The sequence below is a fragment of the Microcoleus sp. Aus8_D2 genome (assembly GCF_036702665.1).
Taxonomy (GTDB): Bacteria; Cyanobacteriota; Cyanobacteriia; order Cyanobacteriales; family Microcoleaceae; genus Microcoleus.
The window spans coordinates 6,597-64,267 of the sequence record NZ_JAUBUN010000013.1 but is presented as its reverse complement, the minus strand read 5'-3'; the positions used below and the strand labels follow the sequence as shown (position 1 = coordinate 64,267).

General features: G+C 44.4%; 54 protein-coding genes and 2 pseudogenes (1 of these 56 only partly in view). 22 read left to right on the top strand and 34 right to left on the bottom strand.

Annotation, left to right across the window (positions count from 1 at the left end; genetic code table 11):
- A protein-coding gene (locus QUB64_RS12910; protein WP_333268840.1) for a hypothetical protein crosses the window boundary here: on the bottom strand, positions 1-213 show its 5' end (the start). It extends 231 nt beyond the left edge of the window; only the first 213 of its 444 coding nucleotides appear in the window; it begins with the start codon at positions 211-213; its stop codon lies beyond the left edge, outside the window.
- Between the two features lie 199 nt (positions 214-412).
- On the opposite strand from QUB64_RS12910, the gene QUB64_RS12905 reads away from it, so the two are divergent.
- From QUB64_RS12905 to QUB64_RS12895, 3 genes and pseudogenes are all read left to right on the top strand, one after another.
- Positions 413-625, top strand: coding sequence for a helix-turn-helix domain-containing protein (locus QUB64_RS12905; protein ID WP_333268841.1), 213 nt, complete (start codon positions 413-415; stop codon positions 623-625).
- Between the two features lie 52 nt (positions 626-677).
- Positions 678-890: pseudogene (locus QUB64_RS12900) on the top strand (helix-turn-helix domain-containing protein).
- A gap of 170 nt (positions 891-1,060) precedes the next feature.
- Positions 1,061-1,273 carry a helix-turn-helix domain-containing protein gene (locus QUB64_RS12895; RefSeq protein ID WP_333268945.1) on the top strand — a complete coding sequence of 71 codons (213 nt, stop codon included), beginning with the start codon at positions 1,061-1,063 and terminating at the stop codon, positions 1,271-1,273.
- Positions 1,274-1,337: 64 nt separating this feature from the next.
- Here QUB64_RS12895 and QUB64_RS12890 read toward each other — a convergent pair whose 3' ends face one another.
- The 19 genes and pseudogenes from QUB64_RS12890 to QUB64_RS12805 all read right to left on the bottom strand — a co-directional run bounded on the left by QUB64_RS12890 (position 1,338) and on the right by QUB64_RS12805 (position 16,940).
- A complete protein-coding gene (locus QUB64_RS12890; protein ID WP_333268842.1) occupies positions 1,338-1,712 on the bottom strand; it encodes a hypothetical protein in 375 nt (124 codons plus the stop codon).
- 27 nt (positions 1,713-1,739) lie between these two features.
- A complete protein-coding gene (locus QUB64_RS12885) occupies positions 1,740-2,144 on the bottom strand; it encodes a hypothetical protein (protein ID WP_333268843.1) in 405 nt (134 codons plus the stop codon).
- A 28-nt stretch (positions 2,145-2,172) separates the two neighbouring features.
- Positions 2,173-3,099: a hypothetical protein gene (locus QUB64_RS12880; protein ID WP_333268844.1), complete on the bottom strand. Its 927-nt coding sequence runs from the start codon at positions 3,097-3,099 to the stop codon at positions 2,173-2,175.
- Positions 3,099-3,281 carry a hypothetical protein gene (locus QUB64_RS12875; RefSeq protein ID WP_333268845.1) on the bottom strand — a complete coding sequence of 61 codons (183 nt, stop codon included), beginning with the start codon at positions 3,279-3,281 and terminating at the stop codon, positions 3,099-3,101. Before QUB64_RS12875 ends, QUB64_RS12880 begins: the two co-directional genes overlap by 1 nt.
- Before the next feature lie 80 nt (positions 3,282-3,361).
- A complete protein-coding gene (locus QUB64_RS12870) occupies positions 3,362-5,380 on the bottom strand; it encodes an FtsK/SpoIIIE domain-containing protein (RefSeq protein ID WP_333268846.1) in 2,019 nt (672 codons plus the stop codon).
- 108 nt (positions 5,381-5,488) lie between these two features.
- Positions 5,489-7,822 carry a hypothetical protein gene (locus tag QUB64_RS12865; protein WP_333268847.1) on the bottom strand — a complete coding sequence of 778 codons (2,334 nt, stop codon included), beginning with the start codon at positions 7,820-7,822 and terminating at the stop codon, positions 5,489-5,491.
- A gap of 93 nt (positions 7,823-7,915) precedes the next feature.
- Positions 7,916-8,122 (bottom strand): hypothetical protein, encoded by a 207-nt coding sequence (locus tag QUB64_RS12860; protein ID WP_333268848.1) that lies wholly within the window; start codon positions 8,120-8,122, stop codon positions 7,916-7,918.
- A 3-nt stretch (positions 8,123-8,125) separates the two neighbouring features.
- Positions 8,126-8,248: a hypothetical protein gene (locus QUB64_RS12855; protein WP_333268849.1), complete on the bottom strand. Its 123-nt coding sequence runs from the start codon at positions 8,246-8,248 to the stop codon at positions 8,126-8,128.
- Between the two features lie 301 nt (positions 8,249-8,549).
- Complete coding sequence (locus QUB64_RS12850; RefSeq protein ID WP_333268850.1) at positions 8,550-9,500, bottom strand: F0F1 ATP synthase subunit gamma; 951 nt, start codon at positions 9,498-9,500, stop codon at positions 8,550-8,552.
- A gap of 129 nt (positions 9,501-9,629) precedes the next feature.
- Positions 9,630-11,147 (bottom strand): F0F1 ATP synthase subunit alpha, encoded by a 1,518-nt coding sequence (atpA, locus tag QUB64_RS12845; protein WP_293154898.1) that lies wholly within the window; start codon positions 11,145-11,147, stop codon positions 9,630-9,632.
- A 132-nt stretch (positions 11,148-11,279) separates the two neighbouring features.
- A complete protein-coding gene (gene atpH, locus QUB64_RS12840) occupies positions 11,280-11,825 on the bottom strand; it encodes an ATP synthase F1 subunit delta (protein WP_333268851.1) in 546 nt (181 codons plus the stop codon).
- Between the two features lie 3 nt (positions 11,826-11,828).
- Positions 11,829-12,356 (bottom strand): F0F1 ATP synthase subunit B, encoded by a 528-nt coding sequence (locus QUB64_RS12835; protein WP_333268852.1) that lies wholly within the window; start codon positions 12,354-12,356, stop codon positions 11,829-11,831.
- Between the two features lie 94 nt (positions 12,357-12,450).
- Complete coding sequence (locus QUB64_RS12830; RefSeq protein WP_333268853.1) at positions 12,451-12,918, bottom strand: F0F1 ATP synthase subunit B'; 468 nt, start codon at positions 12,916-12,918, stop codon at positions 12,451-12,453.
- Positions 12,919-12,944: 26 nt separating this feature from the next.
- Entirely contained in the window at positions 12,945-13,190 is a 246-nt protein-coding gene (gene atpE / locus QUB64_RS12825) for an ATP synthase F0 subunit C (RefSeq protein WP_193972048.1), read from the bottom strand.
- Between the two features lie 133 nt (positions 13,191-13,323).
- Positions 13,324-14,082 (bottom strand): F0F1 ATP synthase subunit A, encoded by a 759-nt coding sequence (gene atpB / locus QUB64_RS12820; protein ID WP_333268854.1) that lies wholly within the window; start codon positions 14,080-14,082, stop codon positions 13,324-13,326.
- Between the two features lie 27 nt (positions 14,083-14,109).
- Positions 14,110-14,541 carry an ATP synthase subunit I gene (locus tag QUB64_RS12815; protein WP_442921657.1) on the bottom strand — a complete coding sequence of 144 codons (432 nt, stop codon included), beginning with the start codon at positions 14,539-14,541 and terminating at the stop codon, positions 14,110-14,112.
- 514 nt (positions 14,542-15,055) lie between these two features.
- Positions 15,056-15,787 (bottom strand): calcium-binding protein, encoded by a 732-nt coding sequence (locus QUB64_RS32970; RefSeq protein WP_442921656.1) that lies wholly within the window; start codon positions 15,785-15,787, stop codon positions 15,056-15,058.
- 550 nt (positions 15,788-16,337) lie between these two features.
- Positions 16,338-16,412: pseudogene (locus tag QUB64_RS32965) on the bottom strand (hypothetical protein); the annotation flags it as partial.
- A gap of 78 nt (positions 16,413-16,490) precedes the next feature.
- Positions 16,491-16,940 (bottom strand): nitrate reductase associated protein, encoded by a 450-nt coding sequence (locus QUB64_RS12805; RefSeq protein WP_333268856.1) that lies wholly within the window; start codon positions 16,938-16,940, stop codon positions 16,491-16,493.
- Between the two features lie 427 nt (positions 16,941-17,367).
- On the opposite strand from QUB64_RS12805, the gene moaA reads away from it, so the two are divergent.
- From moaA to QUB64_RS12780, 5 genes are all read left to right on the top strand, one after another.
- Positions 17,368-18,357, top strand: coding sequence for a GTP 3',8-cyclase MoaA (moaA, locus tag QUB64_RS12800; protein ID WP_333268857.1), 990 nt, complete (start codon positions 17,368-17,370; stop codon positions 18,355-18,357).
- 316 nt (positions 18,358-18,673) lie between these two features.
- Positions 18,674-21,244: a sacsin N-terminal ATP-binding-like domain-containing protein gene (locus QUB64_RS12795; protein ID WP_333268858.1), complete on the top strand. Its 2,571-nt coding sequence runs from the start codon at positions 18,674-18,676 to the stop codon at positions 21,242-21,244.
- A complete protein-coding gene (locus tag QUB64_RS12790; protein WP_333268859.1) occupies positions 21,237-24,662 on the top strand; it encodes a hypothetical protein in 3,426 nt (1,141 codons plus the stop codon). Before QUB64_RS12795 ends, QUB64_RS12790 begins: the two co-directional genes overlap by 8 nt.
- Positions 24,663-24,791: 129 nt before the next feature.
- Positions 24,792-26,561 (top strand): DUF3883 domain-containing protein, encoded by a 1,770-nt coding sequence (locus tag QUB64_RS12785; protein WP_333268860.1) that lies wholly within the window; start codon positions 24,792-24,794, stop codon positions 26,559-26,561.
- A 52-nt stretch (positions 26,562-26,613) separates the two neighbouring features.
- Complete coding sequence (locus QUB64_RS12780; RefSeq protein WP_333268861.1) at positions 26,614-26,751, top strand: hypothetical protein; 138 nt, start codon at positions 26,614-26,616, stop codon at positions 26,749-26,751.
- 72 nt (positions 26,752-26,823) lie between these two features.
- On the opposite strand, the gene QUB64_RS12775 is transcribed toward QUB64_RS12780, so the two are convergent.
- Positions 26,824-28,044 (bottom strand): class I SAM-dependent methyltransferase, encoded by a 1,221-nt coding sequence (locus QUB64_RS12775; RefSeq protein WP_333268862.1) that lies wholly within the window; start codon positions 28,042-28,044, stop codon positions 26,824-26,826.
- A 645-nt stretch (positions 28,045-28,689) separates the two neighbouring features.
- On the opposite strand from QUB64_RS12775, the gene QUB64_RS12770 reads away from it, so the two are divergent.
- From QUB64_RS12770 to QUB64_RS12740, 7 genes are all read left to right on the top strand, one after another.
- Positions 28,690-31,470 carry a phycobilisome rod-core linker polypeptide gene (locus QUB64_RS12770; protein ID WP_333268863.1) on the top strand — a complete coding sequence of 927 codons (2,781 nt, stop codon included), beginning with the start codon at positions 28,690-28,692 and terminating at the stop codon, positions 31,468-31,470.
- A gap of 276 nt (positions 31,471-31,746) precedes the next feature.
- A complete protein-coding gene (locus QUB64_RS12765) occupies positions 31,747-32,052 on the top strand; it encodes a hypothetical protein (protein WP_333268864.1) in 306 nt (101 codons plus the stop codon).
- A 278-nt stretch (positions 32,053-32,330) separates the two neighbouring features.
- Positions 32,331-32,468, top strand: a complete 138-nt coding sequence (locus QUB64_RS12760; RefSeq protein ID WP_333268865.1) for a hypothetical protein — start codon at positions 32,331-32,333, stop codon at positions 32,466-32,468.
- A 541-nt stretch (positions 32,469-33,009) separates the two neighbouring features.
- Positions 33,010-33,699, top strand: coding sequence for a type 1 glutamine amidotransferase domain-containing protein (locus QUB64_RS12755; protein ID WP_333268866.1), 690 nt, complete (start codon positions 33,010-33,012; stop codon positions 33,697-33,699).
- A 1,101-nt stretch (positions 33,700-34,800) separates the two neighbouring features.
- Positions 34,801-36,171, top strand: coding sequence for a P-loop NTPase fold protein (locus QUB64_RS12750; RefSeq protein WP_333268867.1), 1,371 nt, complete (start codon positions 34,801-34,803; stop codon positions 36,169-36,171).
- Positions 36,172-36,425: 254 nt separating this feature from the next.
- Positions 36,426-37,478 carry a shikimate dehydrogenase gene (locus QUB64_RS12745; RefSeq protein ID WP_333268947.1) on the top strand — a complete coding sequence of 351 codons (1,053 nt, stop codon included), beginning with the start codon at positions 36,426-36,428 and terminating at the stop codon, positions 37,476-37,478.
- A gap of 124 nt (positions 37,479-37,602) precedes the next feature.
- On the top strand, positions 37,603-38,034 hold the full coding sequence (locus QUB64_RS12740) for a hypothetical protein (protein WP_333268868.1): 432 nt from the start codon (positions 37,603-37,605) through the stop codon (positions 38,032-38,034).
- Between the two features lie 372 nt (positions 38,035-38,406).
- Here QUB64_RS12740 and QUB64_RS12735 read toward each other — a convergent pair whose 3' ends face one another.
- From QUB64_RS12735 to QUB64_RS12720, 4 genes are all read right to left on the bottom strand, one after another.
- Complete coding sequence (locus tag QUB64_RS12735) at positions 38,407-38,694, bottom strand: YggT family protein (RefSeq protein WP_333268869.1); 288 nt, start codon at positions 38,692-38,694, stop codon at positions 38,407-38,409.
- 267 nt (positions 38,695-38,961) lie between these two features.
- Complete coding sequence (locus QUB64_RS12730; RefSeq protein WP_333268870.1) at positions 38,962-39,285, bottom strand: hypothetical protein; 324 nt, start codon at positions 39,283-39,285, stop codon at positions 38,962-38,964.
- A gap of 158 nt (positions 39,286-39,443) precedes the next feature.
- On the bottom strand, positions 39,444-39,812 hold the full coding sequence (locus QUB64_RS12725) for a YkgJ family cysteine cluster protein (protein WP_333268871.1): 369 nt from the start codon (positions 39,810-39,812) through the stop codon (positions 39,444-39,446).
- Between the two features lie 234 nt (positions 39,813-40,046).
- Positions 40,047-40,238: a hypothetical protein gene (locus QUB64_RS12720; RefSeq protein ID WP_333268872.1), complete on the bottom strand. Its 192-nt coding sequence runs from the start codon at positions 40,236-40,238 to the stop codon at positions 40,047-40,049.
- Positions 40,239-40,277: 39 nt separating this feature from the next.
- Between QUB64_RS12720 and psb30 the strand changes: the two genes are divergently transcribed.
- Positions 40,278-40,421 carry a photosystem II reaction center protein Ycf12/Psb30 gene (psb30, locus tag QUB64_RS12715; RefSeq protein ID WP_333268873.1) on the top strand — a complete coding sequence of 48 codons (144 nt, stop codon included), beginning with the start codon at positions 40,278-40,280 and terminating at the stop codon, positions 40,419-40,421.
- Positions 40,422-40,656: 235 nt separating this feature from the next.
- On the opposite strand, the gene recJ is transcribed toward psb30, so the two are convergent.
- Positions 40,657-42,732 (bottom strand): single-stranded-DNA-specific exonuclease RecJ, encoded by a 2,076-nt coding sequence (recJ, locus tag QUB64_RS12710; RefSeq protein WP_333268874.1) that lies wholly within the window; start codon positions 42,730-42,732, stop codon positions 40,657-40,659.
- 368 nt (positions 42,733-43,100) lie between these two features.
- Here recJ and QUB64_RS12705 point away from each other — a divergent pair, with 368 nt between their 5' ends.
- The gene (locus tag QUB64_RS12705; protein ID WP_333268875.1) at positions 43,101-44,009 is read left to right on the top strand and encodes a bestrophin family protein; all 909 of its coding nucleotides are present in this window, start codon (positions 43,101-43,103) and stop codon (positions 44,007-44,009) included.
- A gap of 156 nt (positions 44,010-44,165) precedes the next feature.
- Here the strand turns inward: QUB64_RS12705 and lnt are convergent, their stop codons facing one another.
- The 3 genes from lnt to QUB64_RS12690 form a co-directional block, all read right to left on the bottom strand.
- The gene (gene lnt, locus QUB64_RS12700; protein WP_333268876.1) at positions 44,166-46,046 is read right to left on the bottom strand and encodes an apolipoprotein N-acyltransferase; all 1,881 of its coding nucleotides are present in this window, start codon (positions 46,044-46,046) and stop codon (positions 44,166-44,168) included.
- A 236-nt stretch (positions 46,047-46,282) separates the two neighbouring features.
- Positions 46,283-47,365 carry a photosystem II q(b) protein gene (gene psbA / locus QUB64_RS12695; RefSeq protein ID WP_333268877.1) on the bottom strand — a complete coding sequence of 361 codons (1,083 nt, stop codon included), beginning with the start codon at positions 47,363-47,365 and terminating at the stop codon, positions 46,283-46,285.
- Positions 47,366-47,908: 543 nt separating this feature from the next.
- Positions 47,909-48,256 carry a histidine triad nucleotide-binding protein gene (locus tag QUB64_RS12690; protein WP_333268878.1) on the bottom strand — a complete coding sequence of 116 codons (348 nt, stop codon included), beginning with the start codon at positions 48,254-48,256 and terminating at the stop codon, positions 47,909-47,911.
- Positions 48,257-48,701: 445 nt separating this feature from the next.
- On the opposite strand from QUB64_RS12690, the gene QUB64_RS12685 reads away from it, so the two are divergent.
- Positions 48,702-50,231 (top strand): YifB family Mg chelatase-like AAA ATPase, encoded by a 1,530-nt coding sequence (locus QUB64_RS12685; RefSeq protein WP_333268879.1) that lies wholly within the window; start codon positions 48,702-48,704, stop codon positions 50,229-50,231.
- A gap of 68 nt (positions 50,232-50,299) precedes the next feature.
- Here the strand turns inward: QUB64_RS12685 and QUB64_RS12680 are convergent, their stop codons facing one another.
- The 3 genes from QUB64_RS12680 to QUB64_RS12670 form a co-directional block, all read right to left on the bottom strand.
- Positions 50,300-50,866: a PIN domain-containing protein gene (locus tag QUB64_RS12680; protein WP_333268880.1), complete on the bottom strand. Its 567-nt coding sequence runs from the start codon at positions 50,864-50,866 to the stop codon at positions 50,300-50,302.
- Between the two features lies 1 nt (position 50,867).
- The gene (locus QUB64_RS12675; protein ID WP_333268881.1) at positions 50,868-51,335 is read right to left on the bottom strand and encodes a helix-turn-helix domain-containing protein; all 468 of its coding nucleotides are present in this window, start codon (positions 51,333-51,335) and stop codon (positions 50,868-50,870) included.
- 273 nt (positions 51,336-51,608) lie between these two features.
- Positions 51,609-51,830, bottom strand: a complete 222-nt coding sequence (locus QUB64_RS12670) for a type II toxin-antitoxin system HicB family antitoxin (protein WP_333268882.1) — start codon at positions 51,828-51,830, stop codon at positions 51,609-51,611.
- Positions 51,831-51,879: 49 nt separating this feature from the next.
- Here QUB64_RS12670 and QUB64_RS12665 point away from each other — a divergent pair, with 49 nt between their 5' ends.
- Positions 51,880-53,055, top strand: coding sequence for a DNA cytosine methyltransferase (locus QUB64_RS12665; RefSeq protein ID WP_333268883.1), 1,176 nt, complete (start codon positions 51,880-51,882; stop codon positions 53,053-53,055).
- On the opposite strand, the gene QUB64_RS12660 is transcribed toward QUB64_RS12665, so the two are convergent.
- Entirely contained in the window at positions 53,021-53,245 is a 225-nt protein-coding gene (locus tag QUB64_RS12660) for a type II toxin-antitoxin system HicB family antitoxin (RefSeq protein ID WP_333268884.1), read from the bottom strand. The genes QUB64_RS12665 and QUB64_RS12660 overlap by 35 nt on opposite strands.
- A gap of 11 nt (positions 53,246-53,256) precedes the next feature.
- Positions 53,257-53,799 (bottom strand): hypothetical protein, encoded by a 543-nt coding sequence (locus QUB64_RS12655; RefSeq protein ID WP_333268885.1) that lies wholly within the window; start codon positions 53,797-53,799, stop codon positions 53,257-53,259.
- A gap of 189 nt (positions 53,800-53,988) precedes the next feature.
- Here QUB64_RS12655 and QUB64_RS12650 point away from each other — a divergent pair, with 189 nt between their 5' ends.
- From QUB64_RS12650 to QUB64_RS12640, 3 genes are all read left to right on the top strand, one after another.
- Positions 53,989-54,477: a hypothetical protein gene (locus tag QUB64_RS12650; protein WP_333268886.1), complete on the top strand. Its 489-nt coding sequence runs from the start codon at positions 53,989-53,991 to the stop codon at positions 54,475-54,477.
- A 274-nt stretch (positions 54,478-54,751) separates the two neighbouring features.
- Complete coding sequence (purB, locus tag QUB64_RS12645; RefSeq protein ID WP_333268887.1) at positions 54,752-56,047, top strand: adenylosuccinate lyase; 1,296 nt, start codon at positions 54,752-54,754, stop codon at positions 56,045-56,047.
- A 623-nt stretch (positions 56,048-56,670) separates the two neighbouring features.
- On the top strand, positions 56,671-57,396 hold the full coding sequence (locus tag QUB64_RS12640; RefSeq protein ID WP_333268888.1) for a M15 family metallopeptidase: 726 nt from the start codon (positions 56,671-56,673) through the stop codon (positions 57,394-57,396).
- The last annotated feature ends 275 nt before the right edge of the window (positions 57,397-57,671 follow it).

Below are 57,671 nucleotides of genomic sequence, written 5' to 3'. Positions count from 1 at the left end.
TTGGGGCGATTCTACTCCCAAAATTGGCGGTAAGTCGGCGTAGCTGACAAAGCGACTCATTCCTTGGGCGTGCACGTAAAGGATATGCCGCCAGCGCTCGATGCGATATATTTGTTCTACCTTGATTTTGAGGAGACGCGCGATCGCCTCTTTCGTCGCAAACCGGCTCAAGGGATGAACGGGGGTTGATTTCCGCGAAAAGTTTGCTAACATAGTTGGTACATCCTACTTAGTTGGTATATCTGAGTTGGTACATCCGACTTAATTGGTAGATCGGACTTAGTTGGTACATCCCACTAGATGGGAATTTGATTTGAACAGGCGATCGCCCTTGAGTTTTCCAGGCGTAAGGACGATCGCTTTTTACGATAAAAATATTATCCGACCTATATAGATCATCTGTCAAGAGCTTATGGGCTTAATTAAATTGCGGATTCGAGAATTTGCGGACGAGAAGGGTTGGACGCTCAAAGAAGTGTCCGATCGCTCTGGCGTAGTGTACAGTTCCCTGAGAACCTACGCGCGATCGCCCGGATTAGCAACGATTGACGTGACGGCTTTGCACAAGTTAGCCAGAACATTCGATGTGATGATTGAAGATTTGTACGACATTGTGCAGGAATAGCCGATCGACTTTGACAATAAAATCCTGAAAAACTCAATCTTGTTTTTTGTCAATGGGCTTAATTAGATTGCGGGTGAGAGAATTTACGGCCGAGAAGGGTTGGACGTTGAAAGAGGTTTCGGATTGATCGGGAGTCATCTATAGCACTCTCACAACCTATTCGCGTTCTCCGGGGATGGCAATGGTTGATTTTACGTGCTTGCTCAAGTTGGCGCGGACATTTGACGTGATGGTGGAAGATTTGGTTGAGGTGGTGAAAGAGTAGTGGTTGATTTTGGCTGAAAGCTTGGTAACATCATAGATACATCCCTTGTTTGGGAATTAGATGCGATCGCCTTCACCTTTGAGTTTGAAAGTTTGAGTTTTGCAGACCTTGGGGCGATGGGCTTTTGGGATACAATTATCCTATTGATGGTACACCATCACTTGTCAAGTATGGGTTTAGTTAGGTTAAAAGTCGGAGAATTCGCTGCTGAGAAAGGCTGGACGCTAAAAGAGGTTTCAGAGCGATCGGGAGTCATCTACAGCACCGTCAGACACTATGCCCGCTGTCCGGGGGTGTCAACTATTGACTTCATTTCGATACACAAATTAGCCCGCACATTTGATGTGATGATTGAAGATTTGGTGGAAATTGTGCAGGAATAAAAGGCATATTTACATTCAAACAAAGCGTCTGAATTACTCCAGACGCGATCGAACTTTTATCAACTCAATATTGCTCAACAGTTGCCAACATCTGACTCACAGACTCACCACTTTGCAGCATTTCCCAATCAGAAGTAATCGGTTGGTAAGAACAGTAGCACAGCACAATTCGCAAGTCAGTATCAAAGGAAGAAAACTGGTGAACGCTAGTAACTATCCAATCTCCATCTTTCCCGTGAGTTACTCCATTACCGGAGTCAGAGAGATTGTCGTAGTCGCGGGTTCTATCCCCCGGCTGGGGAAGAATTGGGTTTTCTTCCCAACTCCAGTTTTCCCACAGAATATCAGTTAAACCGCCCTTCGGCATAAGCTGGCGTTCTTCCCAACCGGGAGCACTCATGGTTTCGGCTTTGTAGACAATCCAGATTTTTTTTGCCATCTTTACCTTTGTCTTTTACCAATGAGACTATTTTGATAAAGTGATTAGTTCAGCCAATTGTTCGCGACTGGCCCACCAATCATCTAACGATATAGACACGAGTTGTACGTCATCGGAATTGCTCAGCGATACTGGGGGTAAATCTGACCAAATTGTTCTGTAGATAAAATCAATTATTTCTATGATATCATCGCTATCGTAAGGGTAACGACCGCCAGAAAAATCTTCATAATTCACATCAGGATGTGTCAGTAAATATTCAAATGCCAGTTTCAAATACTCCAAATCATTGTGATTGCTGGCGTTTTGTTTCATCCACTGAACTAATGGCAAATAGTCTTGCATTTCATCCGGCGGTAGTTCGTGATGATTGAACCACGCAACTGTTATGTCAGATAAATAGTGATTGACCATTGCTGTACTAATTTTCATAATTATTTCTCCTTGTTTTTGGATATGATTAGGGTGGTGCTGTATAGCTTGCCGTAAGCTGATCCCAATTTCTAGCGTCAGGATAGTGCTGTTTTACTTCCCAACGGTTAGTTGATGAATTCCATTCTAACTGAGTTTGAGTTCGGGTAAGTCCCTTAACAGACTGAGCGTTGGTGTAAACTTTCCCTTGTTTTCTGCTAACAGGGTCAGTTATTTTAACCTTAGTTCCTGAACCGACAAAGCCATCATCAATCGGCTTTCCGTGCTCTAGGATAATATTGAATGACCCTTGTTTTCCTACCAGTGGCGGTTGGCTCAAATCAATACCTTCTCGTTTGGCGATCGCATCTAACGCTGCTTGACGGGTTTCCAGCCAATCTTGATAACTGTTGAAACGAGTTGAAGCCTGTGTCGGACTGAAAACCCCGTTGGGAGCAATACCAGTTGTCAGTCGATTTTCTAAGTCAATATTCGACCGATCCGGGCCATGTCTGGCTAGACTATGACCTCCATCTTGGAGTTCGAGATTTTCAGCAGTTGCTTTGGCTATTTGCTCGTTTTGATTGGATTGGGTAGATGGTGAGGATGCAGGATTGTTAGAGGAACTACTCGGATTTGGCTGATTGGGGTTATGAGTCACTTTGGTAGCTAAATTACTAACATCGTCTCTGAGATTAGTTGCTAATGTCGTTGTTGGCAATAAGGGCGATCGCGCAGCAGCATACCCACCACTCTGATTCCCAATCATCGCCTGAATCAATTCTATCTGATTCTGACTTTTTTTCAAGCCGCTCATTCCCTCAAAACAGATTTCCAGAATCTCTGCAATCTCTCGCCTTAGCTCGTAAACACCACGATCGGGTAAAGATTGAGCGCGACTTTGCACCTCAGCCAAGCTATCAATAACTTGACTGAGCATTGACTGAAGCACATCGCACTCTTCGTTAATTCCCATTAGCCCCCTACAGTCTTCTGGATGTCCTCTGCTTGTCCAATAGCATTATTCAGAGTTTTAATTCCTTCGGCACAATATTCATAAATTATCTTCATTTTAGCTGGCAACTCGCGGGGTGGTGTATCTTCTATCTGTCCAGCTAAGGCTTTGGTTTCTTCTACCAATTCAAGGACTTTATTCATTGTTGCCTGAAAGTCATCTATCTCATCTAATAATGCCATGATCTCACTCCAAAAAACATCAATACTATTATAAACTAAACTCAAGGAATTTCCCAAATTTCATCTGGCACTTTTGGGGTTCCCACAAGTTTTGGTTTTCCATCTAACCCTTTATATATAGCTCTCCCTTTAGGATCTACAGGTAAATCCGCTGCTGTTCTTTCACCCAGTAATCTCATACTATCTGTGCTGGAGTCAATCCTAAAAATCACTTTTTCTCCCATGTTGTTTGAAGTTTGTGTGTCAATTATATCTGAAGTTGGGGTTTGGCTACAGTAAATAATGTGGATTGCAGTTACACGACTTTGAGCAGCCAAGTTATTGAGATGGGTTTCGATAGTCTTTTTAATGTCTCGATCAGCAGTTTTTATATAAAACGCTTCATCAATAATCAGCAGAATACGAGGTATTGAGATATCATGTTTTTCTTTAAGATCCTTCAAACTTCTCACTCGCTTTTCAAGCATCTGCTGTCGCCTTTTTTCATGTTCATCCCACAATTGACCGAAAACTTTAGCACATTCTTGTAGTTGCGTTACCATTTTTATAGTCGGCTGTTGATCTACCATGAATTGGTAATGTAAACCCGCTTGAAAATCAATAATATAAATTTCGCGGGATGGATCAGCATACAAAAACTGGTAGATAACTGAGCTGATAAAGTTAGTTTTACCTGAGCCGGTTCCTCCCGCAACAATCCGATGAGGAATCTTGGAAAAATCGGAAATGCAGGGTTTTCCATTTTCGTCAATTCCCACTATGTAGGAGTCTTCAGTGATGAGTTTTCGATGTTCTCTGACAACATCCTCTATGTTTAATTTTTCAGGTAATTTATTTGAGAATGCCTCAATAGGAACATCCGCCGCACTTCTGGAAACTGCAATGCGGAAAAATCCAGTGATTTCTTGAGCACTCGCTAACCGATGCAATGGTTTTAAATCAACTATCCGAGAAGGGGGCGGAGTTGATGACAACTTCGTTAAGGCTGAACCGTCTGAAACAGTATTATATAGTTGCGGTAGATTTTGATTGGGTTCCGAATTGATGCCACCTGTCAACAATGGTGCGTTGGGAACACTGAATGATGGTTTTTCTGGGAGATTTGCCGAAGAGTTACTTAATTTTCCTACGCCTTTTTTGGGTGGTTCTATGGCATTTTTAATTAACATTTGACCAATGTCTTTTTGCCAGCCTTCCCATTCAATAGCGGTGGAAATTTCTACTTTTTTTGTGGCTTCCAAGCTTTCGGAAAATGCGGGGTTGCTTTTGTTGACTTTGACAATTCGGCATTGTTTTCCGTGAGGGGTTTCTTTGGTGGCGTGCTCGATGAGGGTACTGAGGACGACAGAAGCATCGCCCCAATTTTCGGCTAAGGCTTTGATACTATATTGGAATAAGTCACTGCTGGGATATAATTGTTGGTATTTTTGATAGAGTGCTAATGTGACAGATAGAAGGTTGTCTTTTGTGCCGCTGGCGTTGACTTTTTCTAATTGAGCGAGCATTTGGTCGATCGCATTTACCCAGGATTTTTGATTGGGGTTGTCATAGGTTTGGAGGGTGATTTCTAAAATTAGTTTGCTGTCGGCGCGCTGGATGACATCGCAGACTGCTGACATATCATTGGTGGGATTTGCCTCGAAGAAGTGAGGTAAGTAGTAATTTTGGGGCTCGATTAATTCCTCATGTTTGAGTATTTCACCAATAATTTGCACCCAGTCTAAGTTTTGGCAGATGCTAAGGTTGGGTTGAGGGGTGAGGGTGAAGAATTCGCTTAATTTGCCTTTGGTGAGGAGGCTAAGAATTTCTTGGGAATGTTCTTCGGTTTGGGTATTGTGGGGTTGATTGATTAGGAGGTATGTTTTGAGTTTTGGGGATTGATTGGGGTCATAGATGTAGCGGAGGGAAATTGTTAGGTTAGTACCGAGGCGGCTAATTGAGCGTAGTGTCTGATCCTGAGTTTGTAGTAACTCTCGACGGAAAGTATGTTGAGAAGTGCTATCCCACAAAGATTTATGATAGTGAATTTCTAATAGTAGGGGGAATTTATGAGTCGTCATGTATCATTACCATCGTTTGGATAATTTGCTATAGCCTTTTCCCAAAAGATGAGGCACGAATTTCAACCTGGATATCTTGAATAATACAGGATTTCAGCATACCTCGATTTACAACCGAACTCTACAATAAAGATCGGTTTCTAAATTAATTAGCAAATTCTTTTTATTCTTCAGATGTGATATCAGTAATTTAGAACCAAACACGCTCAAGCCCGTCACTATAAACAATATTATTACTATTGTTTTAGCTACAGTAAAGAGAAATATTAATACAATAGGCACTAAACAGCCGTAGGAATATAATTCATCCAGTTGATTTTCCGATTCGTCTATGTACAAAGATATTTGCCATTTCTTGTCGTATAATTTTAATAACACCTGACTTTTAAGAGATTCTAATTCATGAACGGTCTGAAGGCAATCATGATACGTGTCATTTTTTCTAGGATATTCTAACGAAGAAAAACCCGGAATATTCTTTATTTTACCATACAAATTAGAGTCTACAGACTTAATGCGATATGATATTTCTTTTAACAATTTTTGGAGATTTTTAATTGTGGTTTGAATATGAACTAATTCCTTGATTTGCTCTTTTAAAGGATTAGTATATTTTTCATTAGTTTTTATAGTATCCTCCTGCTTACTTTGCAAATATTTTGTCACAATTGATGCTGATTTTTCATATTTTACCCCTAATGGTTTAGCAGCACCTATAGCACTTGTAAATATTGCTGAAATTTCCCTTTCATACTGGCTTGCTGATGCAATATAAGTTTCTAGTTGTGAAATCGTTAAATGTTTATGAGCTAATTTATTTGTTTTTTCTCTTAAAGAATGAGGCCATATTTCACAATGTTGCATAGCAATCTTCTGCCAATGTTGGAAATCTTCTGTCCGAGGTTTCACCAGTGATCTTAATTGTTCATACTTTGTTCCTAATAATTTAGTTGCAGCTATAGCACTTGTAAATACTGCTGAAATTTCTCTTTGATACTGACTTACTGATGAAAGATAAGTTTCTAGTTTTGAAATCGTTAAGTCTTGTAGTTCAGGTTTCTCCCAAGTATCCAAACTGTAATTAAAAACCAAAGCATCTAATACGGTATGAGCATCAGCATTTACTCTAACTAACTCCTGCTTGTATGGGGTCAAAAGCCTCACCGCTAGATTCCGCAACTCTGTATCTTCCAACAGCAGTTTGCTCAAAGTGGTCAGTTTTTTGTTTAAATTTCTTGCTGTATAAACGAGTTCCGCCGCGTCAATCTTCAAAGATACTTCATAGTTATAATTCAAGAATTGATCCAAAGTCTCAAATAGCAATTCTTCAATTTGAGAAGATTCTTTAAATATCAATCTAATCTGACGCAGCGCCACATTCTGCAACGGTAGATCTTCTAGCAGCAGTTTACTCAATGTCTCTACTTTCTTTAAGCCACTTGCTTTGGTGATAATCTCTATCGCCATTATTCTTACAGAGACTTCATGGGTGCGATCGATCAAAAATTGCTCTAAATACCCATAGAGAAATTTCTGATTATCAACAGATTCCCTGAAAAGTGACTGAGCATGGTGCAGCACAACTTCCAGCAATTTGGCATTCTTTTCTTGGGTCAGTAACTTGCTCAACGTTTTTAGCTTTTTGCTTAAATCCGTTGCTGTATGAATGATTTTGGCCGCAGTTATTCTCAAAGTCACTTCATGGTTAGAGTCATACAAAAACTCTTCCAAAAGCCCATAGATAAATTTCTCAATCTCAGCAGATTCTTTGAAAATTAGCTCCGCCTCACGTAGCGCCGCCCCATGTACAATCCTATTGGGCGATCTCAATCCTAAATACACCCCTCGCCCGTGTAAATCGTGAACGACATCTCCTACTAACTCCTGATAATTCCAAGAGCTATCATTACCAGCGAATAACTCCTCAACCGGCCCGTACAGCCAAAATTCTCGGTTTCTATCATATTCTGCGGTTGTTTCCCCTCTGGTGTTTAGGCGCTGAATTCTGTTAATTTCCGCTAGCTTACGATCGCGAATTTCCCGACGAATGCGATCGAGAGGTTCAGTGAAACCGCCACCTTCTAAATGCTGTAAATCCCTTAGAGAATATCCAATGTCTTCCAGGGCCTTCGCCGCCGCCCATCGAGTCAAATCGCTGCTAACTTCCCCCTTCCCCTTAACTTCCTTCGCGATATCTTTGAGCACATCCCAGTCAGCTAGAGCCTGCTTGACGTGACCGTGTTGTGCCGCACGACCCAAACCTTGCAGCGCCAGAGCCCGCGTCGTTAGCGATCCTTGAGTTTCCCAGATGTTGGCGAAGAAAGGAACAGCCCGATCGGGATCTGTTTCGGCATAATCGAAGAATGCCTGGATTTTTTCTCCCACATTTCTGAAACGATCTGGGAGACCGCCTCCACCTGGAATGTTTGAAAGGTTACTCATACTGATCTCGCTGGCGATCGACTCAAAGCACTTTTGAGTATGATACATGACTAGCTCAGCTTTTAGCAAGTGGAATGACTAATGTATACTTGGCTACACAACCGAGATGCTGGCGATCGCCCCAGCCCGCAACATCATTGAGGAAATTCTCACAGACTCCCCGCTACCGGGTTTTTTCTGTTCCGCGGCTTCAGCTAGTCGATCGTAAATTGCGGTTGCTACTTCGGCCCAAGTGCGATCGAATAAACCCCCATTATTTTCACCTTTTCGAGCCTTCGCAGAGGAAACATCGGCTAACAACAGCTAGTTAAAGTCCTGCGGTGCGGTGGTTTGAGCCGAAAATGTATTGTTCGCCCAAGCCAGTACGGATGTAGCATTTTGTTCGAGGATGCGATCGATCGATATTGTCGGGGGAGATTGAGTCATAATTTATCTACTCCACATATTCGATATCAGCGTTTGCTAGTATTTGTAGGGTGCGTCGCCATCGACAATCCCCAAAAAAAGAGAGACAATCTGATAGCGACGCACCTTACACAATAGTTAAGGAAACAAGTATTGGGTTTGTTTACACGAGCCCTTAAAGTTCCCAGGTGCGTCGCCGTGAGATTGTCGATATTGAGTTAAGAATTTTTCGTAGCGACGCACCCTACGACTACTACACAAAAAATAGCGCCTGAGTTCCCCCAGACGCCTAGCATAAAATCAACAAATTGTCAACCCTAACTTAACCGTTCAAAGCCTCAGCACCGCCGCAAACTTCCAGAATTTCCTGGGTAATTGCCGCTTGCCGCGCCTTGTTATAAGTCAGCGTCAAACTACCAATCAAATCGCTAGCATTCTCACTAGCATTGTTCATCGCCGTCATCCGCGCAGCCAACTCGCTAGCAGCAGATTCTTGCAAAGCCCGCAGCAATTGATTGTTCAAATACAAAGGCAAAAGTGCTTCCAAAATTTGCGCCGGATCTTGCTCGAAAATCATGTCCCGTGGCAAACTCTTTGTAGGCTTAGCAACTTTTTCCCGCGATACTTCAAAATTTCCGCCTTTTGTTGTCAAGCGGAAGATTTCATCATCGGGAGTTTCCAAACCTTGGGGGTCGAGGGGTAACAACGTTTGAATTACTGGACGCGAACTAATTAGTGACACAAATTTGGTGTAAATTAGCTCAACTCTGTCCACAGTTCCCGACAGGAACAAAGACAGCAATTCGTCAGCAATTTGGGCCGCTTCCGGTGCAGTCGGAATTTGTTCCAAGTTAGTGTAAGTAGCATCGATCGGCTGATCGCGACGTTGGAAATACTGAGTAGCTTTGCGTCCTACCAACACGAATTTGTAGTTTAAGCCTTCAGCTTTGATTTCCTTGGCGCGATTTTCGGCGTATCTAATGATGTTACCGTTGTAGCCGCCGCACAAACCCCGATCGCCCGAAACTACCAAAAGTCCCACCGATCGCACTTCGCGTTTTTTCAGCAGCGGTAAATCCTGACTTTCAAACTGCAAGCGTTCTGCCAAACCGTACAATACCTCTGCGAGGCGATCGGCAAAAGGACGAGTAGCAGTCACCTGTTCTTGAGCGCGGCGCACCTTAGCCGCAGCCACCAAGCGCATTGCTTCTGTAATCTTTTTAGTGTTCTTGACCGACTTAATGCGATCGCGAATAGTTTTCAGATTTGCCATAACTTTCTCCTTACATCCTTGTCCGCATCATCTTAATTAAAACCGCCGATAAACGCAGATAAACGCAGATGAACATCAGATAATCTGCGTTTATCCACGTTCATCTGCGGTTCAAACTTTCAACTCGATTTACGCAGAAACCAAGAAAGTTTGCTTGTATTCTGTGATGCCTTCTTTCAGCAGTTTCTCAGCTTCATCTGTCAAAGCTTTTCCGCCTTGAACGATTTCGCCGTACTTCGGCTTGCTAGTCCGCAAATAGTCGCGCAAACCAACAGTAAACTTGCTTACTTTATCCACATCGATGTCATCCATGTAGCCGTTAATACCGGCATAGATCACAGCCACTTGTTCGTTCATTGGCAGAGGAGAACTTTGCGCTTGTTTCAACAGTTCGCGCAAGCGTTGACCGCGGGCCAATTGATTCTGAGTAGCTTTGTCCAAGTCAGAAGCAAACTGAGAAAATGCTGCCAGTTCTTCAAACTGCGCCAATTCCAATTTCACCTTACCGGCTACTTTTTTCATTGCCTTAGTTTGAGCCGCCGAACCTACCCGCGATACCGAAATACCGGGGTTTACAGCCGGACGCAAACCAGAGTTAAACAAGTCAGAAGAAAGGAAGATTTGACCGTCGGTAATCGAAATTACGTTGGTAGGAATGTAAGCAGAAACGTCGCCGGCTTGGGTTTCAATAATCGGCAAAGCTGTCATGCTACCTTCGCCCAAATCGTCGCTCAATTTAGCAGCGCGTTCTAGCAAGCGAGAGTGGAGATAGAAAACGTCTCCGGGATATGCTTCGCGGCCGGGAGGACGGCGCAGCAACAAGGACATTTGGCGGTAGGCCTGTGCTTGTTTGGAAAGGTCATCGTAAATGACCAAGGTGTGCTTGCCTTTGTACATGAAATACTCGGCTAAGCTTGCGCCTGTGTAAGGTGCCAAATATTGCAGGGTAGCGGGGTCGCTAGCGTTTGCTGCTACGACGATTGTGTAGTCCATCGCGCCCTTTTCTTGCAGGACGTTGACGATGTTAGCTACTGTGGAGGCTTTTTGACCGATCGCCACATACACGCAAATTACATCTTCCGATTTTTGGTTGATGATTGTGTCGATCGCGATCGCAGTTTTACCAGTTTGACGGTCTCCAATAATCAGTTCCCGCTGTCCTCTTCCCACAGGAATCATCGCATCAATAGCGGTAATCCCTGTTTGCATCGGTTCGTAAACAGAACGGCGAGAAACGATACCAGGTGCCGGAGATTCAATCAAACGAGACTCAGTAGTTTTAATGTCGCCTTTGCCGTCGATCGGACGGGCCAAAGCATCAACTACGCGGCCCAACATTGCTTCACCAACGGGGACTTCAGCAATTCTGCCAGTAGCAGTAACTGCCGAACCTTCTTGAATGCCGAGACCTTGGCCCATCAACACTGCACCGACGTTATCTTGTTCGAGGTTCAGTGCGATACCTACAGTGCCGTCGGCAAATTCTAGCAATTCGCCGGACATAGCCTTATCCAAGCCATAAATCCGGGCAATGCCGTCGCCTACTTGCAAAACAGTACCGACGTTAGAGACTTTTACATCTTGGTCGTACTGTTCAATTTGCTGGCGAATAATGCTGCTAATTTCGTCAGGTCTGATTGCTGCCATGTCAGTTATTATTTGTCAGTTGTCAGTTGTCAGTTGTCAGTTGTCAGTTGTCAGTTGTCAGTTGTTTAAAACTACTAATTGCTAACTGCTAACTACATTAGCTAATAGCTATCTGCTATCAGCTATTAACTATTAAGAACTCAATCGAATTCCGAGACGGCGCAATTGTCCCCGCAGGCTAGCATCAATTACTTGAGAGCCTACTTTGATTACCACACCGCCGATTAAATCTGCGTCTATTTTGGTTTCAATTTCTACGCTGCGAGCGCTGGTCATCGCCTGCACTTTTTCGCGTACAGTCTGCTGTTGAGCGTCTGAGAGCGGAACTGCCGAGGTAACTTCAGCCAATACTGTTTGGTTGAGTTCTCTCAGCTTTGCCAAGTATTGTTGGCCAATTCCTTCTAAAAAAAGAATTCTTCCTTTGTCTACTAAAAGCTTCAGAAAATTGTGCATCAACGGGTTCATTTCGTCACCCGCTATTTGCTGAATTACGGCTTTTTTAGCATCCGCTTTGATCAGCGGATTGGCTAAAAATTGACGCAACTCTTCTGAACCTTCGAGCAGGCTAAGCAAAGAACGAATGTCTTCGCCGAACTTTTCTGAGAGATTGCTGGACTGAGCCAGTGACATCAAGGCAGATGAGTAAGGCTGTAAGACTGCTGTGCTAACGATACTCACTTTTTAGCCTCCCAGTAGCGCAATGCTGCGATCGATTAAGTGGTTTTGGGCGTTGTCGTCCAAGCTAGTTTTTAACTGGCCTTCCACCTTTGCTAATGCCAGAGATACAACAGTCGATCGCAGTTGGGCGATCGCTCTTTCCCGCTCCGCTTCCAACTCTTGACCTGCTGTTGCTTTCATGCGTTCAACTTCCTGCGCCGCTTGAGCTAGAATTGCTTCTTTGGCTCCGATCGCATTTTTTTCAGCAGCGGCTCGAATCCGTTCCGCTTCTGCTTGTGCTTGAGTCAATTTTTGCTGCTGCTCTGCCAGAGCTGCTGCTGCCTCTTTTTGGCGAGTTTCTGCTTCTTTAATGACCTCTTCGATGGCAGAGCGTCTTTCGCCTAGGATATTTCCTAAGAAGCCGCGCCCGAAGTAAAACAGCAATCCAATAACAATGCTCAGGTTAATCAGGTTGGTTTCTAAAATATCGAAATTTAAACCGAAACCACCTTCCCCGCTAGCTTCTGTGGCTAGCAATAAAACAGTCCCCATGATTCTCTTCCATAATTGCGCGTGCAGGTTGGATGAACCGATTTTAGATTTTAGATTTTAAATTTCACCCAAAATCTAAAACTGTTCGATCGAGCTATTTGACCAATGCTGTGCCTAATAGCTTCTCAAGAATTTGTCGGCTCAGGGTATCTACCTCTTGTTCTAGCGAGCGCATTGCGTCTTGCTTTTGCTGCTCTATCTCTTGGCCTGCCTTTTCTCGCGACACTTGAGCTTCTTTTTGAGCCTCAGCTACTTTTGCCGACGCGATTTTTTTGGCATCCGCTTGAGCCGTAGCAATTACTGCTTGAGACTGTTTGCGAGTTTCTCCCAGTTTTTGTTCGTATTCCTGCGCTAATTTCTGGGCTTTCGCCAAGCGTTCCTGAGCTGACAATTGAGTGGTGCGAATGTATTCGTCCCGCTCATCGAGCACCTTAGTCATTGGCTTATAGAAAACCGCATTCAGGACTACGGTCAAAACTAGGAACTGCAACGCCATAAAGGGCAAAGTTGCATCAAAATCAAACACTTTTAGTTCCTCCTTGTTTTTGGGGCGGAAAGACATCCGCCCCTTTTTGCAGTCCTTCAGTATTAAGCGAAGGGATTAGCAAACAACAGCACCAATGCAATAACCAGACCGTAGATAGTCAAGGATTCCATGAATGCTAAGCTCAGCAGGAGAGTACCGCGAATTTTGCCTTCTGCTTCCGGCTGGCGGGCAATACCTTCTACTGCTTGACCGGCGGCATTACCTTGACCGATACCAGGTCCAATCGCGCCTAAACCAATAGCTAGACCGGCGGCGATAACAGAAGCAGCAGCAATTGTCGGATTCATGATAAATTTCCTTAACCTTAGTGTACAGAGTGCAAGACAGATATTGGGTAATTAGTCATCAGTCATTAGTCATCAGTCATTAGACTGAGGACTGCGGACTTTTCGTTATTAGCCTTTACCCAATTTTAGAGAGTTAATCGTGATGTTCGTCGCCGCCGTGTCCTTCCAATGCTTCGTGAATGTAAGCTCCTGCCAAGGTGGCAAATACCAAAGCTTGAATCGCACTGGTAAACAGACCCAACATCATTACGGGCAGAGGTACGAACAGGGGAACTAATAGCACCAAAACCGCTACAACTAATTCATCCGCTAAGATGTTACCAAATAAACGGAAGCTCAGGGAAAGTGGTTTGGTGAAATCTTCCAAAATCGCGATCGGCAGCAAAATTGGGGTAGGTTCGATGTACTTAGTAAAGTAACCCAAACCCCGCTTGCTGAAACCCGCATAAAAATATGCCAGAGAAGTCAGCAAAGCAAGTGCTACAGTCGTGTTGATATCGTTAGTCGGAGCAGCTAGTTCGCCCGCTGGCAACTTAATTAGTTTCCAAGGAACTAAAGCGCCCGACCAATTCGATACAAAAATAAACAGAAACAATGTGCCAATAAATGGCAGCCAAGGACGGTACTCTTTCTCGCCGAGTTGATTTCGAGCCAAGTCTCGAACGAATTCTAAGGCGTACTCCATAAAATTTTGCATTCCGCGCGGAATTCTCTGCATATTGCGAGTTCCCGCAAAGGAAGCGATTAGAAGGAGAGCAATCACAATCCAGGAGGTAATGAATACCTGACCGTGAACTTTGAGACTGCCGATGTGCCAGTAGAAATGCTTACCTACTTCCAACTCAGCGAGGGGAAAAGCATTAAAAGCATTTAAGACATTTAGCATTTCCATTCACAAGAAGTTCACACAGTGGAGGGTTCACCGACTGCCTGACCCATTCTCCGGGTCGGGAAGAAACAGGCTTTGCAGCATATAAAAGACGATCGCGCCCTTATACGTCAGAAATCCCAAAAATATGGGCAAAACCTGCAACTGATTCCACTGAGTTGCTACTACAATCAACCCAATAAATACAGCTAACCTATTTTTACTCAGACTGGTCTTTTGCGGGCCGATGCGTTCAACGTCTTTAGCCAACATTCTCAAGTAAACCACACCGGCGATCGCCCCAAGCACATAATTTAGGGCAATGTTGAGCGAATAAAAAATCCACACCGAGATAAAAATTATTCCCGTGAAAGCGAGCGTGACCACAAACAACTGTTGCTGAAGTTTGTAGAAATCTTGCATAGTGTCGGTGGACTCCGGTTCGGGCGAACCTGTCTGAGAGATGTCCCCCGTTTCAGCGATGGATGCGCGAGATTGATCTGACAAGGTTACTTGACTTTCAAAGCAGTCGGTGTTAGTTGACTCCCACTACAATTAATTCGGTTGAAACCGTCTTGTAGCGACAAGTGTGACAAACGTTACAGCTCGTACACTTCAGATCGAATAATACCACGTGCAGGTAACATAACTTAAAAAAAAATGTATTTTTTGATTGGTTTCTGAGAAAGGTAAAGTCGAGGCAGAGCCTCTGGATCTGCATTACCAGGCTCTGCCTAGTAACGAGAAACCCTTGTATCATGGTCTTTTCTGGTTCCTGGTTCCGAGGCTCCAGCCTGGGAACCCATGTCTAGAGGCTCTGCCTCATCTGGCCAGTCGAAGTGTCCCGAAGGCCGTCAGGGAATTAATTTCCACAGCGAGTATCACAAGTTGGTTAAAAAACGACTGAAAATAATAATTTTTAGTCGGCAACCGAGGACTTTCGAGCTCTCGACAGGGGTTCACAACCCCTGTCGGACTATCAGGCTACTGATAATTATTAAAAGTCCCCATTCAATGTGGTAAAGTTGGCTGCACTTAAAGCCGCAGGTTGAACTCCGGTAACAACCCCTAAAATTTTTCCGGTAGCAATAATCCGAATAGCTGTATTGCTACCCGAAGCATCTAAGGCAATGCCTGCAAAGGTCAGTCCGTTGGTGAGGGCGATCGCATCTTGACCCGCCGTGAAATCGGCAATAACATCGGCTTCAGATACGCTGGAGGCGGCTGCATTCACGCGCAGTACAAACAGATCGTTTCCAGCTTCACCCGTCAGAGTGTCTCTACCCAAGTCACCTACCAATTGGTCGTTACCTGCTCCTCCAATCAGCACATCGTTGTTTTGTCCGCCGCGCAGAATGTCATCGCCCGCACCGCCAGAGAGCGTATCATTTCCGAGGTTTCCAGCGATCGAGTCATTGCCGGCGTTGCCCTCGATGCGATCGTTATCGCGACCGCCCCAGAGCGTATCGTTGCCGTCGCCTCCTAGTATAGTATCGTCGCCGGCATTGCCATTCACCCGATCGGCAGATGACGAACCTTGGATAAAGTCGTTGCCATCTAAACCTCGAACCAAGAGATTGCGAACTTGAGCCGGATCGATGGTAATGTTATCGGCATTGATAGAGAGGTTGAAGAAGGAGCCATCGGGGCCGTAGGGGACAGGAGAAATCGTTCCAGGTGTGAAACCATATTGAAGGTGATCGACTTCCCAGTTATTTTTACCGGGCATGGACAGTCGAATTGATGAGATCCCGTTTGGATTGACCGCTCCAAAGAATCTATCTTCTGAGGTAGTACGCGAAATACTATCATCACCTAGCGAAAAAGGGCCGATAACCCCCAGAGATTCTCCCGATGGCCCAAACGCCTCAAAAAACGTGTTATTCACGAGGTCGCCAGACAGGGGTGTGCCCCCACCATTCCTGCCAATATCCGTCCAGACGATACCAGCATGGGTTGGCAATTGACCCCCAAGTGCATTAGCGGAAAAGTCGAAGGTAAAACTGCTAACCGTCAAATTCGAGAATAAGCTTCTCGCGTTTCCTGTCGCCCGATTGTCAATAACACCGTCATCGCCGTCCACCGAGTCGCTGAACCCTGTTGTAATATTTGTTGTGGCAAACTCGCGAACAGTAACCCCCGGTGTATTTAAAGCCCCGTCTTCAAAGTCTTCTAAATGAAAGTAAGTGAATCTTACGGGGCTAAATGGGCTGATGGCAGTTCCCGCAGATGGATTGTTGAAAGCTAAGTAGGGAAGTGGACCCAAAAACTGAGGATTGTTAGACATCAACTGTTTTACTAAAATTGGCGTGACGGAAATTGCACTTTCCAAAATAGGTTTGGCAACCAAGAGCGCTGCGAAAGTCAGCTCCTTCTAAGTTAGTACCGCAGAAAGCAGTATCACCGAGAAATCTGAAATCAACTTGCCGGGATTATTCAATGATATGAAATTCTCGAACAGCCGGGATGAAATTTGTATTCTCGTGGCTCGATCGACTAAGTTTAATCAAAGCAAACCGCTGTAGGGGCTGCAAACTCGCCCACTGTGCCAAAGTAATTGTCACGCCGAGTTCTTGAGCTTTTGCAGAAACCGACTCCGGTATAGTTGCAGCATCCATCCAGGGGGGATTTTCATCAACAGCCAAATCAGTTCCCGGTTTTCCAGTCTGTTTAATTAATACTTGATTGAGCTGTTCTCGATAATCGCTAATTTCTGATGCAGTCAAGCAAGGTAACTCCACAAGCATTTGACGTTCCGCTTGGTTGAAGTGATTCCAATCCTGCAACTTCAATTTAATCCCGCAAGTATCCAACTTGAGACGTACCTGCATCGGAATGCAGCGCAGAGCTTCTACAAAATCAGCTTCAAATTCAAAGAACATAATAAATAGTCATGGGGGATGGGGGATGGGGCATGGGGCATGGGGCATGGGGCATGGGGCATAGGGCATGGGGCATAGGGCATGGGGCATAGGGCATGGGGCATAGGGCATGGGGCATAGGGCATGGGGCATTCGTCATTCGTCATTCGTCATTTCTTCTTCCATCTTCCTTGTGTTTCCTGTTTCCTGTTTCCTTTCTTCTTCCCTCTTCCCTCTTCCTTCTTCCCTCTTCCTTCTTCTCTTCGCCTCAATCAATTCAGGACTTGGGCGCTAAGACCAAGAAACCGGGTTTTTTACGCTCATCTGTGAGTCAATGCGAAAGATTTTCGCAAAAAACCCGGTTTCTGACAACTCGTGCGTAAGTCCTACCATAATTGCAGAAAATGCGATCGCCCTTTACAATTAAATAATATTACAAACTCTTGACATGAATCCCGTAGACTACCTCCGGATTAGCTTGATAGACCGCTGTAACTTCCGCTGTCTCTACTGTATGCCGGAAGGAAGCGAGTTAAACTACGTATTGCAGCAGCAGTTGTTAACCCACTCCGAATTGCTAACTCTGCTGCGCGAAGTTTTTATACCCGTGGGATTTACCAAATTTCGGTTGACAGGAGGGGAACCGCTGCTGCGGCCTGGGGTGGTGGAGTTGGTAAGGTCGATCGCATCTTTGCCCGAAACGCGAGATTTGTCAATGACAACCAACGGATTTTTGCTCGCCCCAATGGCAGAAAATCTCTACAATGCAGGTTTGCGGCGGATTAATATCAGTTTGGATTCCCTGGAACCGGAGACTTTCGACAAGATAATTGGCAGTCGGGGCCGTTCTCGCTGGATGCAGGTTTGGGAGGGAATTCAAGCAGCTTATGAAGTGGGATTTGACCCACTTAAATTGAATGTAGTGGTGATTCCCGGTGTGAATGATGGTGAAATATTGCAGTTGGCAGAGTTAACAATTAACCGCAATTGGCACGTTCGTTTTATTGAGTTTATGCCGATCGGGAATGGCGACTTATTTGGCGACAAAGGTTGGGTAGCATCAGCTCAATTGCGCCAGCAAATTGAGGAAAAATACGGGTTAGCCGAGTCGGGAGTGCGCGGTAACGGGCCGGCGGATGTGTTTCAAATTCCCGGGGCGAAGGGCACTTTAGGGTTTATCAGTCAAATGTCCGAGTGTTTTTGCGATCGCTGCAACCGGATGCGTTTGTCTGCTGACGGGTGGCTGCGGCCTTGTCTGCTCAACGAAACGGGTCAAATTGACTTAAAAACTGCTTTACGGAATGGGGTGTCTACAGGCGAATTGCGCGATCGAGTACAACAAATATTAGAGATTAAACCAGAGATTAATTTCAAGCAGCGAGATTCGGGAACTAACGCCGGGAATTACAGCCGCACCATGTCTCAAATCGGCGGTTAATTACAGCAGTTTCCGCTGTAATAATGTGGTAGACTTGATTAATCCTCAACATTTAAGAGTAGCTTTTGTTAATTACTGCTACTGTACCTCGTAACAGCGGAAATCGCTGTATCTATGAGAAAAGGAATGGTTTCCGGCGTTGCTGAACTTCAGTATGATGAGCCTGTAGGGGTAAAGCCCCCGTGCTTACCCCGTCGGCGGTGGGGCAACCACGGGGGGATTGCCCCCTACAGATTTCATCTCCAAATTCAGCAACGCCTGGTTTCCATTGATCGCAATAACTAAAAATATATAAAATAAGGAAAAGAAAACCAAGATGCCAGGTTATCAACCCAAACAAGGTACAATCATTAACAATATAAAGAGTCTTCTGAAAGAACGATATAAACAAGGCTTTCCAATTATCAAAGAAATTATTCAAAATGCGAACGATGGTCAAGCCAAAACTCTTAAGTTCGGGATATCTAGAGGATTGATTGGCACTGCTGAGAATCCTATAGTTCATCCGCTTTTGACAACACCTGCCCTATTTTTTCTCAATGATGGTGTATTTAAAACATCTGATCGTGAAGCAATTTCTTGTTTTGGGATTGATGCAAATGCAGGAGATAAGGGCAAAATTGGTAAGTTTGGCTTAGGACAAAAAAGCATTTTTCACTTTTGCGAAGCTTTTTTCTATATTGCGCGTTCTAAAGATATTCCTAATGGGTGCGGTGATTTTATTAATCCTTGGGCGACACCAGATGGTAAAGATAAGAAACGACCAGAATGGATTGAGTTAAATGAAGTAGATCATGAGGATTTGAAAAAGTATCTGATTGCTCACAAGTTAATTAAGGATACAGATAACCAATATTTCCTTCTTTGGGTTCCATTTCGACAAAAACCTCTTGATGAGCGATCTATTCTTGCAAACTATTACAATGACGAAAATTCTATTCAAGATAGTTTGCCTAATGATATGGATATCAAAATTGGGGAACTACTTCCTTTATTGCGACACTTGACTGATATTCAATATTGGGTTGAGGATGAAACAAGAAAATTACAACAAAAATTCAATGTTTGCTTAGATTATTCAGTTCCTTTAGAACGCTTTATTTACCCTAATAACGACGCAATTTTATCTGGTGAACATCCTATTAAAGGGAAGGTAACTGTTAGTAAACAAACCATCGCTTTCGCTGGTATTGAGCGGATATTGCCAGCAGAAGATTTTGCATTTTTACTGGGGCAAGATGCGGATAAAACCTCAGAAAAATTCTGGGAATCTTTGCAACAATCTCGCTGCTGGAGCAAGCGATTATCTATCAATGAAGATGGAGATGAAGAATTTATTCCTGACAAGTCAATTCCTCACTGTGGTGTAGTTTTTACGCAGAAATTAAGTGACACATCTCGTAGTGCTAAATTAACTCTTCAATGGGCAGTTTTTCTGCCTCTGGCGAGTGATGAAACCACATCAAATGAAGAAGAACGTGCTGCACATCAACAAATTGATTGTGATGGTGAACAAGACTACACAATTTTCCTGCACGGTTACTTTTTTCTTGATTCGGGAAGAAAATATATTGAAGGGCTACAGAATATTGATCGTGAATCGATCGCTCATCCTCCCCAAAACGAGGATGATATGGTTTGGCAGTGGAACTATCTGCTTGCGACAAAAGGAACACTAAGACTTGTACTACCATCTTTAGCTGATTTTGTAAAGACTCATAGGCTTTCTGATACTGCTGTATCGCACCTATGTCAAGGACTTCTTAAATCTCATCTGTTTCAAGGCAAAGTATTTAGGCAAAGTATTTATTTCGAGTATCAATGGTTATTTCGTACTAATCCTTTGATCTATCAGTGGCAACTTATAGGATTGGACGCAACTGTGCGATCGCTTCCTAGCATTCCTTCTAAGTCTATCTGGGATGCTTTCCCACAACTTGAGAAACTTGCCGAGCAATACTGCTTAACCGTTGAAGGAAAACCGAACTTACTTGCAGTAAAAGATACTACCACATGGAAATCACACGAAATATGCGCTATTATAGATTCACTCGAACCAAGCAATATTTTCTCAAATATTGATAATCTTAGCTTTCTCCAAGCTTTTTTAAGTCAATGTCAGCAGGAAATTAAGGTTATCAATGATGAAAAAGTGCAGGTAAGCTTAAGAGAACTTCTTCATAAAGCTTTTGCAGAACTTGGTATAGCACAACTACAAAAGGATAAAATTCTTCCCTGTGTAAAGAAATTGCTGGCACTTGTGTTACCAGAGAGTCGTTATGCGATCGCAAAATTTGCGGCCGATGAACAATCTGTGCATAGCATCCTAAAGAAGCTTTACGCGCTCAACCTCGATCTGTTGATCGTATATGCAACTTTTGAGCTTGATCCACGATTATTTAGTCAAGCAAAACTTAACCCTCAACAAGGAGTTAAAATACTTACTTGTCTTAGTAATATCTTCCAGGAAGAACCACTGACACGAAAAGTGAGTGAGGAACTTATTCCGCGAGTCCTTAATGGCTTTGACAAGCCTGAAACTGTTCTCAATCATTTGCCAAATACTCCTCTTTTCTTGGGCTATAACTCCCGTGATGAAAAGTCATACAGATACACATACTCTGAGTTACAGGTACAGGCAAAAAATTATTTTTTTAATGGTTCAAGCACGACACAGATAGCTAGGGCTTTAAGACAAGCACTTCCTGATTGCGATCTCATTTTTATAGATGATAGACTTACAAACATCTTGAAGAAGATTCCATTTTTTATAAACATTCCCAAATGCGATCGTAATAGTTGCCTACAACTGCTCGCTAAACAACCAAATTTGGCTATTCCTGAACAACGCATAAATCTATTGAAGGAGTTAATCCGTTATGTCTAAAGAATTACGCTACTTGCTGCATGGAAATAAGGAAAAATATGATGATGTACAAACATCCTTATACATCATCCCTCAAGAAAGTACGCTATGGCAAAAGATTGGGTTACAAGTTCTCACCAGTCGGAAAGAAGATTGGCGATTAATTGATCCAGTATTTATTGATTCCATTACTCCAGCTAATTTTCAAAAATTGGGAATTGAACGACTTCTAGATGAACAAGTTGTTTATTTAATTAGCCAAAAACCAGAGTGTGTCGATGGAAATTTGCTCACTCCATCTGAGAGATATAAACTTCTCGCTTACATCAGCCAGAAACCTAGTAATGAAGAGCTATGGAAGTCATTACGGTTACATGAAAATGCTAACAATCCGAATTGCTTGGAACGCATCGAAGTTGATCGCGTCTATTTAGAAAATTCTGACTTTCCTTTAGATGAACGACTGAAAAACTACATCGTTTTAATTCGACGAAATACAGAAATTCAGCAAAGCTGGATTCCGTCATGGACTCCTGATGCAGCGATCAAAAAAGTTCTTAGCTTACCGAATCCTCATCAATACTATGACATCATTCTTGATGCACTGCAAAGGATGACTGATGAAAAGAAAGAATTGCACAAACAGTCTTTAAAAAGTTCTGGGTGGCTTCCGACCAATGGATATTGTCCACAAGACATACTCAGGTTGCCAAATAGTATAAAGCGATACGAAGACACGATCGCCAGCTTAGACAGCACAAAATATCCCGAAAACAAGTTACCAATATCGTTATCTAGTGCCGATCAATATACTTGGGTTCAAAAGTTGTTCGACTTTTGGAACGAGGATAATGTCGTCAAAAAAGTGCTTGCTCATAATCAGAAAACGCCTGAATATTGGACGTATTTCCGTGAAGTTATCCTTGATGCCTTATCACGTATTTCAAATGATTTAAAAGAATCTCTCAAAACAGAAAGCTGGCTTGCTTTGAAGGAGGATTATGGCACAATCTCTCCATCGAAAATTATGATCATCCCAGAAAAGCTCCAGAAACACTTGTCAATATTAGTGGATTTGAGTGCTGGTGAATACACAGAAACTACACAACTTTCGTCAAAGATCACCAAACACAAAAATTATCCTATTCTTCAGGAGATTTTTTCTAAATGGGATGAAAATGATATTCTTGAATATATCTTCAACCAAACAGAGCCACATCAAAACTATCAGATTATTCTTGATGTATTTAGTAGTCTATGGAGTCACCAGCCACAAAAACTGCCTAACGCCAATAATCAAGGAAAACTCAAAACAAAGGCATGGCTGGCAACCGAACAAAAAAATAAGGCAGTACATCCTGAAAATGTGCTGCATTACCCAGATTTGAGTCAAGAAATAGAGGACTTGCTACTGCTACCAACAGTTTCTTCTGACTATATTGCATCTTCAGACTTAGCACCAACAATTCGCCATAGTGATTGTTGGAAATGGTTAACTAAAGAAGTATTTATCACAGAAGATAAAGCCTTAACTGAGATTGGTAAACTTCTGAAGCAAGCGCCAGAATATCAGATGGGAAAGTTTTCTGTTGAAGAATTTCCGTTAGATAAATGCTTAGAAGCTTTCAAGCCATTTGATGTTAGCTTCCTGCCTGCCTGGAACTTTGCCAATAAGCTATCAAAAAAAGAGAAATTTAAAACGTATCTGTTGCCAAACCTCTTAGATAAAATGGAGGTGGCAAAGCTCCGCGAGCTTCTAATATCGCTTTCTAGTCCTGATCCTCAAGTCGATGCTGCTAATGCCACTAATGTGGAAATTTTCAATACTTATCTTAGATTAGCTATTAATTACGAAACATTCAGCACAGATATTTTACCCCACATCCGTCTCCTTAATCGTAAAGGTCAGTGGAAAAGTCCTAAGAAGTTAACAAAGGAAGGCAACAATATTGATGATACTTATGTGCTAGGTGATAAAGAGCAGTTAAATATCATACATTCATTCTTGAAATCAGAGACTCAAGGCAATCATGATTTACCAGAATCAGATGAAGCTTTAGAAGACGAAAATAACATCTTGATAAATTACTTTAAAAAATGGGAGGAACACTGTCCATTAGAACTCATTGGAGCGTTTCTGAGTCTTTTCAATAGTTCTGACAACAAGATTAAGAAACAGGCGGAATATTATCTAGGTCAACGTAATATAGAAAGTTTGCAAGCACGCTTGCTGGACAATAAAGCAAAACCCATTCGAGTTTTTAAAGTGCATATTGGTCAGGATGAAGATCGTATATGGAAGGTGACTTCAATACTGGGATGTACTTTTGAAGCTGAACTTGCTCATCTAACTAATCCGGATAATTTTTTCGTAAATGAAGGTGAATTAGCCAGCAATACAAGACGGCTAGAACTGTTGGATATACAACCAGAAAAACGTGATCGTACTGAGTTAGTGGAAATTCTTAAAAACTCGACTAGAGTTCTTCTTAAAAAAGTTTATGGAGTCGAACCCAATTCGATAGAAGCGATTTGGGAGGATTTGCTAAATTCCGATCAGCTTGACATCCAAGTAGCTGAAAACTTGTTGATAAAGGATGCTTCATCTATTCTGAGGAGGCTTGGGATAGATGATCTCAGTGTAAAAATGCTCTTGAACAACTTAGACCAGTTGCGTTACGAAGAAACCGAATACGAAGTAGGAGGTCTGGATGTCAAAAAACAAGCTACTGAAAAAGAGATTAAAGAAAAACTCTCTGAATTGTCAAATCTGCTAAAAAATAATGAATGCGTAAAAGATAGTTTGCTCAAATCTGTACGAAAAGAGATAAAACGGTATGGCTATCGTCCACAGAGTATCCCTTTTGAGCTATTTCAAAATGCCGATGATGCCGTAGTTGAATGGCAACAAATGTCATCGACAGAAGAAATTGAGGAAGAAAGAAAACAGTTTGTGGTGGTACTGAGCGATCGCCAGCTTTTATTTATTCATGCGGGTAGACCGATTGGATGTTGGAAACATCCGAATAATCTACAGAGAAATTATCGCGATAAGGGATACCATCGCGACCTTGAAAAGATGTTGATGTTTAACACCTCTGACAAGGGAGTTGGCGTAACAGGGAAGTTTGGCTTAGGATTCAAAAGTGTTTATCTGTCATCATGTAAACGACCACGCATTTTAAGCAAGCGCTTAGGGTTTGCTGTCGAGGGTGGACTACTTCCATCACGGCTCTCTCCTGAAGAAACTAAAGCCTTGAAAGAAAAATTAAATTCATACAATATGCCTTCAGACGCAACAATTGTCGAACTAGAGTTAGATGGTGTTCAGCCGCAAGACATTATCCGGGAGTTTCAAGAACGAGCAGGTATTTTAACTGTTTTTTCACGGGCTATTACAACATATCGGTTCATTGATAGCAGAAACAGTTTCCCATAATTATTTACATGGGAAAGAAAACCTTTTCTGGGTATTCCAGATGTCGAAGTAAATAAGATTACGATCAAGGGTGAAGACTCGCTACGACTGTGCCTGCGAACAAAATCGGGAGCTGCTCTGCTATTAGATATGACCGAGAGAGACGGTAGGCTTAGTTGCACTACTCCTAAGAGTGCACCGACTTTTTGGGTAACTGCACCAACACAAGAAACACTTGACGTTGGTTTTATATTGAATGCAGCCTTTAAAGTAACAACAGGAAGGACAAAGTTAGATCCAACAGGACAAAACAAAGAACTTGCTAATAGTATTGGCATTGCGTTCGGTCAACTCCTAAAGAAATTATGTGAAGCCAACTGGGAAGATGTAAAAGTGGCTCTAGGTTTTTCTAGCGTAGATAGTTACAGCTTTTGGGAATTTCTTTGGAAAAAACTAGCCGTTAATTGGCAAAAACTCGATACTAATGATGAGCGGCGTGACCTGATTAGCTGTATTTTAGGCGGGGATCGCGGCATGGGATATCTCATCACCCACAGTAAAGCCCTACCAAACGGATTATATGGTCAGTATCGCCAACTGATTTGTATCAATAGTAATACTAAATACTCCAAAGTGACAGGCAAACTTGCTGAAGAGTCTTGCTTCTGCAAAGTCGCTAGTTGGTCAAGCTTCCAGAAAAGTAGTCATCCACGTACTCTGATTGTTGATACTCAATGGGAAGAAGCCAAAAAACTCTTAGACAAATCATTGTTTGATAAGCTCACCATTGACGATATACAACTGCTTAAGGCACTGAAAACCGAAGTTGGAGTCATTGAAGCAAAAGTAACGCCTGAAAAGGCAAGACAAGTAGGCAAGCTCATCTCAAAAGATTTTCTGAATAGGTTTAACAACTCTTCCGAGTGTGATAGCCTGAAAATTTTCCTGCCTCAGATTAAATTTCAATCAAAAGCTGGCAACTATCTACCCTCTGAACAATTGCTTTCAGCCACATCTGACCAAGCCGAAGAGAAACTGTTAGTTGGTTTTGCACCCGACGATCGCTTACTGCACGTTGACTATACCGACACTGCCATCGATTTCTTCTATGCTTGTCGCTTGCAAAGAAAAAGTATTCCTGTAGAAGTTCTTCAAGAATGGGTATTACGGGCAGAAACGACGGAGAAACGGCAGGCAATACACGGCTATTTATCAAAAGGCGAACATCGAGATCAACTAGCAAAACTTCTTCACAAAAATGCTCAAGACTCTTGGATAAAAAAAGATCAGAGCATAAATGGGCTTCTAGAATCAACGATGGCAGTTATAACTGAGAGAGAGAAAATATATCAGCTAGAACCAACAAATAGTAGAGAAAAAGAAGATCGGCGAGGACCCACAGATAGTATTGTCCAGAACGATCAACAAGGTGTTGGAGATAACCCAGAAAAATGGGGTAAAGTTGGTGAAGATGAAGCAAAACTATTTTACGAGAAACTTGGTTATCGTGTTACCAAACAGCCAGATGAAGGTGGCTATGGTTATGATTTTCTATGTGTCAAAGCAGACAGTGAGTTATTTGTAGAAGTAAAAACAATTAATCCTATCAAGAACAATATAGTTCGGATTACAAATAATGAGTGGAGAGCAATGTGTAAAATTACGAATTCAGAAAAATATGAATTATTCATAGTCGTCCACATTGGGGAATCAATCACGAATAGGATTCGGATTAAGTCTGCATGGAAAACATTACAGGAAGTCTTTTCAAAGCTCGATCGGCAAGCCCTCACTGATTGTGAGTATAATAAAAAAGATCAAGAAGTTTTAATTGCGCTACAACGTAATTCAAATGATTTATCTAATGAGATATTGTTGAACTGGAAAAGGCTGGTGGAACTCGCTGGAGTAAGAATATAGAAATAGAAGAAGTTTCTTCATAATTGTTACTCGCTTATTAATGACATCCCCCATGTTATTTCAAGAAATCTTTAGTCAAGCAAAGGGGAATAAGGAAGATTTGAATGAGTGGTTCGATCGCAAAACTGCAAAATTTGTTGGTAAAGATGCGATCGCCACTTTCGGCGAAATGGTTGGCAGACTCAACTGAAACTTGTAGGGTGCGTCAGTTCGAGATTATCGATTTTTAGCGAAAATAACACTAACTGACGCACCCTACGACTCAACTCGGTGTTAGCAAAATGAGCTGTTTTGATAAGATCGATCGCACTTCATCCAATCCAATCTCCACATCCGCCAAAATCTCCCCAACAGTCTTCTCTCCCTCTTTCTCCCCCCCTTGATAAGGGGGGGCTGGGGGGGGTACACAACCTTGCAAAAACTCAAATTCAGCACTTGACAAATTGACCAATTGGTAATTGCAATCAAACACTTGTTGACTAGGCCAACCGTGCATACAAGCACTCAACTCTGGAATTGCAGCCAAAAGCGCCTTATCGTCCGACCAATCAATTTTATGAATCGGCTTTTTACCCAAGAAAAACTCGTAATGAGTGATTTCCGTATCCAACAATTCAATTAATCGATAAAGCTCCCGTTCCGTCAAACCTTGAGCTCTTTCTATCAATTCCGGTGCTTTGCCCAAAAGTCGCTCTAACTGCCAGTATCCCGGATTCGAGAAACCGAGAAATTCCAATCCTGAAGCGTCGATTAACTCGAACAATGTCTCGATGTTGTAGTCAATTTCCTGCGGGTGAACGTACATATCTGCAAAACATTCGTCTCGCTGATTTTCTCCTGCCCAACGCTGTTTTTCGTACTTGACAAGGCGGTTGGTTTCTGGTAAGGAAGCAAAGATTTGACGACCGACTTTGACTCCATCGGGATAGTCGCCTTTTTGGCTACCTTGGAGCAGGGCGATCGCCCTTTGCATCAATTGAATCTCCCAGCGGCCGAGTTCAGCATACACAAACACGTGCATCAAACCGCCCGGAGCTAACTTCGCCGCCAGCGCTTGAATGCCTCGGATCGGATCGGGTAAGTGGTGCAGCACGCCCACGCAGTTGATCAAATCGAACTCTCCCTCTAACTCAGCGGCATCGTAGATGCTGAGGTGGCGAAAATCGGCTTCGCGCGCACCGGATCGCCGGCAGCGTTCTTGTGCTACCTTCAAAGCACCGGAACTTAGGTCGATCGCCGTTATCGCAGCTTCTGGGTTAAGGTGAATCAGGTAATCTGTACTAGAACCTGTGCCGCAGCCCGCATCTAAAATCCGAATGTCGAGTTTTTGCGGCTTTTGGCCGGTGCAAAAACTGTAAGCATCTGGCCAACTCCAGCGCCAGTTGTAGCCCGGGGGCGGTTCGTCGGACAAGGGATCGGGCGGAAAAGGGAAAGTATCGTAAAGCCGCCGCACGGCAGCACTGATATCGGGCGTAGTATCCATAGGGTAGGGAATATTTTTGATTTTTGAGTTTTGAGTTGGGCTTGGGGATAGGATTGGACTGACCGCTGATGACAACTGACCGTTCGACGAAGCTCCGGGCAACGCAACTGACTACTGGTAACTGACTACTGACAACTGACGGCTGACTGCCTCCGCGTAATAAAACTTATCATTTTTTCTCATATAAGCTCTCTTAAATCTATACAATAAATCTCGGCAGGCTTTTTAACAAACGAGGACTGTCCATCACCCACCGCTGAGCTTTCGGGTAAAGCGGAGTCGTCTTTCAGCAGAGTAAAAGGCCCAGAAAAAGGCAGAAGAAAATTTTGGATTTTCTTTTCCCTTAGACGGCACTTGCTGCGATCGTCGCAGGAGTCAGCTATCCTGCCTTTGTATTTTTTCCAGGAGTGTACGGGCGAAGCAAGCGCGGAAGGACTGCCGACGCCTGTCTTCGGGTCGGACATTTCCCGGCAGGACGAAAGATGAAACCAAAACATTTTAATCTAAGAAAGTAAGCGCCCCAACCTCGTGACAGGTGAAGGCAAAAAGTAAACAAAGCAAAAATACCTAATTTTACCTGCATGAGAAGGCAAGGTTAGTCTGGGTAAATGCTGCAACGATTTAGATAGGGAGCGAAGGAGTCTAATGACTGTAAAAGCAAGTGGTGGAAGCTCAGTTGCGCGTCCGCAACTATATCAAACTGTACCAGTCGCAACGATTTCGCAAGCTGAACAGCAAGACCGCTTCCTACAGCGGGGCGAACTTAGCGAACTGGCAAGTTATTTCAGTTCCGGTGCTCTTCGGATCGCAATTTCTGAGACGCTGACGAGAAACTCGGAACTGATAGTATCCCGCGCAGCCAACCGGATTTTTGTCGGCGGTTCCCCGCTGGCATTTTTGGAAAGACCAGCAGAACCTGTGATGGCTGTGGCCGGCGCGGCTCGCGGCGGCTCGGGGAATGTCTCTGAAGGCATGAAACTGGGAACTGTTACCTACGTTGAAGGTCGCGCTGGTGGCGGCAACGGCTCGGGTGGCGGCGGATTCTTGGGTTTGGGAAATCTGTTTTCGGGGAACGGCGGCGGTGGCGGCCCAATTCCAGCAGGATTTCAGCCGATTAATGTCTCGCGCTACGGCCCGAGCAATATGACCAAATCTCTGCGAGATTTGAGCTGGTTTTTGCGCTACATTACCTACGCGATCGTCGCTGGCGACCCGAACATTATTTCGGTAAACGTCCGCGGATTGCGGGAAATTATCGAAAATGCTTGCTCGTCGGCGGCGACAATTGTGGCAATGCAGGAAATGAAGGCTGCATCTTTGAACTATTTCAAGAATGATGACGCAGCACGCACGATCGTCGCACAGTATTTTGACGTAGCAATTAGCGAATTCAAAGCTCCCACACCTTCACCCAAGGTGCGTCAGCGCGAAACCAATGACCAGCAAGGGCTGCAACTGCCTCAAATCTACTTCAACGCAGCCGAAAATCGGGCGAAATTCGTCATGAAGACGGGTCTGTCGTCGGCAGAAAAGATTGAAGTAATCAAAGCAGCTTACCGCCAAGTTTTTGAGCGCGACATTACCCGCGCCTACAGCCAAAGCATTTCCGACCTCGAATCTAAGGTCAAAAACGGCGAAATCTCGATGAAAGAGTTTATCCGCCGTTTGGGTAAATCTCCTCTGTACCGCCAGCAATTCTACGAACCGTTTGTCAACAGCCGCGCTGTAGAATTGGCTGCTCGTCACTTCCTCGGCCGCGGTTTGAGCTCGCGAGAAGAATTTAGCAAGTATTTTGCGATCGTCACTAAAGGCGGCCTAGCAGCCCTCGTAGACGCAATGGTTTATTCCCAGGAATATTCCGACTACTTCGGCGAAGAAACAGTGCCTTACCTGCGCGGTTTGGGCCAAGAAGCTCAGGAATGCCGCAACTGGGGCCCGCAAATTGATTTGTTCAATTTCAGCGCTCCGTTCCGCAAGGTTCCTCAGTTCATCACCTTGTTTGCCGGCTACAATCAGCCGCTACCTGACCAGCACGTTTACGGTGTCGGTAACGACCCCTTAGAAATTCAGTTCGGCGCGATTTTCCCGAAAGAAACTCGCAACCCCAAGAGCCGTCCGGCTCCCTTCGGCAAAGACACCCGCCGCATCCTGATCCGTCAAGGTGCAGGCATTGAAAACCAACTCAGCAACCCGGATGCCCGTGGTAAGGCTCCAGGCTCTCTCGGCCCCAAGGTCTTCAAATTAGACCAGTTACCGGGTGGCTACGTTTCTCCCAAAAAACTTACTGGCCGTGGTGCTTCGGCAAGCGGCTACAGCAGTGCTTCCAGTGTCAAATATACCGAAAGTTCGACTCAAGCGGTGATTCGGGCTGCTTACCTGCAAGTGTTCGGTCGCGATGTGTTCGACGGCCAGCGCCAAAAGGTAGCGGAAATTAAGCTGGAAAACGGCGACATCACGATGCGCGAGTTTATTCGGATGTTGGCGAAGTCGGATGTGTTCCGCAATATGTACTGGAGCAAGCTCTACGTTTGTAAGGCGATCGAGTACATCCACCGCCGACTCCTGGGACGCCCTACCTACGGCCGTCAGGAAATGAACGCTTACTTTGACATTTGTGCTAAGAAGGGTTTCTACGCGCTAGTTGACGGCATCATGGACAGCATGGAGTACAACGAAGCTTTCGGGGAAGATACTGTTCCCTACGAGCGTTACGTGACTCCGGCTGGTTTGTCGATGCGGACGATGCGATCGAGTTCCTTTGGTGAGAAAAAGGTCAACGTTGAGCCGGCGACAGAAACACCTCGGTTTATCGAACTCGGTGTGGCGAGCAATCTCGGCGATATCGAGCTGCAAAATCGCCTCGCTCAAGGTGTCAGCAAGCGGCGCGAACAAACTAAGATGTTCAAGCTGACAAGCACTCAAGACAAAGTAGCTTTGAAAAATTTAATTCAAGCTGCTTACCGTCAAATTTTTGAGCGCGACATCAACCCCTATGTTGTGAAGAATGAATTCACGGCGCTGGAAAGCAAACTGGGCAACAATGAAATCAATCTCAAAGAGTTCATTGAAGCTTTGGGTTGCTCGTCGCTGTACGTCAAACAGTTCTACGCACCTTATCCAAATACTAAGGTGATTGAGTTGGGAACGAAGCACTTCTTGGGCCGCGCTCCTCGCAATCAAGCGGAGATTCGCACCTACAACCAAATCTTGGCTAGTAAAGGGATTAAGGGCTTTATCAACGCAATGTTGAATAGCGTTGAATATGCTGAGGCTTTTGGTGAGGATGTTGTTCCTTACCGCCGCTTCCCGACTCTGCCGGCTGCTAATTTCCCCAATACTGAAAGACTGTACAACCAGTTGACTAAGCAGAATGCTGATGTTGTGGTTCCCAGTTTTGAGCCTGCGGCTGCTACTGACAGAAGCTAGATTGTTTTGAGGTTTGAGATGTTAGATTACTGCTAATTTAACGTCTAAAATTAGTTGAAGGGCTGGTATAGTTACCAGCCCTTTTTTTAGATGATATTCACTTTGGGCGATAGACGGCGCGGAGGATGGTGATTTGGTAGTAAGAGATTGAATTGTGCTCATAATTAGGATGCCGATGCAGTGATAGCGCTCGCGGATGAGAATGATTGCGATTTTGTTGCTATAGCGTCGGCTGTGGTATAATATAGTTTCTCTGGCACGTTGACTCAAAATACTATGTACAAAAAGTTTTTATTAATGCTTGGATATAGCTTCTTAATTTGTGCTTTAAGTGGATATGGAAATTCTAATAAAACACAAAATACTCCCAAACCCTCTAATATAGCAAACTCAACAAATACTTCTATTCCCAATTTTGTAAATACTTCTAATTCAACTTTAACGTTCTCTTCCAATTCAACAAATGTTGCATCAAATAATGTAAACTTAATGGGTAAGATTGTTTTTAGTTGTGATTTAAAGAAAGAGGTAGTAGAAAAATTAGGTATGAAATATATTAAAGAAGTACCTAACGGCCCTTAGGTCACTAATCTTTTTGGTGCAGGAGGATCAGAAATCGTCGTTAAGAATAGTAAGGATAGTATTATTGGATTAGCCAAAGCAAATAGGGATGGCTCGTTTAAGATACCTCTAATAAAAGATAATTTTTATTAAATTTCAATTAACTTTAAATCAAAAAAGATAGAAAAGGTTTTGTCAATCAATGATTTGAATAATTTGGCAATAGATTTAGGAAGGTTTTCTGGTAAAGAAATTTTGGATAAATAAAACAAAATAGTTTCTGGGATGATAATTTAATCTTGGCACACTCTCTACTTGTAGATGGAGGATCTGAAGTTCGCAGCGAATCCGATCGCCTGCTTGAGATTATTCGCGATCGGGCGATCGATGCGGGTTCGATCGTTCGGACGAAGAGTCCTTCTTCTGTCAAGGACTAAGAAATACACTGAAATTAGGGATGGTTTAATTTGACTGTTCAGTCGGTTTTTAACCGACTTTAGCTATGAGACGGGGATTTCAATCCCCGGCGGAGTGGAGGCACAACCGATCGCACTTTTGGGGCGATCGGGGTCGATCGGTAGGTAGGAGAGTCCGACAGGGATTGAAATCCCTGTCTCATAGCTCAAGTCCACGCTTTGTGGACTAATGAGTTTAAAATTTCTCGTTCCAAGGCTCTGCTTGGGAACGCAGATAAGCGAGGCTCTGCCTCGTGTTTATATATTTATTGAAATTGATAAAATTCTAACATCAGTTGGATTTTTGGCAACTGTCTTTCAGAGGCTTCGGCAATAGGACTTACGCAAAGCCTATGTGTCATTCTGAACCTTGTGAAGGATCAGAATGACAGTGGTTAGATCGGAATGACGGTGGCTATAAATTTATTTATAGTAACTCGGAACTTTCATAATTTGTATTTTAGATGAATTCGACCTAGGATAAAAACAACAGACACAAAGACACCCGCAAAAAAAATAAACTATGATTAGCCAAAAAGTTCTGATTGTTTTAACCAGCTACGATACACTGGGGGATACTGGTAAAGAAACTGGTTTTTATCTCCCGGAGGTGACGCATCCGTTGGACGCTTTTACTCGGGCTGGATTAACGGTAGATTTTGTTAGTCCCAAAGGCGGCAAAGCTCCGATGGTTGGGATTGATTTGTCAGACCCGCTAAATAAGGCTTTTTTAGACGATTCCCAGCAGGTTTTGCGAGTCGAAAATACGCTGAATCCCTCACAAATTGACCCCGCAGAATACGCCGCTATTTTCTATGCTGGCGGACATGGGACGATGTGGGATTTCCCAAATAACGATCGACTGGCTGAGATTGCGGCTGCTATTTACGAAGCAGGCGGGATTGTGGGTGCTGTCTGTCACGGGCCGGCCGCGTTAGTCAATATTAAGTTATCTGATGGTCAATATCTGGTTGCTAACAAGACTGTGAGTGCTTTTACTAATGAAGAGGAAGCCGCTGTGGGATTGACTGAGATAGTGCCGTTTTTGCTGGAGTCAAAATTAATCGAACGCGGGGCGAAGTTTACGAAGGTTCCTAATTTTCAAGTCTGTGTTGTGGCGAGCGAGAGACTCGTCACAGGCCAAAACCCCGCTTCCGCCGCAGGTGTAGGGGAACAAATGGTAGAATTAATGCACAATCGAGTGACTAAATAATCGATCGGGGTGGGTGCAATTGCCCGCCCTTTCTACATTCGGTTAACCGTATTAATATAGCTGCTTTGAGTCGAGAACATTACCGTCTACTCTGCGTCTTTGATTTTAGCATACAAATTCGCGATCGGCATAAACAGATACTCCCTTTCGGGAACGGGAGATCATTTGACTCTCACAATATTCCTGCTCACGGGAGCGCGCACAAGTTATTCAACCTAACGGAGAATTAGTCATAGCCAAATTAAATTTATTTGATAGAATTAAAAAAAAGCGCCTTTTTTTTCGGGTTAAAAGCTTGACTCTGACAAGTTCTGGAAGTATAATTATATAATGGAAATAGTGGCAAAAATAAATTTGATGTCACCACTCCGATTATCTAAAATATACCCCGAGAATCGACAAAAATCAATAGGTAATAGTTCCTTTTTTTAAGGCTGATTTTTGAACAAGATTAGACGAGCAATTGCATAAATCTTTGATGAGAGAGGTCAACCGCAGATGTCAGGCAGATTAACGGAGATCGACGCAGATGCATTTCAAGAAGAGTGATATAGCCTTTCTCAAAAAGATGAGGTATGTCTGTTCAGTTGACAGTTAACAGTTGACAGTTAACAGTTGACAGTTAACAGCGACCTCTACCTAGAAGGAAGAGGATTGGAGTAATGAATAGTCTGATTTTAATTTATCCCTATAAGGGATAGGCTGTAAACCAATTCTTTCTGGTAATGGGTAATGGGGAAAAAGGTAATCGGGAAAAAGGTAATTGATAATCGATAGTTTCTCTAAGCTTTCTGAGGTTTCTGGGAGTAAAGACGCTCGCTTGTGTGTGTTCTCCCTGGCGATCCAGAATTTGGCATACCTCATCTTTATGAGAACCGCTATACCAGTTTCAAAAAAGGATGCAAGTCGCTTGCAAGCTCCCAACCTTTATTTAATCGATCATTTCCAATTTTTCAATCTAAAATCTAAAATTGTATCGGCTACATTGAGATATTGACCAAAAAATAAAACATCAGAATAAACTGGCAACTTATTCGGATTCGTACAATCGCTGAATGAATAAGCTATTAGGGCATATTTTTTTGAAAGATGGAACAGGGTATGGAACTAAATTTACAGAAATTTTATAAAGCCTGCAATCCCAGCTACACCCTGGCGGTAGCAAATGCAGAAGACAGACAATATTATATCGATTTTTCGTCAGTGCGGGGCGGCACAATTGTAGAACAATTGGAGCGCACTATCAGCCGTCTGTCCCCGGATTCACCTACTTGTCAATTATTCACCGGTCACATCGGCTCGGGGAAATCAACGGAATTGCTGCGGCTGCAAGCTCAATTGCAGGAGCAAGGATTTCATGTGGTTTATTTTGAGTCGAGCAAAGACTTAGATATGGCTGATGTCGATATCACTGACATTTTGCTGAGCGTTGCTCGTCAGGTGAGCGAAAGTATTGAGAAAATGAAAATCAAGCTGCAACCGACGGGTTTTAAAGCTTTGCTCAAGGGGGTTGCTGATGTTTTTCAAACTCAAATAGATCTGAAAGCTGAAGCTAATGTCCCGGGTTTTGGGGAAATAAATGCTAGCACAGACGGAGAATTTTCTCTGGCTGTGGGAATTGGCAAAATTACTGCTAAGGCGAAAGATGCTCCGAATTTGCGATCGGAGTTGCGGCAATATTTGGAGCCGCGAACTAACGTAATTTTAGATGCGCTAAATAAGGAGTTGCTGGAACCGGCTAATCAAGAACTCAAGCGCCAAGGTAAACAGGGACTTGTGGTAATTATCGATAATCTCGATCGCATCCACCTGTGCGCGAAACCGACGGGGCGCCTTCAGCCGGAATACTTGTTTGTCGATCGCGGGGAGCAGTTGGCAAGACTGAACTGTCATGTCGTGTATACAATTCCTTTGGTGCTGATTTTCTCTAACGACTTGGGCCAGCTTAGCAATCGCTTCGGGGTAGATCCGAAGGTTTTGCCGATGGTGCCGGTGCAATTGAATGACGCTTCTGAGTGTGCAGAGGGTGTCGAATTGCTGCGGCAGATGGTTCTGGCGCGGGCTTTTCCGACGGTGGAGGCGTCGCAGCGCTATGCTTTGGTTGGCAAAATTTTCGATTCTGCCGAAACTCTCGATCGCCTGTGTCGGGTTAGCGGGGGTCATGTCCGAAATTTGTTACAACTACTCTATAGCTGTCTGCAAAAACAAGATCCTCCTGTGTCGCGGGAAACTTTGGAAAATGTGATTGTCCAACGCCGCCATCAGCTTACTTTGGCGATCGAACCGGAGGAATGGAAATTGCTGCGCCAAGTATCAGCTACCAAAACAGTTAGTGGTGAAACTAAATACCAAATTTTGCTGCGCAGTCTCTGGGTATTTGAATACCGTTACGGCGAGGATTACTGGTTTGATGTCAATCCTATTTTGGCTGACGCCAAGGAGTTTCGGGAAACAGAAAATGCGGCGGAATAGGTTTGAATTTTCAAGTATCCGCGAGGCAGGATCTATGACTCTCGAATCATCACCATCAAAGTGGTTTGTAGTGAGGACTTTAGTCCTTGGATTTTATGCGGACTGAAGTCCTCACTACAAACCTAATCTTACCGTTTGTAGTGAGGACTTCAGTCCGTAGATTTGATGGCTGAATACCAAGTTGGGAAAGTGAAACCGATGTAGTAAAATTAGATTTGTTTCAGTGCAGGGCAGAACAATATGTTTACTATATTATGATTAAAGGCACTACTAAACTGCTCGGAGTAATTGGTCATCCGATCGCACATTCTCTGTCCCCGGCGATGCACAATGCGGCTATTTCCCATTTGGGCGTCGATTTTGTTTATCTCCCATTTCCGGTAAAACCAGAGGATTTAAAGGCTGCTCTTGCAGGATTTGCGGCGATCGACCTTCGGGGCTTTAGCATCACGATTCCCCACAAACAAGCCATCTTACCGCTGCTGGCGTCCGTTTCTCCGATCGCCCGATCGATCGGCGCAGTCAATACCGTATACCGGACTGACACAGGTTGGTGCGGCACAAATACCGACGTAGAAGGCTTTCTCGCACCCCTGCAAACCCCCCCAACCCCCCCTTGCCAAGGGGGGGCTAAAGACGATCGACCTGCCTTAGAAAGAGACGATCGGGCTGTCCGCTCCGATCCCCCCCCTTACCAAGGGGGGGCTAAAGACGATGTACCTGCCTTAGAAAGAGACGATCGGGCTGTCAGTTCCGATCCCCCCCCTTACCAAGGGGGGGCTAGGGGGGGTTCCGATTGGAGTCAGAAAGTAGCCGTAATTTTGGGGAATGGCGGGGCGGCGAGGGCTGTTGTGGCTGGATGCGCTCAATTGGGATGTGCAGAGATTCACGTTGTCGGCCGCAATGCCCAAAATTTAGCAGAATTTCAGCAGAGTTGGGTAACTTCTCCGATGCCGGTGCAGAATTTGCAGGTGCATACTTGGGATAATTTGTCAATGTTAATCTCGCAGGCGGATTTGCTGGTGAATACAACTCCTGTGGGAATGCACCCGCACGGGGAAAAGTCGCCGGTAGCGGAGGCTGCGCTCGATCGCATTTCCGCAGGTGCGATCGTCTACGATCTCATTTACACCCCGAATCCTACTCAGTTTCTCAAAGATGCAGAGCTTCGCGGGGCGGTGCCGATTGACGGACTGGAAATGCTAGTTCAACAAGGAGCAGCAGCCTTGAAAATTTGGCTGGGTACAGAATCCGTCCCAGTCGATGTGATGCGCCAAGCCTTGCGCCAACATTTAGGTTTAGACTAACGCCGTTTCCCTACAGCAATGCAGTCCTGGAGACGGACACGGCAGTGCCGTTTCCCTACAGAGGTTAAGAATTTGACAATCAATTCGCGCTAAGCTGAGTAAAATATACTTACGCTGCAATTTTATGAAATTTCGAGCTATCAGTCTTTTTTTTGCCACTTGCGCGATCGCAATTTTGAGTTTGGTATTCACTCCACCAGCTTGGGCTCGGACACAGATTACACTTTCCGACCTTTCTTATCATGAATGTCCGGCCCAAATGGCAGAAGGAACAGTCACTAGCGGCAGTTCTATGGAAGCTAACTGCTTTTTGATTACTGGAAAAGCTGAAAATAGCAGCGGGAAACTAGTTGTCAATGCTGATATTTTCGGTCGCATTTACGATGCGGATGACAATCCAGTGATGCAAAACCGGACTCGCTTGGGTTCTATAGAAGAAGTTCCTCCCGGAGTTAGCGATTTTCAGGTCAGAATTTCGGTGGCCGCCAATCAACCAACACCTTTGAAGCTCAAGCAATTTAAGGCTACAGGTTTTACTGGCGTGGTTCGCCGCTAACGAAACTATTGGAGATTTTGGTTTGGGTGTTGAGTAACTGCGATGCAGTTTTCAATTTCCAATTTGAGATTGTTAGATTAGAATAGAATTGCATAATTTTTTGAGAGAGCCGGTCAACCGCAGATGTCAGGCCCATCGACGCAGATCGACGCAGATACATTTCAGGAAGAGCGAGCTAATGAATGCAATTGCTCGTCTAGTCATTCCCAATCTCAAATCGAAAAATCTCAAATCTCAAATCTCAAATAGATTAACTCCCCGGCTTTTCAACCGGGGAGTTAATCTAAAAATCTCAAATCTAAAATTTAGTTGCCGGCAGCTAGATCTGCCAAACAATTTAGCCTAGATGCTTAAACACTTAAGCTTGAAAATCTACAAGGCTGTTTGCAAGCTGCTCAAAAGACCGATCAAGAATTCCGAGCCGAACTGAAGTACAAAAAACGCAATCAGCGGAGAAAAGTCAATCCCTCCTAAGGGGGGAATAATCGATCGGAATAAATTCAGGTAAGGATCTGTTAACTGACTCAAAATCGAAAACGGGGGGTCGTACCAATTGATGTTGGGGAACCAGCTTAACAGCACCCTAAAAATCATCAGGACTACATAGATTTGCAGAAATGTCGCTAGCGTGGTTGCCAAAAGGCCTATGGAATAACTCATAAATTTCGGTTGTAGTTTGAGTAAAGTTTACAGACACTTTAACTTTAAGTTTAGCATAGCTGGAGAAAGGGCAGAGTCCGAGTGTCCGAGTGTCCGAGTGTCCGAGTGTCCGAGTGTTCGAGGGGGAGCATTGGGAGCATCCCTCTGGAGTGTAAAAAGCGTTTTTTAGAAGTGCGAGCTAGCTTCGTGCTCTGGGGTTCGCACCCAGAGCGTGAAAGTCGATCGCCCGCATCCATCTCCCAGACTAATCTAAAATCTTAAATGGATTCAGGAATCTTCGGCGATCGAACCGTCGCCGCCCAGCGCTTGCGAGTTCCCGTTTACGTCACCCAGTTGCAGCCGCACGTCATCGATGGCCTGATTTAGCTGAGCAATTTTATCTTCCAAACTCAGCCTTGCTACTTCCATCCCTTCGGCTTCGAGTTTACTGGCTTTCCTCTGGCGTATCTTTCTTGCTTTGGCGTCTGAAGGTTCACTCAGCAAAGCTTCAGCAGCACGCCGCGACAGCACTGCGCCCAAAACTGCACCCACCAAGCCCCCAACTGCGGCTCCCGCAATAAATCCGCCTGTAAAACCCTCTCGATTGCTCATGGCTCAACTCAACTGCGCGATATTTCCTTGATTTGTTTATTTTGACACTCTCTGGAGTGAGAAACCGGGAGACGATCGTTCGATTTGAGATTTGAGATTGAGATGCCCAGCGCGAAAAATCATCCGCAAACAGAAAGCCCCAATGGGCATCAAGTCGGTTAATTGCCAGGTAAGGCGATAATTCCGACTTCTTGGTTGAAGCGGATCATTTCCAAAGATCGATCGCCATAAAGGTCTTCAATGTGTTCTAAGCAGCAGTCGATCGCAAAATCGTTCAACTCAGCAGGCTCAATCCCGTACATATCCTGAAACACCTCCTCGTCTACCCGACAAAAGCGCGGTCGAACGGCATAAATCCCGCATTCTCGCGTTTCTTTGTCAAAATTTATACACCAACCGTCATCTCCCACTAAGCTTAAGTAGAGCGCCAATTCCTCTGTTGATAAATACTCGTCTAGGTCAGGGCGCTCTGTTGGTTCTAGGTAACAACAAGCACCGCACTGCTTTACGCAACGCCAAGTAGCCATAGTTTGATTTTAGATTTTAGATTTTAGATTTTAGATTTTAGATTCGGAGCATCATCTGGACAATGCCCAACTTTAAAAGATTAAGGCCTTTCAAGTATACCAAGTGCCTGTGCCACAGGGGGAGTTCGCCAAGAGAAGGTTCGATTTTGGATTTTTGATTGCGAACACTCTGGGCCAAAGGCATCAAGTCCCTGGTTCCCTGTCATACCAAATCCGGGTTTACTAGCCTGATTATTAGTCGCTCCTTTCTCCCTCTCTCCCCCTCTCCCCCTCTCCCATTCTCCCCCTCTCCAGCAATAAAGAGGTTTTCAACCCGGATTTGCGATCGCTGGCAGGTCGATCGTTCTTTACATTTTGTTGAATTTTGTAAACTTCCTTAAAAAATAGGGTCGATCGCCCGGTAAAATCAGAAGCGGATTTTCTCATTCAACAATCTAGACTTACTCACTACAGTCAGGAGGACACATGGATTTTTTAACGGATATTTTGAACGGCAGCGTGGGCGGTGTCAACCTCCAACTCATTGTTCAGGTAGCTTTACTTGCAGCAGTTGTGCTTTCTGGCCCGATCGTGATTTTTCTGTTGGCAGCTAAAGGCGGCGACCTGTAATTATAATACGGCTGGCGATCGATAGTTGGGAGTTTTGAGTTTTACATATGATGATGCAACATTCCCAAAGGTCGATCGTCAATTTTCCCCCATTTTCCCTGCTGCACGAGCTTTCCCGATCGAATACCGACTTAAGTTATCGCGCATTTAATTTGTACACTTATTTTTCTTGAAAATCTTGTGGGGTGGGCTTCTAGCCAGCCCCAAGGTTACAAACTAAATTCACAAAAGCCAATCAAATACCCAGGGCGTGTTTAGCCGTTTGAATCAAATTATCAAAAAAAGGTAGAGATACATCAACTTCCCTAGCATCCTGGCGCGAGTTTCCTAACAAACCGATGCTTTGTCCGGGTGCAACAGCCAAAACTTGCCCTTGAGAGTTGCGAATTCTCAATTCCTCTTGAGAACCGGCGGGAGACAGACTGCAAGAATAAGTGCGATCGCAATAATCAAACTCAACTTTTCCGAACACCGACGGTCTCGAACTAGCAGCACTTGCCGGTAAGCGAACACCCAACAATTCTAACTCAACCGATGTCTTGCCATTAAAACTATTTTCCCGCAAGCGGTAAGCAATATCAACCCGCCGAGGCAACGGAAAATATTCGCCCCAACGCCATGCAATCCCCTTCACACTAGCCGAACCTGTTTCATCTTGAGTTGCAGTTAGTTTAACGTGACCTCCTTTACCAACAATTTTCTGTTCTGTAATGCAAACATTAGGCGTCCAAAATACAGGAGCCTTATTTTCAATCCCGCAAGGTTCCAGAGCATCAATTTGTCGGTAAAGGTCGAGATTAATCTCGGCTAAATCTGCTCGCACATCTACTGAAACCAAGGGCTTCAGGTGTTCCGGCTGCAAACATTGATTTGCAAAAATTGACAGTTGCTTGCGGAATTGTTCAAGATTCTTAGCAGGCATAGAAAAACCGCCAGCCGCCTTATGTCCCCCAAATTTAGTTAATAAATCCGCGCAAAAATTCAGCCCGTCAAATACATTAAATTCAGGAATTCCCCTCGCCGAACCCCGGATGATATTACCTATTTCGCCACCCTCATCCTCAAAAGTACCGATAAAAACGGGTACGCCGTAACGTTCCAGCAACCGAGATGCTACAATCCCAATTACTCCGTGATGCCAACCGGGCTGCACCACAACTAACACCCGTTGCTGGTGCAAGTCAATCGCACTTTGCTCGCACCAAGCGATCGCTTCCTGCTCAATTTCCTGGCATAACTCCTGTCGGCGCTGATTGATTTGTTCGCACTGCATCGCGTTTTTGAGTGCCAATTCGCGATCGTCCGTAGTGAGCAACTCTATCACAATTTGAGGGTCAGCCAGCCGCCCCACAGCATTAATCCGCGGCCCCAACCTAAAACCAATATCTTCAGGCTTTAAAGTATTTGAAGTTTTAACTTCCGCGTTCAAAAGAGGTAAACTTTCCGCACTTCCCGCCTGCACTCCCGCCACCTGAATCAAAGCCTGAACTCCCGCCAATTGCGAGTGAGGTAACAGACGCAAACCCCGCTTTACCCAGCGGCGGTTAACTCCAGTCAAAGGCGCCAAATCCGCAATAGTTCCTAAAGTAAATAACTCCAGCAGCGGATTCACCAAGCCGCCAACCTTCTTCAAATCTTGAGCCAAAGTAATCGCCAAAACATAAGCAACGCCTACCCCAGCCAAACCGCGATAAGGCGAAGATTCCGCAATTAATTTCGGGTTGAGAATCGCATCGGCAGGCGGCAGTTTTGGCGGCAAATCGTGGTGGTCTGTAATAATAACTTTAACACCGAGTTCTCGCGCTCTCTTCACCGGCCCATAGGCTGCAATCCCGTTGTCTACCGTCAGAATCAGAGCGACACCTTCGGCGTGAAATTCTTCTACAATGCGATCGTTAATCCCGTAACCTTCCCGCATCCGGCTGGGAATAGCATAATCAACATTCGCGCCCAGAACCCTCAGAGCTCGCAGCAACAAAGCCGTGCTCGTCATCCCGTCAGCATCGTAGTCGCCACAAATCGCTATTTTCTGCCCTGACGCAATCGCCTCCCGCAACAATTTGACACTCGCAGCCAAATCGGGAAACTCATCCATTGGCGCGGGTAAAACCAGAGATTCCGGTTCGATAAACCCCTGCACTTCTTCCACAGAATCGATGCCGCGATTAATAAGTACCTGTGCTAGCAAGCATGACAAACCGATTTCGGCGGCAAACTGTTCCGCTTGCTGTGGTTGAGGCGAATAAATTTGCCACCGTTGGTTCGGCAATCGGTGAAGATGCGGGGGAACAGATGTGGGTAGCTCTTGCACGGAAACTGAGGTCTAAAGATCCATAACCAATTTTACCTAATTAAGTGCATCAGTCAATCAATTTTAGATTTGAGATTTTAGATCTAAGATTGATACTAATACCAATTCTGAAAACTAGCAGTACCTATGAATTGTCAGCGAGCATCTGTAGGGACTTTGGTCTGGCGTTGTCCGGGGCAGGCGAGGCTCAACTTTTAATAATTGGTATAACAATGAGTTTTTTGGCTAAAATCCAAATGTTGTTTCTACGAAAGCTGTTTTCGGCAGCTCTCGCCCTACCTAAATAGGAATTCCGAATAACTAAGTGTAGCAGGAATTTGCACAACTTGCGATCGGGTGGGCTAATTTAATTTTATGAGGAGAATTGCATGAATGGCGATCGACCGGATTGGTTTAAAATTGCATTACAGGTTGGAGGCTCTGTAATTCCCTCAATTTTGCCCCGCGTTTTGTTGTGCGGTGCCTTTGGAGTTTTTATCTCCCTGCTACACTTTGTAAATTTGCCAGTTTCCTTGCCCATTTTGTCTGGTCTCGTACCGAGTATTGTGCTGGGATTACTGCTAGTTTATAGAACAAATACAGCCAACGATAGATTTTGGGAAGGTCGGAAATTTTGGGGTACTTTAATCAACAACGTCCGCAATTTGGCGCGCCAAATCTGGGTAGCCATTGAGGAAAAAGACCAGCAGGATATTGCAATAAAAAAGTCAGCTCTGCGCCTGTTACCTGCCTTTGCAGTGGCGATGAAACTGCACTTACGGCAACAATCAGTAAATCCACAATTAGAGACGTTAATATCTCCATCGCAGTACGAAAGGCTCAAATCAATGAACAATCCGCCGCTAGAAATTGCATTTTGGATTGAGGATTATTTGCAGGAACAGTACGAGCGAAATTGCCTCGATGTCTATCAGTTAACTGCTATGAAACAGTTGCTAAATTCTATGATTGATACATTAGGCGGCTGCGAGCGGATTTTGAATACGCCTATTCCTTTGGCTTACGCGATTCACCTGAAACAGCTATTGTTGCTTTACTGTTTGGCACTGCCCTTTCAAATGGTGAATGATTTGACTTGGGGAACCGGCCCAGTTGTGGCTTTAATTAGTTTTACTTTGTTCGGCATCGAAGAAATCGGCATTGAAATCGAAAATCCTTTCGGGCACGATGCCAATGATTTGCCTTTGGACAATATTTGTGCTACCATGCAGCGCAATATCGAGGATTTAATTACTTTATCTCCTAGCGTTCACGCTCGTGTGAAAGATAGTCATTAGTCATTAGTCATTGGTCATTGGTCATTGGTCATTGGTCATTAGTCCTGCCGTCATTAGTCATTAGTGAACTGTAGGGGCGGGTTCACTAATAACCCTTAGAGTGCAGACAGATTCAATAAACCCGCCCCGGCCCCAGCAGAAAACCTTTGACTAACGTTAAATTTTTTTAACAATCAGCCACATTAATCCAGCTAAAACTAACAATAAAGGTGTCAGCCAATCTCCCCAGCGCACGTACAAAGTTCGAGTTTGCCGCCGATAAATAGTTGCATCTTGGACTTCATAGGTATTAATTCCCGACTTCCAAACAGTCTCGCCACGAGGATTGACAATAGCAGAATAACCCGTATTAGTTGCGATAGCTGCCCATCTATCCGTCTCAATTGCGCGCATCACATCGAGAGCGTGATGTTGAGCCAGCATCGGCGGTTTGTAATGGGCATTGTTGGAAGCTGTGAGCATAAATTCGCCTCCATTCGCCGCCTGATATCGGAAATTTTCTGCAAACGCAGAATCGTAACAAATTCCGACAATGGCGCGGCCAAATGGGGTATCAAATAATTGTTTTGAGTGGCCGGGTACTAAATGAGCATCTAAGGGAGATAGCCGATTGATAATCCCGCCTAAGATTTCGTAAAAAGGGATGTATTCACCTAAGGGCACTAGCTTGAGTTTATCATAGCGGCCGATAATGTCTCCAGTGCGATCGATCGCCAATAAGCTATTAGTGAGACTGTTCTCTTGCTGTCCGAATCCTCCAACCCAAGCCACCACGCCACGTTGGAGAATAGCTTGATAAAAGGAAAGAGTGGAACGCTGATACTCGTTTGTCCAGATAAAAGGCAAAGCTGTCTCTGGAAGTAACACAGCATCGACTTTTCTATCTGCTAACTGTTTGTATCCAGCCGTATAACCTTCCAAAGCCCGCCGCCAACCCGCTGAGTCAAACTTAATCTCGTTAGGAATATTGCCTTGAATAATGCCAATTTTTAATGCTGTTCCCGCCTCTTGAATTAAGGGACGATTGTAAAAACTCCAACCGACAATATGCAAAACCAAACACAAACCGACAGGCCAAATATAAGGAATCAAATTCTTTTTTCTGACTGTTGAATTCTTGCCTCTTACTCTCTTCTGCTTCGTTACATCCGTTACATCCGTTACATCCGTTACATAATCCGCTGCCGAACTTCCCTCTTCCTTCTTCCTTCTTCCTTCGACAAAAGCTTCGGCAATTAAGCCATTTACTGCTACAATTGCCGCTGTTACTGCGCTGGGCCCGGAGATTTGACCGAGGTGCAATATTGCTAAGTTGTGCGGGCTTTGGGTGTATGATAGTGATGTCCACCACAGCGAACTTGTACTCCAAATACTTTCTAAGGCGCACCACAAAGCTGTACCAATTAACACGCGGGTTAACCCTGATAATTTGGATCTACCCCCCCCAGCCCCCCCTTGTAAAGGGGGGGAGTTAAGAATAAGAGTACGATTTTTTATTGGTAGAGTGAGGGAGTTGAGAATTACAAATAGCCACGCCCAAAGGGTGACTAATGCACTTCCCCAGAGGGTGATGAATATCCAGCAAAAAAGTGCGATCGCCAAACTGGGCCACCAAGGAACCCCCAACCAAGTCATCGGGTGTATTCCCATAATCCAAGATAAGGCTAATCCGTGATAGCCAATTCCCCAGAGAGAAGGAAGAAGGAAGAAGTTCGGCAACGGATTCTGTAACGGATGTAACGGATGTAACGGATGGGAGGAAGACTTGTCCTGAGCGTAGCCGAAGGAAGGAAGAAAAAGAAATTTTTGTTTTTTTTCTGTGATTATTGGCCTTTCATAACTGACAACCAAAACCCAGAGAGGAACTAATGCTACCCATGCCAACAGCCAAGCATTGAATGGTGCTGTTGTCAATGCCATTAAAAGGCCGCTGAAAAATGCGTGAAGCGGAGCTATCCCGTAGGGAATCGCCGGGCCTAATATTTGAGATTTCTCAACCGCGAGTTTTTCCAGTTTAAGTCTTTTAAATATCGCCACTTTGAGATTGCCAAATATAATAATTCTTAATCAATATATCATGTCCGGTCAATTAACTGTTTGTAGTGAAGACTTGAGTCCTTTGATGGATGCGGACTAAAGTCCTCACTACAAACCAATTTGATTGCGGTGATTGCAGCGACAATAATATCGGAAATTAATCTCTTAATTTATACTTGGCAAAACAAAAAGCGCCCTCATTTCTGAGAGCGCTTTTTGTCAATCAAAAGCTAAATTTAGCCGTTGATGGCAGGAGCAACCATTGCTACTGGGGTGACTTCACCAGCGGCCAAGTCGAGCGGGAAGTTGTGAGCGTTGCGCTCGTGCATTACTTCCATACCCAAGTTAGCGCGGTTGATGACATCCGCCCAAGTGTTGATCACGCGACCTTGCGAGTCGATAATCGATTGGTTGAAGTTGAAACCGTTGAGGTTAAACGCCATTGTGGAAATACCTAAAGCGGTAAACCAAATGCCGACAACTGGCCACGCACCTAACAAGAAGTGCAAGGAACGGCTGTTGTTGAAGGAAGCGTATTGGAAAATCAAACGACCGAAGTAGCCGTGGGCTGCAACGATGTTGTAGGTTTCTTCTTCTTGACCGAACTTATAACCGTAGTTCAACGATTCGGTTTCGGTTGTTTCGCGCACCAAAGAAGAGGTAACGAGAGAACCGTGCATTGCAGAGAACAAAGCGCCGCCGAATACACCCGCTACTCCCAACATGTGGAAGGGGTGCATCAGGATGTTGTGCTCGGCTTGGAACACGATCATGAAGTTGAATGTGCCGCTTATACCCAGGGGCATACCGTCAGAAAAGCTGCCTTGTCCGATCGGATAAATCAAGAATACTGCGGTAGCAGATGCCACAGGTGCGGAGTAAGCCACGCAGATCCAAGGACGCATTCCTAAGCGATAGCTCAGTTCCCACTGACGACCCATGTAGCAAAAAATGCCGATGAGGAAGTGGAAAATGACGAGCTGGTAAGGGCCGCCGTTGTACAACCATTCGTCTAAGGAAGCAGCTTCCCAGATCGGGTAAAAGTGAAGCCCGATCGCATTCGATGAAGGAACAACAGCACCACTGATCAGGTTGTTACCGAACATCAAGGAACCAGCAACTGGTTCGCGGATGCCGTCGATATCCACAGGAGGAGCTGCCACAAAGGCAATGATGTAGCAGGTGGTAGCGGTCAGGAGAGTTGGGATCATGATCGTCCCAAACCAACCCACATAGATCCGGTTATCGGTGCTAGTTACCCACTCGCAAAACCGTTCCCAAACGTTGCCGCTTTCGCGACGCTGTACGGTTGTTGTCATTTGTTTTATGATTGCTTAATTGAATTTTCAAGGTTCGTTGTGGAAATCTCCACGCTTATATTAGTAACATTATTCACTAAAGTTTGCCAAGGGGTTAGTGCTTACAATTAAAACATTTTACAAACATTTACAAAACTTGATTTTTAGTGAATATTTGTAGCTATTTGCAAAGTAATATTACACAAATACTACGGTTAAATACAGCGGACAGAAGAGCTGAATCTATTGTCCTTAGGTTTGTTCAGCGGTTGAATTCAATTACTGTTGTTCAGGTCGATATCCAGTATAGTTAAATATCTCTTAATTAGGTATTGAACAGATTATTTTTAATATTTGTTTACATATCGTCGGTGGATTTGGGCAGCGTAAATCTTTGTCGGTAGAATACTTAACAGATGGTTGATGGTGCGATCGCACTAAATTTTCAATCATCCCCAATCAGCGGGATTTATTAACTAAAAACCCGGTTGATGAGGCACTTTGCAATAGCAATCAACCGGGTTTCTGAGGATGAGTTCGTCAGTTCTGCGTCAAAACTAGCCTTTAGCCTGGAGGCCAGTTCATGTGTCGTCCGCCGAGAATATGAAGGTGCAGGTGATCTACTGTTTGGCCGCCATCGTTGCCGGTATTAATCACGACGCGATAGCCGTTGCTGAGTCCGAGTTGTTCTGCTACCCGCTTGACAGTCAGCAGCAGGTGTCCCATCAGGGCGTGGTCTCCCGACTCGGCATCGGCTAATTTGGGAATAGGTTTTTTAGGAATGACTAGGATGTGGACGGGCGCTTGGGGATTGATATCTCTGAAGGCGAGGGCCAAGTCGTCCTCATAAACGATGTCTGCTGGAATCTCTTTGCGGATGATTTTGCTGAAAAGCGTTTCTTGGGTTGTCATGGGTGTTAACGAAGAAGGAAGTCATTAGTCATTAGTCATTAGTCATTGGTCATTAGTGCTGTCCCCGCGATCGAACAGCAGTCATTGGTCATCAGTCATTTTACCCGCTCTCGACTTGGCCGGAGCGTCTTGTCCGAAGAGCTCTCGCCGAAGCAAGCCGAGGGGACTCCAAGGGTAGTCATCAGTCATCACTCATTAGGAAGACGGAAGAAGTGGCAAGGCTTAAGAGTGAAGGTGGCAGGGCGAAGGTGGCAGGGCGAAGGCAGAAGGCGGAAGGTGGAAGGGTGAAGGGTGAAGGGGAAGAGGGAAGAGGGAAGGCAGAAGACTCAGAAGGAGAAAAGGAAGAGGCAACGAAAAGTTTTTCTTGCCTCTTCCGATATTCATTAGTCATTGTTAATCATAATAGATGATGGATCGAAGACAGGCAAATTGAGGATCGAGAAAAATGCTTGCTAGGGTTTGGAGTGCATCGATCGTAGGAATTGACGCGGTAAAGGTGGGTGTGGAGGCTGATGTATCGGGCGGACTGCCGAAAATTGTGGTTGTGGGGTTGCCCGATTCGGCGGTACAAGAGGCCAAAGAAAGGGTTAAGGCTACGCTAAAAAATTCGGGATATGGTTTTCCGATGCGGAGTATTGTGATTAATTTGACTCCGGCGGATTTGCGTAAGGAAGGCCCGAGTTTTGATTTGCCGATCGCCATTGGCATTTTAGCAGCATCGGAACAGGTCAGCGCCGAGCTGTTGGGAGATCATTTATTTTTGGGGGAACTCTCTTTAGACGGGAGTTTGCGGCCTGTGGCGGGGGTTTTGCCGATCGCCGCTGCTGCTCAAAAAATGGGTATTTCGGGGTTAATTGTACCAGCAGCCAATGCAACGGAAGCAGCTTTGGTACACGGAATATCTGTTTACGGTTTTGATAATATTTTTGCAGTTACTGATTTTTTGAACAATCCTCAAGTTTATTCACCGGTAGAAGTAAACGGTAGAGCAGAGTTAGGCAAAACGCGGTTTCCGGGTCTAGATTTAAAAGATGTAAAGGGGCAAATTCACGCGCGGCGGGCTTTGGAAATTGCGGCAGCGGGGGGGCACAATTTAATTTTTGTGGGGCCGCCAGGGAGCGGTAAGACTATGCTGGCGAGACGTTTGCCGGGTATTTTGCCGCCGCTGACTTTTGATGAAGCTTTGGATGTGACTCAAATTCATTCGGTGGCTGGTTTGTTGAAGGATAAGGGTATGCTGGTGAGCGATCGACCTTTTCGCAGTCCTCACCATTCAGCATCCGGGCCTTCTCTCGTTGGCGGGGGCAGTTTTCCGCGTCCGGGTGAAATTTCCTTAGCACATCGCGGCGTACTTTTTCTGGATGAATTGACCGAATTTAAACGAGATGTTTTGGAGTTTTTGCGACAGCCTTTGGAAGATGGTTATGTGACGATTTCTAGAACCAGACAATCGGTGATGTTTCCAGCACAATTTACATTAGTTGCGAGTACGAATCCTTGCGCTTGCGGTTATTACGGCGATTCAATCCAACAGTGTACTTGTTCGCCGCAAAAGAGAGAACAATATTGGGCAAAACTTTCGGGGCCTTTGATGGATCGGATTGATTTGCAAGTGGCGGTTAATCGTTTGAAACCCGAGGAAATCACCAGACAGGCGACGGGTGAGGAGTCGGAATCGGTGCGGGTGAGGGTGCAGCGGGCGCGAGAGATGGCGACTCGCCGTTTTCAGTCGGAAGCTGGCTTGCGGTGTAACGCGCAGATGCTAAGCAGTCACATTAACCAATGGTGTCAGTTGGATGATGCTTCGCGGAATTTGTTGGAGATGGCGATTCGGAAATTGGGGCTTTCGGCGCGGGCGAGCGATCGAATTTTGAAGGTGGCTAGGACTATTGCGGATTTGTCGGGGGATGACAGCTTGAAAACCAATCACGTGGGGGAGGCGGTGCAGTATCGGACGATCGATCGGATGCAGTAGAATTATTCCGATAATGATTGAGTTCCAACAATTGCCTATCGAGCAGTTTTAGGATATTTTAATTTTTTTTATTGCTCCTGTATTCTGAGGCGAACTCTGTTAGCAAATTCTGGTACTCTATTGTTATTTTCTAAGTTATCAAGAAGTTCATTAACAGTATGAGGTGGTGGTTTTAGAGCCGCAAACTGCTTCCTGATTATCTCAACCATCGACTCTGGATATCGATCGAAGAGCTCAGTTAGAAATACATCGGGGTGCTGTGCCTCAATTCCGTAATGCTCTAAAGCCTCCTTTGGGAAGTGTTTGAGGTTATCTGTGACAATGACCTTAGCATTTGCAACAATCGCAGCGGCTACAACATGGCGATCGCCTGGATGATTGGTCATTGCTTCCACCAAACGTGCAGGCACTTCGACAAGTGCTTCAGGAAAGGTGTTTTTTATCATCGCCTGAAAACGTGCTGCTTTAATCTCTGTCTTTCTTCCTTTTTTTACAAGATTGCGGGTAGCACCATCTAGAATTTCTTGTGAAAAATAAACGCTGTACAACTCAGCCTCCGCAGCACGCAGCAGCGTATCGCATAAAGGCATAGGGAAAATGACACAGGAATCTAAAACAACAGCAAGAATTTCCATATTACTCAGCTAAATTGGATATAGATTCCTCGTAAAAACCTTCATCTTGCAGAAATTTAGTGAGTTCATTCAGTCCCTGGCGACGCTTAACTTTCCGCTGTTCCTTGTAAATCGTGACATCTTGGAAAAGTATGCGCCGATGGGAACCAACTTTGATATGGGGAATTTCTCCGTTTTCCAGTAATTTGACTAAAAATGGTCGCGAAACATTCAGAATATTAGCAGCTTCCTGTGTTGTCAGTTCGCGATTGTGAGGCACTATGGATATAGCTTGACCTGATGCCATTGCGCGCACAACTTGACCGAGTACGCTGTAAACTGATTCGGGAATAGCAATTTCTTCTCCGTTACTTGTCACTAATCTTAGTTGTGAAGACTCTCGGCTGAGAATCTGCTCTAATTGTGCTACTGCTTCTTTTTCGGGCTCTGGAATCAAAACCGACTCTGGCGACTCTTTGTGTGTCAACATGGCAAGTCTCTCTTTTGATGTGTTTTTGTCTGATTTATGTAGTCCAGGACGCACCCCGACCCTTAGAAACCGGGTTTTTTCGCGAATCTGCGGGCTGTAACGATGTATTCTCGTAAAAAACCCGGTTTCTGGCTACCCGCGCGCAAGTCTCCGGAACATACTCGGTTGTCTTGACGATAACACTTTTCGCGCCGCAAACGCAATATCCGAAAAAAACGAAATATTCAAACTTTGATGAAGCTAGGATGCAATAATCTTATTTGCGATCGCTCTTTAAGTCATAACTTGATATATTGCAGGTTGATATTTAGGTTCAGGAATGGTTTTCCCCTCAGCTTTTGCAGCTTCTAGCCATGCTGCTTTAGCAATCTGTACTTCCTGCAAAGCTGCTTCTGGAGTTTCACCAAAAGCCGAGCAATATTTTAAGTCAGGAATATCGGCAATATAACCCTCATCTTCGCTCCTGTAAAAAATATTGATGTGATAGTCTTTCATTGGTCTTATCGCTCAGTACAATATATATGATGCCGTAAACAAATGTAAAATGGAAGCAATACAACTGTCTTTATTCTCAAATGAGGAACAGACAATTCCTGCCAAAAAGCAGAAGCAAGCAAAATTAGGGCGTTACGAGCGCATCCAACGGGAACTAGAAGCAGATGACTCCGATCCTTACAAGATTTTCATTGATATTGAATCTCAGTCAATGACCGCCTCAGACTATAGATTTGTCGATCTTTTCTGCGGTGCTGGCGGCATGACACAAGGTTTATTGCAAGCTGGTTTGAGACCAGTTGCAAGTGTTGAAGTTAACCCGGTAGCCTCGGCAACTCACAGAAAAAACTTCCCTGATTGCCATCACCTTTGCGACGATATAAAAAACTTAAATTCCCAAAAATTGCTCGCTCAAATTGGTTCGCCGGAAGTTCATCTTGTTGTAGGCGGGCCGCCCTGTCAAGGTTTCTCAGTTGCCGGAAAACGCGACCCTAACGACCCACGAAACCGCCTGTTTAGAGAGTTTGTCCGCATCGTCTCAGAAATTCGCCCTTGGTATGTTGTGATGGAAAATGTGCCGGGAATTCTGACTATACAGAAAGGGGCTGTCAAGCAAGCGATTTGCGAGGCTTTTGAGGAAATTGGCTATCCCAATGTGTCTGTTGCGGTGCTGGAATCAGCCGCCTATGGAGTTCCGCAAATCAGGCCGCGAGCGATTTTTATTGCTAACAGATTTGGGATGCTCAATCCCTATCCCAAGCCACAATTGTTCTCCGAACAATACAAAGCAATTGAGTCAGCAATTTACGATCTACCAGAGTATACTCCCATACCAGAAATTAACCACGAGTGGACTCGCCATTCTGCTGAGTATATGGAAAGACTTGCTAAAGTTCCGCCTGGAGGTTCTTTGTACGAAAGTTATGCAGATGCTTTCAAGCGACAGTATCCGGGGAAACCCAGCATGACTGTGAAAGAAAATCACGGCGGCACTCATATTCATCCTTATCTGAATCGCGTTATTTCAGCCCGCGAAATGGCTAGATTGCAAACTTTCCCGGATTCATTTATTTTTGAAGGTTCGATGAAAAAGGCAATGTGGCAAATTGGTAATGCTGTGCCGCCACGCTTGGCGGAGTGTATCGGTTTTGCACTGATTCCCTATTTGACTGATATTGCTTTCAACAAATTTAAGCAGCCTGAAATAATCGTTCTAGCTTCTTAGTTGCTGGCAATGGTTTACCTTCAGCTTGACAACTTTCGACCAATAACTCTATTACCTCTCGCACATTGTAGATAGCTTCTTCATAAGAATCTCCGTGAGTTACTGGTTGCATTACATCCTCAAATTCCGGCAGAAACACGACAAAGCATCGATCGCCCTCTGACCATTGGATAACAACTGTATATTTCATGGTTAGTTAACTTATTGCATCTTTGGTTCTACTTCCTCTAGGGACAAATCGAGAGCTTGGGCAATTTGTTCTGCCGTTAAGCCAATTTTTACCAATCGCGGTATCGTTTCTAGTTTAGCTAGCTTTCGCTCAGTTTCAATATTGTCATCCCTATCATTAACTGGTGTAGGAGTTTCCCTAACTATAGATTCAACTTTTTCAAATTCATATTTCTCGTTATTTTGGGAATGATTACGACAGAGGTTAATATTACCACCAACCACAGAATTTCCAAGGATTTGATACTGAGAATTATCTAATGCCAATCTTTCAACAGAAGCACGAAAATTTGATTTATTCAGGTTTTCTCCCAAAACTTCAGAAAGAATCTGCCAAAGTGCGTAAGCTTCATCTTTTGCATGACCTCGCGTACATTGATATTCTTTCGCAATATCGGCGTATTTATAACCGTTGAGAACGCCTTTAAGAATTGCTATTTGCAGACTATCGAGGTGTTTACCTGTTTGAGCGACAACCTGTTCGTCTAAATATTTCAACACCTTTGTTACGTCCATGGTCTGTTAAAAATCTTACTCTATCCGTCATTATCCGCTATAATCCGCCCCTTGTAAATATTCTTAATCAAACTCCCGTCTTTTTCCGCCTTTATCCGCCGCTCAAAAATTCTGACGCCTTTGAGATTAGGAGAATAATTAGAAAAGGTTACTTACTTTTACTGGTCAATCTTAACTTAAATTAAGAATATGAAGCCGATCGACATTCAACTTTTTCGCTCCGTTGTTATTAGCGTTACAACGGTTGCGTTGCTGCAACAGCCTAGTATTGCTCAAAGAATGGGTATTCTTGATTCGCCAACCGTGCTAGCTCAGTCAAGTTCTAGGAGTAACCTAGTCTTCGTTGGAATTGTCCGAAACAACAAGGGAACTTTGTATAGATTCACAAGTTCTGGAGCAACTAATGCTGGAGATGCACGATGGGATACCTGCCCCTCTGGCACAAGGTTAATAGGAAGAGACTTTCAGCCGAACGGTTTCTGGCTTTGTGCTAGCCCGGATATTGCTAATAAAGGAGCCTGGTATTTTGGGAATGTCGTAGGAAATCGAGGATACTACTGGGAAATTTCCGATGGTAAAGCCAAACCTGCTGGTGATGCTACCTGGGATACTTGTTGGGAAGGCCAATTGCGAGGTAAGGTATTCAATAGTAACGGCTTTTGGGTTTGTCAACCATAACGTTAAAGTGAATTAGGTTGAGGAGGCGATCGCTCAGTTAAAATGAAACAGTATGTGTTTTGTTAGAATATTGTAGCCGATCGCCCAAACTACAAAAATACAAAAACCTAGTTTCTTCACTCCAACTAAAGAAACCTGGTTTTTACCGAATCTACGGGCTGCAACGAAATATTTTCCTAAAAAACCCGGTTTCTGGGCCCATGTGTAAGTCCTATGACGCTTGCATCGCCGCGCAGATGTACAATGGTGAGATCGCATTCCCCAACTCCAAACCGTGATAGAGCGCTACACTCTGCCCGAAATGGGCAACATCTGGACTGAAACCGCCAAACTCAAAAGCTGGCTGCAAGTAGAAATCGCCGTCTGCGAAGCTCAAGCCGAACTCGGCTACATCCCCGCGGCCGCCGTCGAAGAAATCAAAGCTAAGGCTAATTTTGACCCGAAACGAGTCCTCGAAATTGAAGCCGAAGTCCGCCACGACATGATCGCTTTCTTGACAAATGTCAACGAATATGTAGGTGATGCCGGACGCTACATCCACCTCGGCTTAACGAGTTCCGACGTGCTCGATACTGCTTTGGCGCTGCAATTAGTCGCTAGCGTCAATATTTTGTTGGAACGTGTCGAAGAATTGAGTCAAGCTATTCGCTATCAGGCTCAACAGCATCGCAATACGGTGATGGTTGGTCGATCGCACGGAATTCACGCCGAACCGATCACCTTTGGCTTTAAACTAGCTGGATGGCTGGCGGAAGTCTTTCGCAGCCGTGAAAGATTGGTGCATTTGCGATCGTCCATTGCGGTCGGCAAAATCTCCGGCGCAGTCGGAACCTATGCTAATATCGATCCGCGAATAGAGGCGATCGCCTGTCAAAACCTCGGACTCGAACCCGATTGTGCATCGACTCAAGTCATATCGCGCGATCGACACGCCGAATACGTCCAAACCTTAGCACTGTTAGCCGCATCGATCGAGCGTTTCGCCGTAGAAATCCGCAACCTCCAACGCACCGACGTGCTCGAAGTCGAAGAATTCTTCTCCAAAGGGCAAAAAGGCTCATCCGCCATGCCCCACAAACGCAACCCAATTCGATCGGAAAGACTCACGGGGATGGCGAGAATCGTCCGCGCCAACGCCGTCGCAGCCTTAGAAAACGTAGCCCTGTGGCACGAAAGAGACATCTCTCACAGTTCCGTAGAACGGATGATTTTGCCCGACAGTTCTACTGTTACCCACTTCATGTTAGTCGAAACCACAGACTTAGTAAAACACCTGCTAGTCTATCCAGAAAACATGAAGCGAAACATGAACCTTTACGGCGGAGTTATCTTCAGCCAGCGGGTGATGCTAGCCTTAGTTGAAAAAGGCATGAACCGCGAAGAAGCATACAAGATTGTGCAATCTTGCGCTCATCAAGCTTGGAATAAAACGGGCGGCAATTTCTACGATTTAATTTCCAAAGATGTCAGCGTTACTGCTCGCATGACGACCAAAGAAATTGATGATTGTTTCGATCCGCAATACCAATTAAGGCATTTAGATTTAATCTATCAGCGATTGGGAATTTAAGGATAATTAACAACAATTAAAAATCAGTTCGATAAGTGATTTTTCGATAAGTGATTTATCGTTCTCGCGTTCTTCAGTTCTCGCCGTTGTCCCAGAGTCCGCCGGGGGTTTAAACCCCCGTCTCATAGCTAAAGTCGGTTGAAACCGACTGAAAGATTCATAAGATTAATCGAAATTTCAGATAAATTTAGAGAAAGATTTTAGTCCTCTTTTAGAGGACTTTAGCTATGAGACAGGGGTTTAAACCCCTGTCGGACTGTCGGAAAAACGCGAAAATCGTTCTCGCGTTATCGCGTTATCGCGTTCTCGCCGTTTCCCGAGATTCCGCCGGGGGTTTTAACCCCCGTCTCATAGCTAAAGTCGGTTGAAACCGACTGAAAGACTCATAAGATTAATCGAAATTTCAGATATATTGAGAGAAGTATTTTAGTCCTCTTTTAGAGGACTTTCGCTATGAGACAGGGGTTTAAACCCCTGTCGGACTGTCGGACTGTCGGACTGTCGGACTGTCGGACTGTCGGACTGTCGGACTGTCGGACTGTCGGACTGTCGGAAAAGCGCAAAAATCCTTCAATACATGAAATGCCACAAAAACTCATATAAAATCTTAAATTAACACAACCATGAAACTCTCTAAAATTGCCAAATATTTTATTTTATTTATATTAATATTACTCTCTGCAACCAGCTTGCACAATCCAACATTTGTTAGCGCAAAGGAGCCGCCCAAAGTGCAAATTTTTCAGGCAGAAACAGAGCCATTAGTACCTGAAAGCGTTTTCATGAGTCAACTTCCCAGTTGGGCGCGACTTGTTGACATTCGCACGGTAAATTCCAACATTCGCCTCGATATTCGCTACGCTACTGCTAACAATTTCTTGAAACGAAAACTTTACAAAGTCGCAAAATGTGCTTTGAGGGCTTCTGTTGCTCAAAAGTTAGGGCTAGTTCAAACAGATTTGGAAAAAATCGGCTTGGGTTTGAAAGTTTATGATTGCTACAGGCCTTTTTCGGTGACTAAGCAAATGTGGGAGTTTTTGCCAGATCCGAACTATGTTGCTAATCCTGTTAGGGGCTCGCGGCACAATCGCGGGGCGGCTGTGGATTTAACTTTAGTCGATCGCACGGGCAAAGAATTAGAGATGCCAACGCCCTATGATGATTTTACCAAAAAAGCTCACAGAGATTACAGCGGTGGCAGCGCGCAATCTCGAAAAAATCGTCAAACGCTTGAGGATGCGATGAAAAAACAGGGATTTATCGGCATCAGCACAGAATGGTGGCACTTTGATTCAGAAGATTGGCAGAAATTTGCGATTTTAGATGTGTCGCTTTCTGAAATTCCTTAACTATCTAAGTGCAAACAGGTTCGTAGTGAGGACTTTAGTCCGCCAAAAATCCAGGTTCGTAGTGAGGACTTTAGTCCGCCAAAAATCCAGGTTCGTAGTGAGGACTTTAGTCCGCCAAAAATCCAGGTTCGTAGTGAGGACTTTAGTCCGCCAAAATTGTAAAATCAGGACTGAAGTCCTTACTACGAACCTGAAGACGGACTGAAGTCCTTACTACGAACCTGAAGACGGACTGAAGTCCTTACTACGAACCTGAAGACGGACTGAAGTCCTTA

Coding starts and splice junctions, on each gene's coding strand:
- QUB64_RS12905 (WP_333268841.1), top strand. CDS start 413: ATGGGCTTAATTAAATTGCGGATTCGAGAATTTGCGGACGAGAAGGGT.
- QUB64_RS12895 (WP_333268945.1), top strand. CDS start 1,061: ATGGGTTTAGTTAGGTTAAAAGTCGGAGAATTCGCTGCTGAGAAAGGC.
- QUB64_RS12890 (WP_333268842.1), bottom strand. CDS start 1,712: ATGGCAAAAAAAATCTGGATTGTCTACAAAGCCGAAACCATGAGTGCT.
- QUB64_RS12885 (WP_333268843.1), bottom strand. CDS start 2,144: ATGAAAATTAGTACAGCAATGGTCAATCACTATTTATCTGACATAACA.
- QUB64_RS12880 (WP_333268844.1), bottom strand. CDS start 3,099: ATGGGAATTAACGAAGAGTGCGATGTGCTTCAGTCAATGCTCAGTCAA.
- QUB64_RS12875 (WP_333268845.1), bottom strand. CDS start 3,281: ATGAATAAAGTCCTTGAATTGGTAGAAGAAACCAAAGCCTTAGCTGGA.
- QUB64_RS12870 (WP_333268846.1), bottom strand. CDS start 5,380: ATGACGACTCATAAATTCCCCCTACTATTAGAAATTCACTATCATAAA.
- QUB64_RS12865 (WP_333268847.1), bottom strand. CDS start 7,822: ATGAGTAACCTTTCAAACATTCCAGGTGGAGGCGGTCTCCCAGATCGT.
- QUB64_RS12855 (WP_333268849.1), bottom strand. CDS start 8,248: ATGACTCAATCTCCCCCGACAATATCGATCGATCGCATCCTCGAACAA.
- QUB64_RS12850 (WP_333268850.1), bottom strand. CDS start 9,500: ATGGCAAATCTGAAAACTATTCGCGATCGCATTAAGTCGGTCAAGAAC.
- atpA (WP_293154898.1), bottom strand. CDS start 11,147: ATGGCAGCAATCAGACCTGACGAAATTAGCAGCATTATTCGCCAGCAA.
- QUB64_RS12835 (WP_333268852.1), bottom strand. CDS start 12,356: ATGGGGACTGTTTTATTGCTAGCCACAGAAGCTAGCGGGGAAGGTGGT.
- QUB64_RS12830 (WP_333268853.1), bottom strand. CDS start 12,918: ATGTCTTTCCGCCCCAAAAACAAGGAGGAACTAAAAGTGTTTGATTTT.
- atpE (WP_193972048.1), bottom strand. CDS start 13,190: ATGAATCCGACAATTGCTGCTGCTTCTGTTATCGCCGCCGGTCTAGCT.
- atpB (WP_333268854.1), bottom strand. CDS start 14,082: ATGGAAATGCTAAATGTCTTAAATGCTTTTAATGCTTTTCCCCTCGCT.
- QUB64_RS32970 (WP_442921656.1), bottom strand. CDS start 15,787: ATGCCCGGTAAAAATAACTGGGAAGTCGATCACCTTCAATATGGTTTC.
- QUB64_RS12805 (WP_333268856.1), bottom strand. CDS start 16,940: ATGTTCTTTGAATTTGAAGCTGATTTTGTAGAAGCTCTGCGCTGCATT.
- moaA (WP_333268857.1), top strand. CDS start 17,368: ATGAATCCCGTAGACTACCTCCGGATTAGCTTGATAGACCGCTGTAAC.
- QUB64_RS12795 (WP_333268858.1), top strand. CDS start 18,674: ATGCCAGGTTATCAACCCAAACAAGGTACAATCATTAACAATATAAAG.
- QUB64_RS12790 (WP_333268859.1), top strand. CDS start 21,237: ATGTCTAAAGAATTACGCTACTTGCTGCATGGAAATAAGGAAAAATAT.
- QUB64_RS12785 (WP_333268860.1), top strand. CDS start 24,792: ATGACCGAGAGAGACGGTAGGCTTAGTTGCACTACTCCTAAGAGTGCA.
- QUB64_RS12780 (WP_333268861.1), top strand. CDS start 26,614: ATGTTATTTCAAGAAATCTTTAGTCAAGCAAAGGGGAATAAGGAAGAT.
- QUB64_RS12775 (WP_333268862.1), bottom strand. CDS start 28,044: ATGGATACTACGCCCGATATCAGTGCTGCCGTGCGGCGGCTTTACGAT.
- QUB64_RS12770 (WP_333268863.1), top strand. CDS start 28,690: ATGACTGTAAAAGCAAGTGGTGGAAGCTCAGTTGCGCGTCCGCAACTA.
- QUB64_RS12765 (WP_333268864.1), top strand. CDS start 31,747: ATGTACAAAAAGTTTTTATTAATGCTTGGATATAGCTTCTTAATTTGT.
- QUB64_RS12755 (WP_333268866.1), top strand. CDS start 33,010: ATGATTAGCCAAAAAGTTCTGATTGTTTTAACCAGCTACGATACACTG.
- QUB64_RS12750 (WP_333268867.1), top strand. CDS start 34,801: ATGGAACTAAATTTACAGAAATTTTATAAAGCCTGCAATCCCAGCTAC.
- QUB64_RS12745 (WP_333268947.1), top strand. CDS start 36,426: ATGATTAAAGGCACTACTAAACTGCTCGGAGTAATTGGTCATCCGATC.
- QUB64_RS12740 (WP_333268868.1), top strand. CDS start 37,603: ATGAAATTTCGAGCTATCAGTCTTTTTTTTGCCACTTGCGCGATCGCA.
- QUB64_RS12735 (WP_333268869.1), bottom strand. CDS start 38,694: ATGAGTTATTCCATAGGCCTTTTGGCAACCACGCTAGCGACATTTCTG.
- QUB64_RS12730 (WP_333268870.1), bottom strand. CDS start 39,285: ATGAGCAATCGAGAGGGTTTTACAGGCGGATTTATTGCGGGAGCCGCA.
- QUB64_RS12725 (WP_333268871.1), bottom strand. CDS start 39,812: ATGGCTACTTGGCGTTGCGTAAAGCAGTGCGGTGCTTGTTGTTACCTA.
- QUB64_RS12720 (WP_333268872.1), bottom strand. CDS start 40,238: ATGAGAAAATCCGCTTCTGATTTTACCGGGCGATCGACCCTATTTTTT.
- psb30 (WP_333268873.1), top strand. CDS start 40,278: ATGGATTTTTTAACGGATATTTTGAACGGCAGCGTGGGCGGTGTCAAC.
- QUB64_RS12705 (WP_333268875.1), top strand. CDS start 43,101: ATGAATGGCGATCGACCGGATTGGTTTAAAATTGCATTACAGGTTGGA.
- psbA (WP_333268877.1), bottom strand. CDS start 47,365: ATGACAACAACCGTACAGCGTCGCGAAAGCGGCAACGTTTGGGAACGG.
- QUB64_RS12690 (WP_333268878.1), bottom strand. CDS start 48,256: ATGACAACCCAAGAAACGCTTTTCAGCAAAATCATCCGCAAAGAGATT.
- QUB64_RS12685 (WP_333268879.1), top strand. CDS start 48,702: ATGCTTGCTAGGGTTTGGAGTGCATCGATCGTAGGAATTGACGCGGTA.
- QUB64_RS12680 (WP_333268880.1), bottom strand. CDS start 50,866: ATGGAAATTCTTGCTGTTGTTTTAGATTCCTGTGTCATTTTCCCTATG.
- QUB64_RS12675 (WP_333268881.1), bottom strand. CDS start 51,335: ATGTTGACACACAAAGAGTCGCCAGAGTCGGTTTTGATTCCAGAGCCC.
- QUB64_RS12670 (WP_333268882.1), bottom strand. CDS start 51,830: ATGAAAGACTATCACATCAATATTTTTTACAGGAGCGAAGATGAGGGT.
- QUB64_RS12665 (WP_333268883.1), top strand. CDS start 51,880: ATGGAAGCAATACAACTGTCTTTATTCTCAAATGAGGAACAGACAATT.
- QUB64_RS12660 (WP_333268884.1), bottom strand. CDS start 53,245: ATGAAATATACAGTTGTTATCCAATGGTCAGAGGGCGATCGATGCTTT.
- QUB64_RS12655 (WP_333268885.1), bottom strand. CDS start 53,799: ATGGACGTAACAAAGGTGTTGAAATATTTAGACGAACAGGTTGTCGCT.
- QUB64_RS12650 (WP_333268886.1), top strand. CDS start 53,989: ATGAAGCCGATCGACATTCAACTTTTTCGCTCCGTTGTTATTAGCGTT.
- QUB64_RS12640 (WP_333268888.1), top strand. CDS start 56,671: ATGAAACTCTCTAAAATTGCCAAATATTTTATTTTATTTATATTAATA.